The 57,510-nt window shown below is 61.2% G+C and carries 48 protein-coding genes and 2 pseudogenes (2 of these 50 running past the window's edge); 29 read left to right on the top strand and 21 right to left on the bottom strand.

All coding sequences use genetic code 11. From position 1 onward, the window contains the following. Window positions 1-922: the 5' portion of a lipoprotein-releasing ABC transporter permease subunit gene (locus ABVN20_RS01835; protein WP_368553615.1), read on the bottom strand. Its footprint begins 329 nt before the window's first position; only the first 922 of its 1,251 coding nucleotides appear in the window; it begins with the start codon at window positions 920-922; its stop codon lies beyond the left edge, outside the window. A gap of 94 nt (window positions 923-1,016) precedes the next feature. On the opposite strand from ABVN20_RS01835, the gene ABVN20_RS01830 reads away from it, so the two are divergent. Together ABVN20_RS01830 and ABVN20_RS01825 are read left to right on the top strand one after the other, a co-directional pair. Beyond that, the gene (locus tag ABVN20_RS01830) at window positions 1,017-1,595 is read left to right on the top strand and encodes a PilZ domain-containing protein (RefSeq protein ID WP_368553613.1); all 579 of its coding nucleotides are present in this window, start codon (window positions 1,017-1,019) and stop codon (window positions 1,593-1,595) included. Between the two features lie 14 nt (window positions 1,596-1,609). Beyond that, window positions 1,610-2,332, top strand: a complete 723-nt coding sequence (locus ABVN20_RS01825; RefSeq protein ID WP_368553611.1) for a glycerophosphodiester phosphodiesterase — start codon at window positions 1,610-1,612, stop codon at window positions 2,330-2,332. 42 nt (window positions 2,333-2,374) lie between these two features. Here the strand turns inward: ABVN20_RS01825 and sthA are convergent, their stop codons facing one another. Together sthA and ABVN20_RS01815 are read right to left on the bottom strand one after the other, a co-directional pair. Then, the gene (gene sthA, locus ABVN20_RS01820) at window positions 2,375-3,769 is read right to left on the bottom strand and encodes a Si-specific NAD(P)(+) transhydrogenase (RefSeq protein ID WP_085723066.1); all 1,395 of its coding nucleotides are present in this window, start codon (window positions 3,767-3,769) and stop codon (window positions 2,375-2,377) included. Between the two features lie 195 nt (window positions 3,770-3,964). Further along, window positions 3,965-4,909, bottom strand: a complete 945-nt coding sequence (locus ABVN20_RS01815) for an FAD:protein FMN transferase (RefSeq protein WP_368553609.1) — start codon at window positions 4,907-4,909, stop codon at window positions 3,965-3,967. Window positions 4,910-5,231: 322 nt separating this feature from the next. On the opposite strand from ABVN20_RS01815, the gene ABVN20_RS01810 reads away from it, so the two are divergent. Further along, window positions 5,232-6,512: an MFS transporter gene (locus ABVN20_RS01810; RefSeq protein ID WP_368553607.1), complete on the top strand. Its 1,281-nt coding sequence runs from the start codon at window positions 5,232-5,234 to the stop codon at window positions 6,510-6,512. A 191-nt stretch (window positions 6,513-6,703) separates the two neighbouring features. On the opposite strand, the gene ABVN20_RS01805 is transcribed toward ABVN20_RS01810, so the two are convergent. Next, a complete protein-coding gene (locus ABVN20_RS01805) occupies window positions 6,704-8,167 on the bottom strand; it encodes a glyceraldehyde-3-phosphate dehydrogenase (protein ID WP_368553605.1) in 1,464 nt (487 codons plus the stop codon). Window positions 8,168-8,530: 363 nt separating this feature from the next. Here ABVN20_RS01805 and mfd point away from each other — a divergent pair, with 363 nt between their 5' ends. Genes mfd through ABVN20_RS01790 form a run of 3 tightly spaced genes read left to right on the top strand, consistent with a single transcriptional unit; the run spans window position 8,531 to window position 15,257 of the window. Then, the gene (gene mfd / locus ABVN20_RS01800; RefSeq protein WP_368553603.1) at window positions 8,531-11,980 is read left to right on the top strand and encodes a transcription-repair coupling factor; all 3,450 of its coding nucleotides are present in this window, start codon (window positions 8,531-8,533) and stop codon (window positions 11,978-11,980) included. A gap of 10 nt (window positions 11,981-11,990) precedes the next feature. Further along, entirely contained in the window at window positions 11,991-12,557 is a 567-nt protein-coding gene (locus tag ABVN20_RS01795; protein WP_368553601.1) for a CsiV family protein, read from the top strand. Window positions 12,558-12,563: 6 nt separating this feature from the next. Next, complete coding sequence (locus ABVN20_RS01790) at window positions 12,564-15,257, top strand: SNF2-related protein (protein WP_368553600.1); 2,694 nt, start codon at window positions 12,564-12,566, stop codon at window positions 15,255-15,257. 127 nt (window positions 15,258-15,384) lie between these two features. On the opposite strand, the gene ABVN20_RS01785 is transcribed toward ABVN20_RS01790, so the two are convergent. The 3 genes from ABVN20_RS01785 to ABVN20_RS01775 all read right to left on the bottom strand — a co-directional run bounded on the left by ABVN20_RS01785 (window position 15,385) and on the right by ABVN20_RS01775 (window position 18,011). Further along, entirely contained in the window at window positions 15,385-16,122 is a 738-nt protein-coding gene (locus tag ABVN20_RS01785) for an S-methyl-5'-thioinosine phosphorylase (protein ID WP_368553599.1), read from the bottom strand. 12 nt (window positions 16,123-16,134) lie between these two features. After that, window positions 16,135-17,145, bottom strand: a complete 1,011-nt coding sequence (nagZ, locus tag ABVN20_RS01780; RefSeq protein ID WP_368553597.1) for a beta-N-acetylhexosaminidase — start codon at window positions 17,143-17,145, stop codon at window positions 16,135-16,137. A 158-nt stretch (window positions 17,146-17,303) separates the two neighbouring features. Continuing rightward, the gene (locus ABVN20_RS01775) at window positions 17,304-18,011 is read right to left on the bottom strand and encodes a TetR/AcrR family transcriptional regulator (RefSeq protein ID WP_368553595.1); all 708 of its coding nucleotides are present in this window, start codon (window positions 18,009-18,011) and stop codon (window positions 17,304-17,306) included. Between the two features lie 229 nt (window positions 18,012-18,240). Between ABVN20_RS01775 and lexA the strand changes: the two genes are divergently transcribed. Both lexA and sulA read left to right on the top strand, forming a co-directional pair. Further along, window positions 18,241-18,849, top strand: coding sequence for a transcriptional repressor LexA (lexA, locus tag ABVN20_RS01770; protein WP_368553593.1), 609 nt, complete (start codon window positions 18,241-18,243; stop codon window positions 18,847-18,849). A 10-nt stretch (window positions 18,850-18,859) separates the two neighbouring features. Further along, window positions 18,860-19,333: an SOS-induced cell division inhibitor SulA gene (gene sulA, locus ABVN20_RS01765; protein WP_368553591.1), complete on the top strand. Its 474-nt coding sequence runs from the start codon at window positions 18,860-18,862 to the stop codon at window positions 19,331-19,333. Window positions 19,334-19,402: 69 nt separating this feature from the next. Here sulA and ABVN20_RS01760 read toward each other — a convergent pair whose 3' ends face one another. The 7 genes from ABVN20_RS01760 to ABVN20_RS01730 all read right to left on the bottom strand — a co-directional run bounded on the left by ABVN20_RS01760 (window position 19,403) and on the right by ABVN20_RS01730 (window position 28,033). Then, complete coding sequence (locus ABVN20_RS01760) at window positions 19,403-19,636, bottom strand: hypothetical protein (protein ID WP_368553590.1); 234 nt, start codon at window positions 19,634-19,636, stop codon at window positions 19,403-19,405. Between the two features lie 152 nt (window positions 19,637-19,788). Beyond that, the gene (locus tag ABVN20_RS01755; protein ID WP_368553588.1) at window positions 19,789-20,313 is read right to left on the bottom strand and encodes a DUF6586 family protein; all 525 of its coding nucleotides are present in this window, start codon (window positions 20,311-20,313) and stop codon (window positions 19,789-19,791) included. Window positions 20,314-20,575: 262 nt separating this feature from the next. Next, window positions 20,576-23,200 carry a type I DNA topoisomerase gene (gene topA / locus ABVN20_RS01750; protein WP_368553587.1) on the bottom strand — a complete coding sequence of 875 codons (2,625 nt, stop codon included), beginning with the start codon at window positions 23,198-23,200 and terminating at the stop codon, window positions 20,576-20,578. A 114-nt stretch (window positions 23,201-23,314) separates the two neighbouring features. Further along, the gene (locus ABVN20_RS01745) at window positions 23,315-23,551 is read right to left on the bottom strand and encodes a DUF1653 domain-containing protein (RefSeq protein WP_123365569.1); all 237 of its coding nucleotides are present in this window, start codon (window positions 23,549-23,551) and stop codon (window positions 23,315-23,317) included. Window positions 23,552-23,649: 98 nt separating this feature from the next. Continuing rightward, complete coding sequence (gene fadA / locus ABVN20_RS01740; RefSeq protein WP_368553585.1) at window positions 23,650-24,825, bottom strand: acetyl-CoA C-acyltransferase FadA; 1,176 nt, start codon at window positions 24,823-24,825, stop codon at window positions 23,650-23,652. A 29-nt stretch (window positions 24,826-24,854) separates the two neighbouring features. After that, the gene (fadB, locus tag ABVN20_RS01735; protein ID WP_368553583.1) at window positions 24,855-27,002 is read right to left on the bottom strand and encodes a fatty acid oxidation complex subunit alpha FadB; all 2,148 of its coding nucleotides are present in this window, start codon (window positions 27,000-27,002) and stop codon (window positions 24,855-24,857) included. 593 nt (window positions 27,003-27,595) lie between these two features. After that, entirely contained in the window at window positions 27,596-28,033 is a 438-nt protein-coding gene (locus ABVN20_RS01730; protein WP_368553581.1) for a hypothetical protein, read from the bottom strand. 104 nt (window positions 28,034-28,137) lie between these two features. Here ABVN20_RS01730 and ABVN20_RS01725 point away from each other — a divergent pair, with 104 nt between their 5' ends. Continuing rightward, entirely contained in the window at window positions 28,138-28,575 is a 438-nt protein-coding gene (locus tag ABVN20_RS01725; protein ID WP_368553579.1) for a universal stress protein, read from the top strand. A 146-nt stretch (window positions 28,576-28,721) separates the two neighbouring features. Here the strand turns inward: ABVN20_RS01725 and ABVN20_RS01720 are convergent, their stop codons facing one another. Next, window positions 28,722-30,641, bottom strand: coding sequence for an ATP-binding cassette domain-containing protein (locus ABVN20_RS01720; protein ID WP_368553577.1), 1,920 nt, complete (start codon window positions 30,639-30,641; stop codon window positions 28,722-28,724). A gap of 213 nt (window positions 30,642-30,854) precedes the next feature. Between ABVN20_RS01720 and ABVN20_RS01715 the strand changes: the two genes are divergently transcribed. Beyond that, on the top strand, window positions 30,855-32,783 hold the full coding sequence (locus tag ABVN20_RS01715) for a transglycosylase SLT domain-containing protein (RefSeq protein WP_368553575.1): 1,929 nt from the start codon (window positions 30,855-30,857) through the stop codon (window positions 32,781-32,783). A 252-nt stretch (window positions 32,784-33,035) separates the two neighbouring features. Here the strand turns inward: ABVN20_RS01715 and ABVN20_RS01710 are convergent, their stop codons facing one another. Next, window positions 33,036-34,805, bottom strand: coding sequence for an ABC transporter transmembrane domain-containing protein (locus tag ABVN20_RS01710; protein ID WP_368554547.1), 1,770 nt, complete (start codon window positions 34,803-34,805; stop codon window positions 33,036-33,038). A gap of 249 nt (window positions 34,806-35,054) precedes the next feature. Between ABVN20_RS01710 and ABVN20_RS01705 the strand changes: the two genes are divergently transcribed. Continuing rightward, entirely contained in the window at window positions 35,055-35,234 is a 180-nt protein-coding gene (locus ABVN20_RS01705; protein WP_368553573.1) for a PA1571 family protein, read from the top strand. A gap of 149 nt (window positions 35,235-35,383) precedes the next feature. Here ABVN20_RS01705 and pdxB read toward each other — a convergent pair whose 3' ends face one another. Beyond that, a complete protein-coding gene (gene pdxB / locus ABVN20_RS01700; protein ID WP_368553571.1) occupies window positions 35,384-36,526 on the bottom strand; it encodes a 4-phosphoerythronate dehydrogenase PdxB in 1,143 nt (380 codons plus the stop codon). A gap of 317 nt (window positions 36,527-36,843) precedes the next feature. Here pdxB and ABVN20_RS01695 point away from each other — a divergent pair, with 317 nt between their 5' ends. Both ABVN20_RS01695 and ABVN20_RS01690 read left to right on the top strand, forming a co-directional pair. Continuing rightward, window positions 36,844-37,092, top strand: a complete 249-nt coding sequence (locus tag ABVN20_RS01695) for a type II toxin-antitoxin system Phd/YefM family antitoxin (RefSeq protein ID WP_368554546.1) — start codon at window positions 36,844-36,846, stop codon at window positions 37,090-37,092. Beyond that, window positions 37,082-37,363, top strand: a complete 282-nt coding sequence (locus tag ABVN20_RS01690) for a type II toxin-antitoxin system RelE/ParE family toxin (protein ID WP_368553569.1) — start codon at window positions 37,082-37,084, stop codon at window positions 37,361-37,363. The genes ABVN20_RS01695 and ABVN20_RS01690 overlap by 11 nt, the downstream gene beginning before the upstream one ends. Window positions 37,364-37,406: 43 nt before the next feature. Here the strand turns inward: ABVN20_RS01690 and tusA are convergent, their stop codons facing one another. After that, window positions 37,407-37,658, bottom strand: a complete 252-nt coding sequence (tusA, locus tag ABVN20_RS01685; RefSeq protein ID WP_368553567.1) for a sulfurtransferase TusA — start codon at window positions 37,656-37,658, stop codon at window positions 37,407-37,409. A gap of 189 nt (window positions 37,659-37,847) precedes the next feature. Beyond that, the gene (gene rlmM / locus ABVN20_RS01680; RefSeq protein ID WP_368553565.1) at window positions 37,848-38,921 is read right to left on the bottom strand and encodes a 23S rRNA (cytidine(2498)-2'-O)-methyltransferase RlmM; all 1,074 of its coding nucleotides are present in this window, start codon (window positions 38,919-38,921) and stop codon (window positions 37,848-37,850) included. A gap of 338 nt (window positions 38,922-39,259) precedes the next feature. On the opposite strand from rlmM, the gene acnA reads away from it, so the two are divergent. The 3 genes from acnA (at window position 39,260) to ABVN20_RS01665 (ending at window position 44,664) form a co-directional block, all read left to right on the top strand. Further along, window positions 39,260-42,001, top strand: a complete 2,742-nt coding sequence (gene acnA / locus ABVN20_RS01675) for an aconitate hydratase AcnA (protein WP_368553563.1) — start codon at window positions 39,260-39,262, stop codon at window positions 41,999-42,001. A gap of 211 nt (window positions 42,002-42,212) precedes the next feature. After that, entirely contained in the window at window positions 42,213-42,995 is a 783-nt protein-coding gene (locus tag ABVN20_RS01670) for a lysostaphin resistance A-like protein (protein ID WP_368553561.1), read from the top strand. A gap of 103 nt (window positions 42,996-43,098) precedes the next feature. After that, window positions 43,099-44,664, top strand: coding sequence for a methyl-accepting chemotaxis protein (locus tag ABVN20_RS01665; protein ID WP_368553559.1), 1,566 nt, complete (start codon window positions 43,099-43,101; stop codon window positions 44,662-44,664). A gap of 144 nt (window positions 44,665-44,808) precedes the next feature. On the opposite strand, the gene ABVN20_RS01660 is transcribed toward ABVN20_RS01665, so the two are convergent. Then, complete coding sequence (locus ABVN20_RS01660) at window positions 44,809-45,495, bottom strand: alpha/beta family hydrolase (RefSeq protein WP_368553557.1); 687 nt, start codon at window positions 45,493-45,495, stop codon at window positions 44,809-44,811. Window positions 45,496-45,591: 96 nt separating this feature from the next. Between ABVN20_RS01660 and ccoN (ABVN20_RS01655) the strand changes: the two genes are divergently transcribed. The 8 genes from ccoN (ABVN20_RS01655) (at window position 45,592) to ccoP (ABVN20_RS01620) (ending at window position 52,536) form a co-directional block, all read left to right on the top strand. Beyond that, window positions 45,592-47,016 (top strand): cytochrome-c oxidase, cbb3-type subunit I, encoded by a 1,425-nt coding sequence (gene ccoN / locus ABVN20_RS01655; protein WP_368553556.1) that lies wholly within the window; start codon window positions 45,592-45,594, stop codon window positions 47,014-47,016. Window positions 47,017-47,026: 10 nt separating this feature from the next. Next, entirely contained in the window at window positions 47,027-47,635 is a 609-nt protein-coding gene (ccoO, locus tag ABVN20_RS01650) for a cytochrome-c oxidase, cbb3-type subunit II (protein ID WP_192301849.1), read from the top strand. Between the two features lie 3 nt (window positions 47,636-47,638). Then, the gene (locus ABVN20_RS01645; protein WP_368553554.1) at window positions 47,639-47,836 is read left to right on the top strand and encodes a cbb3-type cytochrome oxidase subunit 3; all 198 of its coding nucleotides are present in this window, start codon (window positions 47,639-47,641) and stop codon (window positions 47,834-47,836) included. Further along, complete coding sequence (gene ccoP / locus ABVN20_RS01640) at window positions 47,833-48,789, top strand: cytochrome-c oxidase, cbb3-type subunit III (RefSeq protein ID WP_368553552.1); 957 nt, start codon at window positions 47,833-47,835, stop codon at window positions 48,787-48,789. The genes ABVN20_RS01645 and ccoP (ABVN20_RS01640) overlap by 4 nt, the downstream gene beginning before the upstream one ends. 525 nt (window positions 48,790-49,314) lie before the next feature. After that, window positions 49,315-50,757, top strand: a complete 1,443-nt coding sequence (ccoN, locus tag ABVN20_RS01635; RefSeq protein ID WP_368553550.1) for a cytochrome-c oxidase, cbb3-type subunit I — start codon at window positions 49,315-49,317, stop codon at window positions 50,755-50,757. Continuing rightward, window positions 50,757-51,365, top strand: coding sequence for a cytochrome-c oxidase, cbb3-type subunit II (ccoO, locus tag ABVN20_RS01630; RefSeq protein ID WP_368553548.1), 609 nt, complete (start codon window positions 50,757-50,759; stop codon window positions 51,363-51,365). The genes ccoN (ABVN20_RS01635) and ccoO (ABVN20_RS01630) overlap by 1 nt, the downstream gene beginning before the upstream one ends. Before the next feature lie 5 nt (window positions 51,366-51,370). Next, window positions 51,371-51,556 carry a CcoQ/FixQ family Cbb3-type cytochrome c oxidase assembly chaperone gene (locus tag ABVN20_RS01625; protein WP_032831505.1) on the top strand — a complete coding sequence of 62 codons (186 nt, stop codon included), beginning with the start codon at window positions 51,371-51,373 and terminating at the stop codon, window positions 51,554-51,556. Further along, window positions 51,553-52,536: a cytochrome-c oxidase, cbb3-type subunit III gene (ccoP, locus tag ABVN20_RS01620; protein WP_368553546.1), complete on the top strand. Its 984-nt coding sequence runs from the start codon at window positions 51,553-51,555 to the stop codon at window positions 52,534-52,536. The genes ABVN20_RS01625 and ccoP (ABVN20_RS01620) overlap by 4 nt, the downstream gene beginning before the upstream one ends. A 73-nt stretch (window positions 52,537-52,609) precedes the next feature. Here ccoP (ABVN20_RS01620) and ABVN20_RS01615 read toward each other — a convergent pair whose 3' ends face one another. Then, the gene (locus ABVN20_RS01615) at window positions 52,610-53,605 is read right to left on the bottom strand and encodes a metallophosphoesterase (protein WP_368553545.1); all 996 of its coding nucleotides are present in this window, start codon (window positions 53,603-53,605) and stop codon (window positions 52,610-52,612) included. 189 nt (window positions 53,606-53,794) lie between these two features. On the opposite strand from ABVN20_RS01615, the pseudogene ABVN20_RS01610 reads away from it, so the two are divergent. From ABVN20_RS01610 to ABVN20_RS01590, 5 genes and pseudogenes are all read left to right on the top strand, one after another. Further along, window positions 53,795-53,926, top strand: a pseudogene (locus ABVN20_RS01610) (type II toxin-antitoxin system prevent-host-death family antitoxin); the annotation flags it as partial. Next, a pseudogene (locus ABVN20_RS01605) lies at window positions 53,926-54,081 on the top strand (PIN domain-containing protein); the annotation flags it as partial. The pseudogenes ABVN20_RS01610 and ABVN20_RS01605, both read left to right, overlap by 1 nt. Before the next feature lie 206 nt (window positions 54,082-54,287). Continuing rightward, entirely contained in the window at window positions 54,288-55,700 is a 1,413-nt protein-coding gene (ccoG, locus tag ABVN20_RS01600; RefSeq protein ID WP_368553543.1) for a cytochrome c oxidase accessory protein CcoG, read from the top strand. 11 nt (window positions 55,701-55,711) lie between these two features. Further along, the gene (locus tag ABVN20_RS01595) at window positions 55,712-56,251 is read left to right on the top strand and encodes a FixH family protein (protein ID WP_368553541.1); all 540 of its coding nucleotides are present in this window, start codon (window positions 55,712-55,714) and stop codon (window positions 56,249-56,251) included. Between the two features lie 110 nt (window positions 56,252-56,361). Then, window positions 56,362-57,510 carry the 5' portion of a heavy metal translocating P-type ATPase gene (locus tag ABVN20_RS01590; protein ID WP_368553539.1) on the top strand. The gene runs 1,302 nt beyond the window's last position, so only the first 1,149 of its 2,451 coding nucleotides appear in the window; its start codon is at window positions 56,362-56,364; its stop codon lies beyond the right edge, outside the window.

Below are 57,510 nucleotides of genomic sequence, written 5' to 3'. Positions count from 1 at the left end.
GCAGGATCGCGATGTCGCTCTTCTTGTCATTCACCACCATCACCAGCGTGGAAATGATGTTGAACGCCGCCACGGCGACGATCAGCAGCAACAGCAAGCCGATCATGGCCTTCTCCATGCGGATCGCCTGGTACAGGTTGCCGTGGGTGCGGGTCCAGTCGCGGGCGTAGTAACGATCCTCACCCAACTGCTGGGCGATGCTCCACGCCGTGCGCGGCGCCTGGAACAGGTCGTCGAACTTCAGGCGAATGCCCTGCACCTGATCCGGCTTCCAACGGTGCAGCCGCGCCAGATCCTGCAGGTTGGTGACACCCAGGTAGCCGTCGATTTCACCGGCGCCGACGTGGAAGATGCCGACCACGGTGAAGCGCTTCATGCGCGGGAACATCCCGGCCGGGGTCACGGTGACCTCCGGCGCGACGAAGGTCAGCTTGTCGCCGATGGCCGCGCCGAGCTTGGCGGCCGCCTTGTCGCCGATGACGATGCCGAAGCTGCCGGGTTCCAGGTCGTCGAGTTTGCCCTGCAACATGAACTTGTCGATGATCGACACCTGCCGCTCCAGCGCCGGGTCGATGGCATTGAGCAGCACCTTGGAGACCTTGCCGTTGTTGGTCAGCAAACCCTGCATCTGGGTGAAGGGCGCAACGGCCGTCACCTGCGGGTTCTGCCGGACCTTGTCGGCCAGGCCCTGCCAGTTACTGATCGGCTCGCCCGCCTCGATGGTCGCGTGGGGCACCATGCCCAGCACGCGGGTGCGCATCTCGTGATCGAAGCCGTTCATCACCGACAGCACCACGATCATCACGATCACGCCCAGGGCGAGACCGATCATGGAAGTCAGGGAAATGAACGACACAAAGTGGTTGCGACGCTTTGCACGGGTGTAACGCGTGCCAATGAATACGAAGAGAGGTCTGAACATGTCGGGGCTTGTTCGGAGGGAAAAGGAACGTCCTTGTGGCGGGGGTCGATAACCAGCTTTACACTCAGACCACCGCCGCTACCATGGGTTCGCCATGTCGACATTAGATGAAGAAGATCGCCGCGAATACTACCGTATCGAGGATACGATCGCACTGGAAATTCGGCCCCTGTCCGCTCCCGAAGCTGCAGGCCAGGAAGTGTTGCAGGATGCTTCCCCACTCTTCAACGTGCTCAGCGAACTGCATCTGAGCGAATTCGAGTCGCAGCACCTGTTGCGCCAGATCAGCGAGCGCGACCGTAACCTCGCGGCCTTCCTCAAGGTCCAGAACAAACGCATTGACCTGCTCAGCCAGGTGATCGCCCTGACGGTGCTCGGCCAGATCGGCGAGCCGCAGCCAGTGATCATTTCCGAGGGCGGCATCGACTTCCAGCACCCGACCCCGATTGCAGCGGGCGCGCACCTGTCGATCAAGCTGGTGCTGATGCCGCAGGCCCTCGGCCTGTTGCTGCGCGCCCGGGTCACACATTGCGATCCCAAGGGCGATGGCTTCGACGTCGGCACCGAGTTCGAACGCCCCACTGACGCCCAGCGTCAGTTGCTCGCCCGCTACATTTTGCAGAAGCAGGCCCAGGAAAGACGACTGGCCCGCGAACAAGAATCAGGCATTTAACTTAAGGAAGAACCGTGACCCTCATCTACGGCCATCGCGGCGCCAAGGGCGAAGCACCGGAAAACACCCTGACCAGCTTTCAGGAATGCCTCAAGCACGGCGTACGCCGCTGCGAACTGGACCTGCACCTGTCCATGGACAACGAGCTGATGGTCATCCACGACCCGACGCTCAAGCGCACCACCGACCGGCGCGGCAAGGTGGTCGAGCACACTGCGGCGGAACTGGTCACCTACGACGCGCGCAAGGGCGGCCCGGGCTGGATCAAGCCCTGCCCGATTCCGACGCTGGAGGAGTTGTTCGAGAAATGCGCCTTCGAGCACTGGCAACTGGAAGTCAAAAGCGCTTCACGCACCCGCGCCGCGACCACGGTACTGGCGATTCGCGAGATGGCGCAGCGTTTTGGCCTGCTCGACAAGGTGACCATCACCTCGAGTTCTCGGGAAGTATTGAAGGCTGCCCTGGACCTGGTGCCCGACGTGTCGCGTGGATTGGTGGCCGAGTACGCCTGGCTCGACCCGCTGAAGGTCGCGGCAAGCTATGGCTGTGAGTATCTGGCGCTGAACTGGACCCTGTGTACGCCGGAACGCCTGCAGAAGGCGCAGCGTCAGGGGCTGCATGTGTCGGTGTGGACCGTCAACGAACCTGCGCTGATGCGCAGGCTCGCCGACTTCGGCGTTGACAGCCTGATTACAGACTTTCCCGGTTTGGCCACTGCCACGCTCGAGAATTGCTGAAATCGGTCTCCCCGGCCGGCTCAGGCCACCGGCCGGAGCCGCTCAAAAAAGCCGGTTGAGGCCGTCGTACGCCGCGACCCGATAGGCTTCGGCCATGGTCGGGTAGTTGAACGTGGTGTTGACGAAGTACTTCAGCGTGTTCAGTTCGCCCGGCTGGTTCATGATCGCCTGGCCGATGTGCACGATCTCCGAAGCCTGGTAGCCGAAGCAGTGCACGCCCAGCACTTCCAGGGTTTCGCGGTGGAACAGGATCTTGAGCATGCCTTGCGGCTCGCCGGCGATCTGCGCACGCGCCATGCCCTTGAAGAACGCCTTGCCCACTTCGTATGGCACCTTGGCCTGGGTCAGCTCCTGCTCGTTCTTGCCGATCGAGCTGATCTCCGGAATGGTGTAGATGCCGGTCGGCACGTCATTGACGAAACGCCAGCTGCCGTTCTCGACAATGCTGCCCGCCGCCGAGCGACCCTGGTCGTGGGCGGCACTGGCCAGGCTCGGCCAGCCGATCACGTCACCGGCGCCGTAGATGTTCGGCACGCAGGTGCGATAGGCCTCGTCGACTTCGATCTGGCCGCGGCTGTTGACCTTCACGCCGATGTTTTCCAGGCCCAGCTGGTCGGTGTTGCCGGTACGGCCGTTGCACCAGAGCAAGGCGTCGGCCTTGATCTTCTTGCCGGACTTGAGGTGCAGGATCACGCCGTTGTCCACGCCTTCGACGCGGTCGTAGTCTTCGTTGTGGCGAACGGTGATGTTGTTGTTGCTGAAGTGGTAGCTCAGAGCCTGGGAAATTTCCGAGTCGAGGAAGCTCAGCAACTGGCCACGGTTGTCCACCAGCTCGACCAGTACACCCAGGCCGCTGAAGATCGAGGCGTATTCGCAACCGATCACGCCGGCGCCGTAGACGATCAGTTTGCGCGGGGTGTGGCCGAGGCTGAGGATGGTGTCGCTATCGTAGATACGCGGGTGGTGGAAGTCGATGTCCGCCGGGCGATACGGACGCGAGCCGGTGGCGATGATGATGTGCTTGGCCACCAGTTTTTCCACCACGCCGTTGGCGCAGACCACTTCGATGGTTTGCTCGTCGGCGAAGCTGCCGGTGCCGAAGAACACATCGACACGGTTACGGGCGTAGTAGCCGGTGCGGGAAGCGACCTGCTTGGAAATCACTTTCTCGGCGCTTTTCAACACGTCCGGGAAGGAGAACCAGCGCGGCTCGCCGATCGCCCGGAACATCGGGTTGGTGTTGAACTGCATGATCTGCCGGACCGAGTGACGCAGGGCCTTGGACGGGATGGTGCCCAAGTGGGTGCAGTTACCGCCGACCTGGCGACGGCTGTCGACCATGGCCACCTTGCGCCCTGCCTTGGCGGCGTTCATTGCCGCGCCTTCTCCCGCCGGGCCGGAACCCAGTACCACCACGTCGTAGTTGTAGACAGCCATGCGTACTCCTCAGAACAGGCTGCGGCGCTGTGCGCCTGCAGCTAAATCACGCCGGTCGGCGGCGTGAAGGAACAATTTGGGGCCAGTGCAGAACCCGGACACAGTCTATAGAAGCGTCAACGCCGCGCACATTAACCCTTGGTCGCGTCGTAGGCTAGTTTTGCCTGCACTACAACGCCAGTCTTGACGATTCGATCACGGGTTTTTCGTGCCGCTGAGGCGTTCAAAAGCCTGACTGGTGCGTGTGACGAAACCTGTATCGGCACGAATCACAAAAAATGCGCCGATATCGTGTTTTTCCGCGTAGTCCCAGCCGCGCTCCGGGCCGAGAATCAGCAGCAGCGTCGACAGTCCATCGGCCAGCAACGCCGAAGGATTAATCACCGTGACCGAGGCCAGCGTGTGTGAGACCGGCGCACCGGTGCGGGCATCGAAGGTGTGGGAATAGCGCCGGCCATCCTGCAGGAAATAGTTGCGGTAGTCGCCGGACGTCGACACCCCCAGGCCGTCGATGGCGAGGATCCGTTGCGCCACCTGCTGATCGTCGCGGGGTTCTTCCAGGGCGACCTGCCAGGCCGAGCCGTCGAGCTTCCTGCCCGCCGCCTTGAGTTCGCCCGTGGCTTCGGCGAGGTAATTGTGGATCCCCAGGGCCTCGAGCCTGGCCGCGATGCGATCGACCGCGTAGCCCGCCGCGATGCTGTTGAAGTCGACTTCGACGGCGGCATCCTTGCACAGCCGATCGCCCTCGATGCGCAGGTGCTGATGACCGACCCGCGCTCGCGCCTCCGCCAGCGCTTCGGCGGTCGGGACCTTTTCGCCACGGGCCTGGGGACCGAAGCCCCAGAGGTTGAGCAACGGTTCCACCGTCAGGTCGAAGGAGCCGTCGCTTTGCGCTGACAACTGCTCCCCTACCCGAACCAGCTCCAGCACGGACGCCGGCATGGCCTGGCAGCTGTTGGCCGGCAGGTCATTGAAACGCTCGATGTCGGAGTCGCTGCGATAGGTCGACATCTGCCGGTCTACCTCGGCGAGGATTTTCTCCACCTCGACCTGAACCTCTGCCGGTTTGGGCAGATCGGCGTGGCGCAGGTATTTGATTGAATATGTACTGCCCATGGTCGGGCCGCCAAAACTTTCCATGGCATCGCCATTGCCGCAGCCCGACAACGCGCCAAGCAGTAAAAAACCGAGACCCCACCACCCTTTCGACAATTGCTGCGCTCCCCGCACGGATTACTGACACAACACCCACGGCCGGCATTATGCGGCAAGCCAGCCCTCCTCTCCTTGATCCGACGACGACTGAAACGCTTAAGCAGCAAGCTAACCAGTTGTTGCCTAACGATCTTGATACACATATTGTTACAACTAGCCCGCCAAGGGAGTTCGCCCCATGGGTGATGGCGGCAACACGTCTACATCAGGGATTTCCGATCAGACAGACGAAAGTGAGTGCATTCCCATGTCCTCGAATACGGGCAAAGGCAAAGCGATTTTTCGCGTTGTCAGCGGTAATTTTCTCGAGATGTTCGATTTTATGGTCTACGGCTTCTACGCCACGGCCATCGCCAAAACCTTCTTCCCTGCCGACAGTGCCTTTGCATCCCTGATGTTATCGCTGGCCACCTTTGGCGCCGGCTTCCTCATGCGTCCTTTGGGGGCGATTTTCCTCGGCGCCTACATCGACCGCCACGGCCGGCGCCAGGGCCTGATCATCACCCTGGCCATGATGGCGGCCGGCACCGTGCTGATCGCCTGCGTGCCGGGCTATGCCACTCTGGGTGTCGCCGCGCCGCTGATTGTGCTGTTTGGCCGCTTGCTGCAAGGTTTCTCCGCCGGTGTGGAACTGGGCGGTGTGTCGGTGTACCTCGCCGAGATTTCCACGCCGGGGCGCAAAGGCTTTTTTGTCAGTTGGCAATCCGCCAGCCAGCAGGCCGCCGTGGTGTTCGCCGGTTTGCTCGGGGTTGGCCTGAACCATTGGCTGAGCCCGGAACAGATGGGCGAATGGGGTTGGCGCGTGCCTTTCCTGATCGGCTGCATGATCGTGCCGGTGATTTTTGTGATTCGTCGCTCGCTGGAGGAAACACCGGAATTCCAGGCGCGCAAACACCGCCCTACCCTGGGGGAAATCATCCGCTCGATCGGTCAGAACTTCGGCATCGTCATTGCCGGCATGGCCCTGGTGGTGATGACCACGGTGTCGTTCTACCTGATCACCGCCTATACACCGACCTTCGGCAAGGCGGAACTGCACCTGTCGGACATGGACGCCTTGCTGGTGACCGTGTGCATCGGCCTGTCGAACTTCTTCTGGTTGCCGGTGATGGGCGCCGTGTCCGACAGGGTCGGGCGCAAACCGCTGCTGCTGGCGGCGACCATCCTGGCAATTCTCACCGCTTACCCGGCCTTGTCGTGGCTGGTGGCGAACCCGAGCTTCAGCCACTTGCTGATCGTCGAGTTGTGGCTGTCGTTCCTCTATGGCTCGTACAACGGCGCGATGGTCGTGGCGCTGACGGAAATCATGCCGGTGCAGGTGCGGACCACGGGCTTCTCCCTGGCCTATAGCCTGGCCACCGCGACGTTCGGCGGTTTCACGCCGGCGGCGTGCACTTACCTGATTCATGTCCTGGATAACAAGGCGGCGCCGGGGATCTGGCTCAGTGGCGCGGCGGTGCTGGGGTTGATTGCGACGCTGGTGCTGTTCCGTGGCAACCGGCAGGCGTTGCGCATGGCGACTGCCTGATCCCCCTCCCCCTGTAGGAGCGAGCTTGCTCGCGATGGTGTCATGAGCGCCGCTGTGCATCAGGTAGCCAGCGTTATCGTTGACGACCATCGCGAGCAAGCTCGCTCCTACAGGGGGGGCAGGTGCAAATACAGACACACAAACAAAAACGCCCCGGCCAAGGCCGGGGCGTTTTCATGTGCAGCAGATGCTTAGCGTGGGAACGCAGGCGGGTTTACACCGGCCATGTCTTCCATTACGCGCACCACCTGGCAGCTGTAACCGAATTCGTTGTCGTACCAGACGTACAGTACAACGCGGTTATCCTGGGTGATGGTCGCTTCAGCGTCCACAACGCCTGCGTGGCGCGAGCCAACGAAGTCGGTGGAAACCACTTCCTGGGAGCTGACGTAGTCGATCTGCTTGTGCAGGTCCGAGTGCATGGCCATCTGGCGCAGGTACTCGTTGATTTCGTCGCGGGTGGTGGCCTTTTCCAGGTTCAGGTTCAGGATGGCCATCGACACGTTCGGCGTAGGAACACGGATCGCGTTACCGGTCAGCTTGCCCTTGAGCACTGGCAGCGCCTTGGCGGCTGCGGTGGCGGCACCGGTCTCGGTGATCACCATGTTCAACGGTGCGGCGCGGCCACGACGGCTGCCCTTGTGGAAGTTGTCGATCAGGTTCTGGTCGTTGGTGAACGAGTGAACGGTTTCGACGTGGCCGTTGACGATGCCAAACTTGTCATTGACTGCCTTGAGCACCGGCACGATGGCGTTGGTGGTGCAGGAAGCCGCCGAGATGATCTTGTCGTCAGGGCTGATGTCGCCGTGGTTGATGCCGTGCACGATGTTCTTCAGCGCGCCCTTGCCAGGTGCGGTGAGGATCACGCGGGCAGCGCCCGGGCAGGCCAGGTGCTGGCCCAGGCCGTCGGCGTCACGCCATACACCGGTGTTGTCGACGATCAGAGCGTTTTCGATGCCGTACTGGGTGTAGTCGACTTCGGTCGGGCTCTTGGCGTAGATCACCTGGATCAGGTTGCCGTTGGCGGTGATGGTGTTGTTGGCTTCATCAATGGTGATGGTGCCATCGAACGGACCATGGACCGAGTCGCGGCGCAGCAGGCTGGCACGCTTGACCAGATCGTTCTCGGCGCCCTTGCGGACAACGATGGCGCGCAGGCGCAGGCCGTCGCCACCACCGGTTTTCTCGATCAGGATGCGCGCCAGCAGACGGCCGATACGACCGAAGCCGTAGAGGACAACGTCAGTGCCTTTGCGAGCCGAGGCGTTCTGCTGGCCAACGACTTCGGCCAGTTCTTCACGGACGAACTGCTCGGCAGTACGGCCATTGCCTTCGGTCTTGAATTTGGAGGCGAGCTTGCCCAGGTCGACCGAAGCAGCGCCGAGCTTGAGCTCGCTCATTGCCTTGATCAGCGGGAATGTTTCGTGGACGGACAGTTCGCTGTCGTCGGACTGACGGTGACGAGCAAAGCGGTGAGCTTTGAGAATCGCGATGACTGAACGATTGATCAGGCTGCGGCCATAGATCGAGCTCACCACGTTGTTATTGCGGTAGAGCTGACCGATAAGCGGAATCATCGCTTCTGCGAGTGCTTCACGGTCGATCCATTCACCAAGACACTGGTCGGGCTTCTGAGTCACGGGAACCTTCCACATGTAGGGGCAGAAAAAAGGGGCTACATTATGCCGCCGAGAAACCCGCGTAGCAATGCGCGCCTGTCGTGCAATCCGTAACAATTTTCTGGAAGTAAAAAATCGGCAGCGCTGCAACCCAGTAAAACCGGGCCTTCCAGCGGGGTCGCTTTTTTGCGGACATCGCTGTCTTGTCCGTAACCCTCCGTAACACCCGCTTGTTTTGCCACTACATAATCGGTGTTTTCGAGCAAAAAAACGCGGTTTTTTGTCTTTACCACTACATTTCGCCAAACCTGCGTAATAGACGAAGTCAGCAACTGACAGGCGGCATCCCGGCCCGCTACAATTACCGACTTTGTCGCAACGCTTGGAGCTCAACCTTCCGTGCCCGTTCTGCGTCTACCGCATCTCCCTGCCGCGGCAGGTAAACAGCACTGGGGCAACTTGCCCGGTGCCGCCCTGAGCCTGGCCATTGCCGAGGCTGCCAGCGCTGCCAGGCGCTTTACCCTGCTGCTGACCGCCGACAGCCAAAGTGCCGAGCGTCTGGAGCAGGAGCTGGGTTTCTTCGCACCGGATTTGCCCGTGCTGCATTTCCCGGACTGGGAAACCCTGCCCTACGACCTGTTTTCGCCGCACCAGGACATCATTTCCCAGCGCATCGCCGCCCTGTACCGGCTGCCGGAGCTGAGCCATGGCGTGCTGGTGGTACCGATCACCACCGCCCTGCATCGCCTGGCACCGACCCAATTCCTGCTGGGCAGCAGCCTGGTACTGGACGTCGGCCAGAAGCTCGATGTCGAACAGATGCGCAGCCGGCTCGAAGCCAGCGGTTATCGCTATGTCGATACCGTTTACGAGCATGGCGAATTCACCGTGCGCGGCTCGCTGATCGACCTGTTCCCGATGGGCAGCAAGCTGCCATATCGCATTGACCTGTTCGACGACGAAATCGAGACCCTGCGCACCTTCGATCCGGAAAACCAGCGCTCCGTCGACAAGGTCGATTCGGTCAAGCTGCTGCCGGCGAAGGAGTTCCCGCTACAGAAGGAAGCCGTGACGCGTTTCAAGGCGCGCTTTCGCGAGCGCTTCGATGTCGACTTCCGTCGCTGCCCGATCTTCCAGGATCTGAGCAGCGGGATCACCCCGGCGGGTATCGAGTACTACTTGCCGCTGTTCTTCGAAGACACCTCGACCCTGTTCGACTACCTGCCACAGGACACCCAGGTGTTCTCCCTGCCGGGCATCGAGCAGGCGGCGGAGAACTTTTGGAACGACGTGCGCAACCGTTATGAAGAACGCCGCGTCGATCCTTCCCGTCCTTTATTGCCACCGGCCGAGCTGTTCCTGCCGGTGGAAGACTGCTTCGCCCGGCTGAAGAACTGGCCTCGGGTAGTGGCCAGCCAGCAGGATGTGGAAACCGGTGCCGGGCGCGAACGCTTCCCGGCGCGGGCATTGCCGGACCTGGCGATCGAAGCCAAGGCCAGCCAGCCGCTCGCGGCACTGGCCGGCTTTCTCGACGAGTTCCCTGGCCGCGTGCTGTTTACCGCCGAGTCTGCGGGCCGTCGCGAAGTGCTGCTGGAGTTGCTCGAACGCCTGAAGCTGCGCCCGAAGACCGTCGACAGCTGGCCCGACTTCGTCGCCGGCAAGGAGCGCCTGGCGATCACCATCGCGCCGCTCGACGAAGGCCTGGTGCTCGAAGACCCGGCCCTGGCGCTGGTCGCCGAAAGCCCGCTGTTCGGCCAGCGCGTGATGCAGCGCCGGCGCCGGGAAAAACGCGCCGACGCCAACAACGATGCGGTCATCAAGAACCTCACCGAACTGCGTGAAGGCGCGCCGGTGGTGCATATCGACCACGGGGTCGGCCGTTACCTGGGCCTGGCCACGCTGGAAATCGACAACCAGTCCGCCGAGTTCCTCGCCCTGGAATACGCCGAAGGCGCCAAGCTCTACGTGCCGGTGGCCAACCTGCACCTGATTGCCCGCTACACCGGCAGCGATGACGCCCTGGCCCCGCTGCACCGCCTCGGCTCCGAGACCTGGCAGAAAGCCAAGCGCAAGGCCGCCGAACAGGTGCGCGACGTGGCGGCCGAACTGCTCGACATCTATGCCCGCCGCGCGGCCCGCGAGGGGCACGCCTTCACCGACCCGAAAGCCGACTACGCCACCTTCAGCGCCGGCTTCCCGTTCGAGGAAACCCCCGACCAGCAAACCGCCATCGAAGCGGTGCGCGAAGACATGCTCGCGCCCAAGCCGATGGACCGCCTGGTGTGCGGCGACGTCGGCTTCGGCAAGACCGAAGTGGCGATGCGCGCGGCGTTCATCGCCGTCCACGGTGGCCGGCAAGTGGCGATCCTGGTGCCCACCACCCTGCTCGCCCAGCAGCACTACAACAGCTTCCGCGACCGTTTCGCCGACTGGCCGGTGACCGTGGAAGTGATGAGCCGCTTCAAGTCGGCCAAGGAAGTCAACGCCGCGGTCGCCGACCTCGCCGAAGGCAAGATCGACATCGTCATCGGCACCCACAAGCTGCTGCAGGACGATGTGAAGATCAAGAACCTGGGCCTGGTGATCATCGACGAAGAGCACCGCTTCGGTGTGCGCCAGAAAGAACAGCTCAAGGCCCTGCGCAGCGAAGTCGACATTCTCACCCTGACCGCCACGCCGATTCCGCGCACGCTGAACATGGCGGTGTCGGGCATGCGCGACCTGTCGATCATCGCCACGCCGCCGGCCCGACGCCTGTCGGTGCGCACCTTCGTCATGGAGCAGAACAAGAGCACGGTCAAGGAAGCCCTGCTGCGCGAATTGCTGCGTGGCGGCCAGGTCTACTACCTGCACAACGATGTGAAGACCATCGAGAAATGCGCCGCCGATCTCGCCGAACTGGTGCCGGAAGCGCGCATCGGCATCGGCCACGGGCAGATGCGCGAGCGTGAACTCGAACAGGTGATGAGCGACTTCTACCACAAGCGCTTCAACGTGCTGATCGCCTCGACCATCATCGAGACCGGCATCGACGTGCCGAGCGCCAACACCATCATCATCGAGCGCGCCGACAAGTTCGGCCTGGCGCAGTTGCACCAGTTGCGTGGTCGTGTCGGCCGCAGCCACCACCAGGCCTACGCCTACCTGCTGACTCCGCCGCGCCAGCAAATCACCCCGGATGCGGAAAAGCGCCTGGAAGCGATCGCCAACACCCAGGACCTCGGCGCGGGCTTCGTGCTCGCCACCAACGACCTGGAAATCCGCGGTGCCGGCGAACTGCTCGGCGACGGGCAAAGCGGACAGATCCAGGCCGTGGGTTTCACCCTGTACATGGAGATGCTCGAACGCGCGGTGAAGTCGATCCGCAAGGGCGAACAACCCAACCTCGACCAGCCGCTGGGTGGCGGGCCGGAGGTCAACCTGCGGGTGCCGGCCTTGATTCCGGAAGACTACCTGCCGGATGTGCACGCCCGCCTGATCCTGTACAAACGCATCGCTTCGGCCACCGACGAGGACGGCCTGAAGGATTTGCAGGTGGAAATGATCGACCGTTTCGGCCTGTTGCCGGAGCCGACCAAGAACCTGATGCGCATCACCGCGCTGAAGTTGCAGGCCGAAGGGCTGGGCATCCGCAAAATCGACGGTGGGCCGCAAGGTGGTCGAATCGAGTTCGCGGCGCAGACGCCGGTCGATCCGCTGACGCTGATCAAGCTGATCCAGGGCCAGCCCAAACGCTACAAATTCGAAGGCGCCACGATGTTCAAGTTCATGGTGCCGATGGAGCGCCCGGAAGAGCGCTTTAATACTGTAGAGGCGTTGCTTGAGCGCCTCATCCCGAAAACTGCTTGAAGGACGCCGAATGCGCCTGTTCCGCTTAACCACTCTGCTGCTGACCCTGGCGGCTCCGATGGCGTATGCCGATGACCTGTATCAGGTCGAAATGATTCTGGTGCGGCAGAACGCCGTGCCGGCCATCGTCAGCCGCGCCGCGCCGGAAGACTGGGACGCTGGCGCACAGCGCATCAGCGCCGAGAGCCAGCGCACGCCCAGCCTGAATGGCGAAGTGGAAAAACTCACCGCCAGCAGCGATTACACGGTGCTGCTGCACAAGGCCTGGCAACAGACCCTCGGCGAAGAAGCGTCCAAGGTCGCCATCAGCGACGGCAAGGAACAATTCGGCCAGTATCCGATCGAGGGCACGCTGAACATCAAATTGGGGCGCTTTACCGATGTCGGCGCCGACTTCTGGGTCAACCAGATCAACGAGGATGGCCTGGTCACGGCCAGCGAACGCCTGAACACCGACAGCCATACCAAAAATGGCCAACTCAACTTCCTCGACGCCGGGCATCTGGGCCTGCTGATCAAAATCACCTCGCTGACCGCTCCCGCACCAAGACCCGCCCCCGAAGAAATTCCGGACTGATACCCCATGTCCGCGCCCCTGAGCAAACCCCTGGCACCCTCCTGGGTCAGCCGATTCAAGGAACAGAGCCTGGAGCGCGGCCGGCGCTACGCCCTGGAGAACCGTGTCAGGATCGTCGAGGCGGGCGACGCGACCATCACGGCCGTTTGCGAGGGCTCTGGCGGTAACGTCTACCGTCAGACCATTCACCTGCGCGAGTCAGCCAAAGCCACACTGCTGATGGTCGATGCCACCTGCACCTGCCCGGTGCGCAACAACTGCAAACACTGCGCGGCGGTCCTGCTGAAAGTCCAGGAAACCCTCGCCTACCCTGCCGCCGCGCAAGACGCCGAACTGCTGGAAAAACTCCAGGCCGTCCTGGAAAACCGCAGCCCGAAAGCGCCACCCCAGGTGCTGGTGGAGAACGTGCAACCGGTGCCACGCCTGTGGCTGGCGAGCATCGAGTTCAGCGCCTTCGAACCGCGCAACGGCAGGATGCAGCGCTATATCCAGCACCGTGCGGCGCTGTCGTTCAGCTACCTGGATGAATACGTCAGCGGACAGAAAAACGCCGACGTACTGATCCGTCAGGAAACCCAGACTTTACGGATAAAACGCCAACCTGAAGTCGAACAGGCCTACAGGGAACAGCTGCGAATCCTTGGTTTCAAGATCGCCACCCGCCAGAGCAAGGCGTTGCCGGAAAGCGCCGGTGAGCTCTATGAAATGGTCAACGACAGCGCCTGGCTGACGTTCACCCTCAATGAATTGCCGAAACTGCGCACGCAAGGCTGGGAACTGCAGATCGACGAGGACTTCGGGTTCGACCTGACCGCCGTCGATGACTGGTACGCCACTGTGGAACAGACGCCGGAGCGCGACTGGTTCGACCTGGAGCTGGGCATCATCGTCAACGGCGAGCGGCTGAGCCTGCTGCCGATCCTGTTGAACCTGATGCGCTCGCACACCGAAATCCTCAACCCGGAACGCCTCGCCCGCCGTCGCGATGACGAACTGATCCTGGTGAACATCCCCAATCGCCCGAATTCCGAATACGGCCCGCTGCAAGTCGCCTTGCCGTTCGGCCGCTTGAAACCGGTGCTGGCGACCCTCGGCGAGTTTTACCTGCAAGAGCCCGGCGAAACCACCCTGCGCCTGAGCAAGGCCGACGCCACGCGGCTCAACCCGCTCGAGGACATGCCCCTGCTGTGGGAGGGTGGCGAGCAGATCCGCACCTTTGCCCAGCGCCTGCGTGACGTGCGCGACTACAACGCCAAGGCCCCCGAAGGGCTGAATGCCACTTTGCGCCCCTATCAGCTCGAAGGCTTGAGCTGGATGCAGTCGCTGCGGCAACTGGAAGTGGGCGGCATCCTCGCGGACGACATGGGCCTGGGTAAAACCCTGCAAACCCTGGCACACGTGCTCAGCGAAAAGAACGCCGGTCGCCTGGATCGGCCGTGCATGGTGGTGATGCCCACCAGCCTGATCCCCAACTGGCTCGACGAGGCGGCGCACTTCACGCCGCAGCTCAAGGTCCTGGCGCTGTACGGCGCCAGCCGCAAAAAACACTTCGAGCAACTGGCCGATTACGACCTGATCCTCACCACCTACGCCCTGCTGCCCAAGGACGTCGAGCGCCTGGCCGCACAACCGCTGCACGTGCTGGTGCTGGACGAGGCGCAGTACATCAAGAATCCCAACAGCAAGGCCGCCCAGGCCGCGCGCGAGCTCAATGCCCGCCAGCGCCTGTGCCTGAGCGGTACGCCGCTGGAAAATCACCTGGGCGAGCTGTGGTCGCTGTTCCACTTCCTGCTGCCCGGCTGGCTGGGCGACGTGAAAAGCTTCAACCGCGATTACCGCGTGCCGATTGAAAAGCGCACCAGCGAAGTACGACTCCAGCACCTGAACGGCCGGATAAAACCGTTCCTGCTGCGCAGGACCAAGGAACAGGTGGCGACGGAATTGCCACCGAAGACGGAAATCATCCACTGGGTCGACCTCAACGAAGCCCAGCGTGATGTGTACGAAACCATGCGCCTGGCCATGGACAAGAAAGTCCGCGACGAAATAACCCGCAAAGGCGTGGCCCGCAGCCAGATCATCATCCTCGAGGCGCTGCTCAAGCTGCGCCAGGTGTGCTGCGACCTGCGTCTGGTCAACGACGCCACCCTGCCCGCCCGCGGCAGCACCTCGGGCAAGCTCGACAGCCTGATGGAAATGCTCGAGGAGCTGTTCGAGGAAGGCCGGCGGATCCTGCTGTTTTCGCAGTTCACCTCGATGCTGACATTGATCGAGGCCGAGCTGGAAAAACGCGGTATCGACTATGCGCTACTGACCGGCCAGACCCGTGATCGGCGCACGCCGGTGAAGGATTTCCAGAGCGGCAAGCGTCAGATCTTTTTGATCAGCCTGAAGGCCGGTGGTGTTGGCCTGAACCTGACCGAAGCGGACACGGTGATCCACTACGACCCGTGGTGGAACCCGGCGACCGAAAACCAGGCCACCGACCGCGCCTATCGGATTGGCCAGGAGAAGCCGGTGTTCGTCTACAAGATGATTGCCCGCGGCACCGTAGAAGAGAAAATTCAGCACCTGCAGAAGGAAAAATCCGAGCTGGCGGCGGGCGTGCTGGATGGGCGCAAGGCTGGGGACTGGCAGTTGCAGAACGATGATATCGAGGCGTTGTTTGCGCCGTTGCCGGATAAGCTCGATAAACGCTGAGGTTTGTGGCGTCTGTTAAATCGCTATCGCGGGCAAGCCCGCTCCCACAGTGGGTCGATGGCGCACCAAAAATCCAATGTGGGAGCGAGCCTGCTCGCGATCGGGTCAACCCGATATCAAGACGACCTCAGCCCCTGAGCACCCGCGCCAACGTCGACTTCACCTTACCCATCCCGTCATGCAACGCCTGCTCGATCTCGGCCATGGTGATCACCGCCGTCGACTTGCCCGCCGCCGGGTTCACCACCAGCGCCAGGCAGGCGTAGTCCAGCTCCAGCTCACGGGCCAGTGCCGCCTCCGGCATGCCGGTCATGCCGACGATGTCGCAACCGTCACGCTCAAGCCTGGCGATCTCGGCCACCGTCTCCAGGCGTGGGCCCTGGGTACAGGCGTAAACGCCATGGCTGCTGTAGCCGACCCCTTCGGCCGCCAGTGCCGCGATCAGTTGCTGACGCAGCGGCTCGCTATACGGATAGCTGAAGTCGATGTGCGTGACCTGTTCCAGGTCATCGGCAAAATAGGTGTGTTGGCGACCGCTGGTGTAGTCGATCAACTGGTGCGGCACACAGAAATGCCCGGTGCCCATCGCCGCATGAATGCCACCCACGGCATTGACCGCCAGGATCGCCTCGGCGCCGGCCTGTTTCAATGCCCAGAGGTTGGCGCGGTAGTTCACCTGATGCGGCGGGAAACGGTGCGGATGGCCGTGCCTGGCGAGGAACAGCACTTCCTTGCCCGCGTACTCGCCAATCTGGATCTCGGCTGACGGCGCACCATAAGGTGTTTCGACTGCCAGGGACTGACGGATGCTCAGGCCTTCGAGTTGAGTCAGACCGGTGCCACCGATAATCGCGTAAACCGTCATAACGTAAAGTCCTTATTCAATCAGTTGAGCGTCTTTGAGCGCGCCAATGGCTGTCAGCCAGCGCGGGTCCTGACGGTATTCGGTGCTGGCATAGGCCTGGCCGCGCATGCGGGCAATGCGTGCGGACGGCTTGACCTTCAGGCGCTGGGCCGCGCTCAGGGCCAGCTCGGCGGCCGCGCGGTCGTTGCACACCAGGCCCATGTCGCAACCGGCGGTCAGCGCCGCTTCGATGCGGCTGGCGGCATCGCCGACCACGTGGGCACCGGCCATCGACAAATCGTCGCTGAAGATCACGCCATCGAACTGCAACTCGCCGCGCAGGATGTCCTGCAACCAGCGCCGGGAGAAACCGGCCGGCTGGGCATCGACCTGTGGATAAATCACATGGGCCGGCATCACCGCCGCCAGTTGCTTGCTCAAGCGGGCGAACGGCACCAGGTCGTTGGCGCGGATCTCGTCCAGGCTGCGCTCGTCATTCGGGATGGCGACATGGGAATCCGCCTCGGCCCAGCCGTGGCCGGGGAAGTGCTTGCCAGTGGCCGCCATGCCCGCGCTGTTCATGCCACGGATGAACGCCCCCGCCAACAGCGCCGCGCGCTCCGGGTCACCTTCGAAGGAACGGGTACCGACCACCGCGCTGCGCTGGTAATCCAGGTCCAGCACCGGAGCGAAGCTCAGGTCCAGGCCGACGGCCAGCACTTCGGTGGCCATGATCCAGCCGCACTGCTCGGCGAGGTACTCGGCGTTCGGGTTATCGGCGATGGCACGCATCGCTGGCAGCCGCACGAAGCCCTGGCGCAGGCGCTGGACCCGGCCGCCTTCCTGGTCCACGGCCAGCAGCAGATCGGGGCGAATGGCGCGGATCGCCGCGCTGAGTTCGCGCACCTGACGAGGGTGCTCGATATTGCGGGCAAAAATGATCAGGCCGCCCACTTCAGGTTGGCGCAACAATTGGCGATCTTCAGCCGTCAGCCAGGTACCGGCGACGTCCACCATCAACGAGCCTTGCAGGCCAGCAGTCATAGAGATTCCTTGATAACGATGAATCCGGCCCACAGCCATTCGCTGCCTGGGGCTTTGCCCGGCAGGTCGGCGAGTTCAGTGGGAAACGGATTCGTAACGAGAGTCGGCATGGGCGGCTAGCTTAGCGGATGTCAGCTGCCGCGCCCACCCATGTGCGGTCAAACCTTGGCGGCGACCGGTGTCGATTTGCTGCGTGGCCGCAACTGGGCAGTGGCCATCGCGGTGTCGGTCACGCCGGTTTCGGCACGCATGCCGGCGGCGAGGAACGGCACCATCAGGCGCATGACCTGCTCGATGGAGGTGTTGACGCCAAAATCGGTCTCGGCGATCGCCCGCAGGGCCTTGATCCCCGACATGCTGAACGCCGCGGCACCGAGCATGAAGTGCACGCGCCAGAACAGCTCGATCGGCGGGATCCGCGGGGCGGCTTCATTGACCAGCAGCATGTAGCGGCGGAACACCTTGCCGTACATGTCTTCGAGGTAGCGACGCAGGTGGCCCTGGCTCTGGCTGAACGCCAGCCCCAGCAAACGCATGAAAATGGACAGGTCGTTGCCGCTGCGCGGCTGTACCACCAGGGCTTGCTCGACGAGGATTTCCAGCAGCTCTTCCAGGCTCGGCTTGTTCTCCGGCTTGGCCTGGCGGCGCTCCAGTTCCTTGTCGAGGCTCACGCAGAAAGGCCCGAGAAAACGCGAGAAGACCGCCTGGATCAGCGCCTTCTTCGAACCGAAGTGATAGTTCACAGCCGCCAGATTCACACCGGCCTTGCTGGTGATCAAACGCAACGAGGTTTCAGCAAAACCTTTTTCCGCGAACAACTGCTCGGCAGCATCGAGAATGCGTTCAACGGTTTCCGACTGGGCCATGGCTACTCCGCCTGACAAACACTTGTTTGAAACATACGTTTCAGCCCCGGCCTTGTCAAGCCTGGCGGTTCGTTTTGGGAATGGTCAGTCAGCTATTTAACCACACATTAATGTCCTGTTAATCAGCCCGCCGGTTGACCGTCTGGCAGCCACTGCGAAAAGGGGCATTGCCAAGACGCCTTCACTGTATATAATCCCAGTCACTGTATAAAAAAACAGAGCGATCAAAATGCTAAAGCTGACGCCACGCCAAGCAGAGATTCTGACTTTCATCAAACGGTGCCTGGAAGACAACGGCTACCCGCCTACCCGCGCGGAAATCGCCCAGGAACTGGGTTTCAAGTCGCCCAACGCGGCGGAAGAGCACCTCAAGGCGCTGGCCCGTAAAGGCGCTATCGAAATGACCCCCGGTGCTTCGCGCGGCATCCGCATCCCGGGTTTCGAAGCCAAGGCCGACGAATCCACCCTGCCGATCATCGGCCGGGTCGCTGCCGGTGCACCGATCCTTGCCCAGCAACACGTCGAAGAGTCCTGCAACATCAACCCGGCGTTCTTCCATCCGCGCGCCGACTACCTACTGCGGGTTCACGGCATGAGCATGAAGGACATCGGCATTTTCGATGGCGACCTGCTGGCCGTGCACACCACTCGCGAAGCCCGCAACGGCCAGATCGTCGTGGCACGCATCGGCGACGAAGTGACCGTCAAGCGCTTCAAGCGCGATGGCAGCAAAGTCTGGCTGATTGCCGAGAACCCTGAATTCGCCCCCATCGAAGTCAACCTGAAAGATCAGGAACTGGTGATCGAAGGCTTGAGCGTCGGCGTCATTCGCCGCTAAAGGAGGCTTTATGCAGTTCCCGCACGCACCACAGCAAGCCCAACTGCCGCTGTTCGAGGCATTCATGATGCAGCCGATGGCGCCGATCCTGAAAGACGTGGTCGAGTCGCCCTGGAGCGCCGAACCCGAAGTCTTCAGCGAGCTATCACTGCGTGGCGCGGCCGGGAGCTGCCTGAGCCTTTTGGCACCGATCCTTCGTGACCTGAGCGAAGATCAGGACGCACGCTGGCTGACACTGATCGCCCCGCCCGCCAGCCTGACACAAGCCTGGTTGCGCGACGCCGGCCTGAACCGTGAACGCATCCTGCTGCTGCAACCCCGCGGCAGTCAGAGTGCACAGCAACTGACCTGCGAGGCCCTGCGCCTGGGCCGCAGCCACACGGTCGTCAGCTGGCTCAACCCATTGAGCGCCACGGCACGGCAACAGTTGATCAGCGCCGCCCGAACCGGGGACGCACAAAGTCTGAATATTCGACTGGGTTAAATGACGCGGGGCTTCTCCAGGGACAGAGAAGCCGATTTGCAGGGGATCAGAAAAAAGCGACGAACGGGATCAGTGCAGGACCCGAGAACCTTCATCCGTATTCAATTCGCCCTCGACCAGGCGACCGGCCATCTGCACGCCGACGCTCAACATCGCCTTGGCGACCTCAACATGCTGGCCTTGCAGGAACGCCTTGGCATCCTCGGAGAAATTCAAAGTAACCAGAGAACCCTCGTCCTCAGCCCTTCGCAGCTCGATTCGGCCGTCTGGTAACTCGACAATTTCTAGAAAGGACGTTGGCATATAGGTCTGTACTCCACGAAAGGCGGGCATTATATAGGCATCGGCCGGGCTTCGCTCAGGATCTTGACCAAATGCCACTACGAAGAGAAATTTCTCACAGTAATCTCTGAATGGGGCAGATGCTCGCAACCGCCCACCCAGGCTTCAAGCCATCAGCATTCGTTCAAACCTTCACGGAACCGCAGCGCCAGGCCTTTGAGGTTTTGCCGCCAGGTTTCCAACTCTTCGCGACTGAGCTCTTGCGGCTCCTCTTCTTCATCCAGGTTGACCGCCAGGATCAACGGCTGCGTCACGTCACCCTTGGGCTTGTGCGGCGCACGAGGCGGCTGGAACAGCGCGGCATGCTCCGCTAGCAGCCTGGCCAGCCAGGTTTCCGGGTTTTGCGCCATCTCGACCATCTCGGCCATTTCAGGGATGGCGATGGTTTCCAGCACTTCCCGGGTCAACAGCATCTCTGCCCGTGGCGCATTGGCCTGTGGCAGGCGATAGAAGCCGGCAATTTCATGGCACAACCCCAGCAGCGCACCGTACAGGTGAAACAACGCCGATTCGCGCCCGGCCTGGATCAGCGCCAGGGAATTCATCGCCCGCCCCTCTTCCGCTCGGGCAAGGGCTTCCAGCGACAGGCCGGCGAAGTAGATCTTCTGGTTGGTACGGGTATAGAGCTCGTGGGCCATGACGGCAGCCTCCACAACGAAATAATTGCGTAACACAGGTCAGACAGTGTCGGGGATCAGCCAATGCCTTCGCAAGCCCTACACCACCGTCTGTAGGAGCGAGCTTGCTCGCGATGGTCGCAAGGACACCGCATCGCATCAGGCATCCCGCGTCATCGTTAACGACCATCGCGACGGTTCGACGCCTCGACAAGCTCGCTCCTACAGGTGCGCAACAAAAAAGCCCCGGCTCTTTCGAGTCGGGGCTTTTGTCTGGCGCCGATTAAGACTTCGCGGCAGTGCGCTTGTCTTCAACGGTCCACTTGCCACCGTCATAGAAGGCTTTCCAGCCAGTCGGCTTGCCGTCGACTTCGGTCTGCACGTATTGCTCCTTGGTCTTGCGGCTGTAGCGGATCACGGCTGGCAGGCCATCCGGGTCCTTCTTCGGCGCTTCGCAGAGGAAGTGGTACTTCGGATTGATTTCGTCCTTGTGCGGGATGATCTCGATCACCAGCGGAGCACGTGTCTCGCGGTTTTTCGGGAACTGGCTGGCGGCCAGGAACAGGCCGGAAGCACCGTCGCGCAGGATGTAGGTGTCGTTGACCTTTTCGCATTTGAGCTCAGGCATCTTCACCGGATCCATCTTCGGCGGCGCCGCGTCACCACTCTTGAGCAGCTTGCGGGTGTTCTTGCACGTCGGATTGGTGCAACCGAAGAACTTGCCGAAACGGCCGGTCTTGAGCTGCATCTCGCTGCCGCACTTGTCACATTCCAGGCTCGGGCCTTCGTAGCCCTTGATGCGGTAGGTGCCTTCTTCGATTTCGTAGCCCGCGCAATCCGGGTTGTTGCCGCAGATGTGCAGCTTGCGCTTCTCGTCCAGCAGGTAGGCGTCCATCGCCGTGCTGCAGATCGGGCAGCGGTGCTTGCCACGCAGTACCAGCGACTCCGACTCACCTTCGTCGTCCGCGGCGATTTCATCGCCCGGCACCAGGTTGACGGTGGCCTTGCAGCGCTCTTTCGGCGGCAGGCTATAGCCCGAGCAACCGAGGAACACGCCGGTCGAAGCGGTACGAATCTGCATCGGACGTCCGCAAGTGGTGCACGGAATGTCGGTCATGACCGGCTGGTTGGCACGCATGCCGTTTTCCGCGCCCTCGGCCACTTCGAGCTTCTTCTTGAAATCGCCGTAGAACTCGTCCAGCACGTTTTTCCAGTCGCGTTCGCCCTGAGCCACGTCGTCGAGGTTCTCTTCCATGCCGGCGGTGAAGCCGTAGTCCATGAGGTTGGAGAAGCTCTCGGACAGACGCTCGGTGACGATGTCACCCATCTTTTCCGAGTAGAAACGACGGTTGTGCAGCGCCACGTAGCCGCGGTCCTGGATGGTGGAGATGATCGCCGCATAGGTCGAAGGACGACCGATGCCACGTTTTTCCATTTCCTTGACCAGGCTCGCTTCCGAGTAACGCGCCGGTGGCTTGGTGAAGTGCTGGGTCGGATCAAGCTTGATCAGCTTCATCGTGTCGCCCTGGGCCATGTCTGGCAGCACGTCGTCATCGCCCGGCTTGGCGATTTGCGGCAGGACGCGGGTGTAGCCGTCGAACTTGAGGATGCGGCCCTTGGCACGCAGCTCGAAGTCGCCAGCGCCCACGGTCACGGTGGTCGACAGGTATTGCGCCGGCAGCATCTGGCAAGCGAGGAACTGGCGCCAGATCAGCTCGTAGAGGCGCTCAGCGTCGCGCTCCATGCCCGACAGCTTGGCCGGCGTGGTGTTGGCGTCGGACGGACGAATCGCCTCGTGAGCCTCTTGAGCGCCTTCCTTGCTGCTGTAAACGTTGGGCGTGTCTGGCAGGTATTTCTTGCCGAACTCGCTTTCGATATAGGTACGCGCCATCGCCACGGCATCAGCCGACAGGTTGGTGGAGTCGGTACGCATGTAGGTGATGTAGCCCGCTTCGTACAAGCGCTGGGCCATCATCATGGTTTTCTTCACGCCGAAGCCCAGGCGGTTACTGGCGGCCTGTTGCAGAGTGGACGTGATGAACGGCGCCGAAGGCTTGCTGCTGGTCGGCTTGTCTTCGCGCTTGACGATGCTGTAGCTGGACGCCTTGAGCTTTTCCAGCGCGGCCATGGCTTGGGCTTCGTTCAGCGGCTTGAAGGCTTCGCCCTTCTCGCGAGCCACGTCGAAACGTACGGTCGCACCCTTGGCGGTGCCGAGGTCGGCGTGGACTTCCCAGTACTCTTCAGGGATGAACGCCCGGATTTCACGCTCGCGCTCGACCACCAGCTTCACGGCAACCGACTGCACGCGACCGGCAGACAGGCCACGGGCGATCTTGGCCCACAGCAGCGGCGAGACCATGTAACCCACCACGCGATCGAGGAAACGACGCGCCTGCTGGGCGTTGACGCGGTCGATATCCAGCTCGCCCGGCTCGGAGAAGGCTTCCTGGATCGCCTTCTTGGTGATTTCGTTGAACACCACGCGCTTGTAGCGGCTGTCATCCCCACCGATGGCTTCGCGCAGGTGCCAGGCAATGGCTTCCCCCTCGCGGTCCAAGTCGGTTGCGAGATAGATGGTGTCAGCATCTTTGGCGAGCCGGCGCAGCTCTTCGATGACTTTTTCCTTGCCCGGAAGGATCTCGTACTTGGCTTTCCAGCCATGATCGGGATCGACCCCCATGCGCGAAACCAGTTGATTGCGCGCCTTTTCCTTCGGTGTGAGCACCGGACCTTCGCCCGCGGTCTTGCCACGCTTGGCGGCAGGCTCTTTGCTGGCGCTCGCCGAACCGCTGGTGGGCAGGTCTCGGATATGGCCGATACTCGACTTCACCACGTATTGGTTGCCCAGATACTTGTTGATGGTCTTGGCCTTAGCCGGGGATTCCACAATGACCAGCGATTTGCCCATGGATCGGAAAATTCCTGAATTCGAGAAGTGAAAGGCGATTGGCGCCTGACGCGGCACCGCTATATATAGTGGCTACAAGGTGAGGTCAAGCGCAGGGTTTTGCGCGAACTCAGCTTATGGCTTCGAAAAAACGCTCGGTTCAGCCTGTACCAAAGCAAAGCGTGGCACCTGTTCGCCGTCAACCTCGACCGACTCCAGGAACATGCTCAAGGGACGTACCCAAAAGCCGTAATCGCCATACAGGGCTTGGTAAAACACCACTTCCTCTTCGGTCTCCGAATGCCGTGCAATACTGAATACACGGTACTGCGGCCCCTTGTAATGTTGGTAGAGCCCAGGTTGTATCGGCATGTATCGGCCCTCACTCAAATCTTTTCAAAATAAAAGCAAAAAAAATCCGGAAAAACAAAAACCGGGGCACTGGGCCCCGGCTTCCGTCAACGAAACGCTTAGACGCGTTCGAAGACGGTGGAGATGCCTTGGCCGAGACCAATGCACATGGTAGCCACCCCGAAGGTGCCGCCATTTTGCTTCATCACGTTCAGCAGGGTGCCGGAAATACGTGCACCGGAGCAACCGAACGGGTGACCCAGGGCGATCGCGCCGCCGTGCAGGTTAACCTTCTCGTTCATCTTGTCGAGCACTTTCAGATCTTTCAGCACTGGCAGAGCCTGTGCGGCGAAAGCTTCGTTGAGCTCGAAGAAGTCGATATCGTTGATGCCAAGGCCTGCGCGCTTCAAGGCTTTCTGCGTCGCCGGTACCGGACCGTAACCCATGATCGCCGGATCCACACCCGCCACTGCCATCGAGCGAATCACCGCCATCGGCTGGATGCCCAGGTCCTGAGCACGCTGCGCCGACATCACGATCATGCACGAAGCACCATCGGTGATCTGCGACGAAGTACCGGCTGTCACGGTGCCGCCCTTGGGGTTGAACGCCGGCTTCAGGGTCGCCAGGCTTTCCAGGGTGGTTTCCGGACGAATGGTTTCGTCGTAGTCGAACAGTTTCAGGAAACCGTTCTCGTCGTAGCCCTGCATCGGGATGATTTCGTCCTTGAACTTGCCTTCCACGGTCGCCTTGTGGGCGAGCTGGTGGGAACGCACGCCAAAGGCGTCCTGCTGCTCACGGGTGATGCCATGCATCTTGCCGAGCATTTCCGCGGTCAGGCCCATCATGCCCGAGGCTTTTGCCGCGTGCAGCGACATGTGCGGGTTAGGATCGACACCGTGCATCATGCTCACGTGACCCATGTGCTCGACGCCACCAACCACGAACACGTCACCGTTGCCGGTCATGATCGCTTGCGCGGCGGTGTGCAGCGCGCTCATCGACGAACCGCACAGGCGGCTGACGGTCTGGGCGGCCGAGGTGTGCGGGATCTGGGTCATCAGCGACGCCATGCGGGCGATGTTCCAGCCCTGCTCCAGGGTCTGGTTCACGCAGCCCCAGATCACGTCTTCGACTTCGTTCGGGTCGACCTTGACGTTACGTTCCAGCAATTTGCTGATCAGGTGTGCCGACATGTCTTCGGCACGGGTGTTGCGGTGCATGCCGCCCTTGGAGCGGCCCATCGGAGTACGACCGAAGTCGACAATCACGACGTCTCTAGGATTCAAGCTCATAAGTTCACTCTCACTCTAGTTGGGGGCGCTTAACCGAAGAAGCTCTGGCCGTTCTTGGCCATTTCGCGCAGCTTCGCGGTCGGGTGGTACAGCGCGCCCAAATCAGCGTACTGGTCAGCCAGGGCAACGAACTGGGCCACACCGATCGAGTCGATGTAACGCAGCGCACCGCCACGGAATGGAGGGAAACCAATACCGTAGACCAGACCCATGTCGGCTTCGGCGGCGGTTTCGACGATGCCGTCTTCCAGGCAACGCACGGTTTCCAGGCACAGCGGGATCATCATCCAGTTAATGATGTCTTCGTCAGTGACTTCACGCTGCTCGTAGACGATTGGCTTGAGCACTTCCAGCACCGATGGATCGGCGACTTTCTTCTGCTTGCCCTTCTTGTCGGCCTCGTAGGCGTAGAAGCCCTTGCCATTCTTCTGGCCCAGGCGCTTGGCTTCGTAGAGCACGTCGATGGCCGAACGGCGATCGTCTTTCATGCGGTCCGGGAAACCTTCGGCCATCACGTCACGACCGTGGTGACCGGTGTCGATGCCGACCACGTCCATCAGGTACGCCGGGCCCATCGGCCAGCCGAATTTTTCCATGATCTTGTCGATGCGCACGAAGTCCACACCGGCGCTGACCAGCTTGGCGAAACCGCCGAAGTACGGGAACAGCACGCGGTTGACCAGGAAGCCCGGGCAGTCGTTGACCACGATCGGGTTCTTGCCCATTTTCTTGGCGTAGGCCACGGTGGTGGCGATCGCCTGCTCGCTGGACTTCTCGCCACGGATCACTTCCACCAGCGGCATCATGTGCACCGGGTTGAAGAAGTGCATGCCGACGAAGTTTTCCGGACGCTTGAGGGCCTTGGCCAGCAAGCTGATGGAAATGGTCGAGGTGTTGGACGCCAGGATGGTGTCTTCCTTGACCTTGTCTTCGACTTCGGCCAGGACCGCTTGCTTGACCTTCGGGTTCTCGACGACCGCTTCGACCACCAGGTCCACGTGACCGAAGTCACCGTAGGACAGGGTCGGGCGAATGCCGTTGAGCACTTCGGCCATCTTCGCTGCGGTCATGCGACCTTTTTCAACGCGGCTGACCAGCAGCTTGGCGGCTTCGGCCAGGCCCTGCTCGATACCGTGCTCGTTGATGTCCTTCATCAGGATCGGCGTGCCCTTGGAAGCCGACTGATAGGCGATGCCGCCACCCATGATGCCGGCGCCCAATACGGCAGCCTGCTTCACGTCGCTGGCGATTTCGTCGTAGGCCTTGGCCTTTTTCTTCAGCTCCTGATCGTTCAGGAACAGGCCGATCAGGCTCTGCGCGGCAGAGGTCTTGGCCAGTTTGACGAAACCGGCGGCTTCGACTTCCAGTGCCTTGTCACGACCGAAGTTCGCGGCTTTCTGGATGGTCTTGATCGCTTCGACCGGCGCCGGGTAGTTCGGGCCCGCTTGACCGGCCACGAAACCCTTGGCGGTTTCGAAAGCCATCATCTGCTCGATGGCGTTGAGCTTGAGTTTTTCCAGCTTCGGCTGACGCTTGGCCTTGTAGTCGAACTCGCCGGAAATGGCGCGTTTGATCACTTCAAGGGCGGCTTCCTGCAGCTTCTCAGGCACGACCACGGCGTCGACGGCACCGACTTTCAGCGCGTCTTCGGCACGGTTTTCCTTGCCGGCGGCAATCCACTCGATGGCGTTGTCGGCACCGATCAGGCGCGGCAGGCGCACGGTACCGCCAAAGCCTGGGTAGATGCCCAGCTTGACTTCCGGCAGGCCGATCTTGGCGCTGGTGGACATGACGCGGAAGTCCGCTGCCAGGCACATTTCCAGGCCGCCACCCAGGGCGATGCCATTGATCGCGGCAACGGTCGGGACGTTGAGGTCTTCGAAATCGCTGAAGATTTTGTTGGCTTCGAGGTTGCCAGCAACAAGCTCTGCATCCGGCAGCTTGAAGTTGTCGACAAATTCGGTGATGTCGGCGCCGACGATGAACACGTCCTTGCCACTGCTGACGATCACACCCTTGATCGAAGCATCTGCCTTGATGGTGTCTACGGCCTGACGCAGTTCATTCAGGGTTAGACGGTTGAACTTGTTGACGGACTCACCCTTGAGGTCGAACTTCAGTTCGACGATGCCACTTTCAAGAGCCTTAACCGTGATGGCTTTACCTTCGTAAATCATCAACTGATCTCCACGATATGGAAGCTGAACAGTACACGTCGGAAGCAGGCGAATGGCTGGCAGGGACGGTTTCGTCGATGCTACGCCAATCCACCCCACACACCCGCCAACGCGATAGTCGGGATTCTGTTGGAGCGCGCTCTAATGCAAACGCTCAATTCATACGCCCGTTTGATTTGGGTACGCCACCTTCACGGAATTTCCGACAATTGTCAATCGCCCAAAACACGGGTTGAAAAGCGACTTTGCAGTCATTTCTGTAGGAAGATGACCTGCAACACGCCACTGCATGCACAGACATTCATAGGATCAATCATTAGAAAAGTCGCCCTAATTCGCAACGGCTCACGCGGAACCGGCTAAGCTGGCGAAACCACAGGGAAAATTTGAGCGCCTGGGCGAACGCCCGGCGCAGGATCAGCCCAAACCGAATTACCGGCCTGCCTGGCCAACCCCGCCCCGACGATGTTGTCGGGCTTTTTTTTGCAGACCTGTAGGAGCGAGCCTTGCTCGCGATGGTCGTTAACGATGACGTTGTGCACCTGACACCCGGCGGCGCCCTTTCGACCATCGCGGGCAGGCCCGCTCCCACATCAGGCCAACGCTTTAAGCGTCGCGTCGATACGCTCCAAGACCTCCGCCTCGCCCTTCTCGCCCCAATACAAAGTGATCATCTGCTTGTCGGCTTCGACCTTGTAGACATTGGCCGGCAATTTTTCGAAATGATTCAACAGCGCCTGATCGTCGCAGGGTTCCTGCCACTGATTGACCCACACACCCGCCGATTTCTGCCAGTACACCCAGCACGCCGGTTGGCTGCCGCGACGGGGCCGATGGTACTGCGCGCAGGGGTTCGGCGGCTCAGGACGCAGCCAGTGCGGCCACTCCTGAGGCGCCAGTTGCATGGCCAATCCGAGGCGGCGAGCCTCCATGCGCAGGGCGATTCGACCACTCTGGGTACGGGACGGTCGCAGCCATGCGAGGGGGCTCAATACCACCAACAGGATTGACACCACTATCCAGACCGTCATATGTGTACTCCCGAATTTTGACGAGCGCTTGCAGTCACTCTGAAAACAAAGCGCTTGAAACCAGCCATACTTACCCTTATTGCAGTTCTCAGGAGGAGCATCTCATGCCCTATGAACACATTCTGGTCGCGGTAGATCTCACCGAAGAGTGTGACCCTGTCATCAAGCGCGCTCGCGAGCTGGCGGTGAGCAGTGGCGCAAAATTGTCCCTGGTGCACATCGTCGAACCCATGGCCATGGCCTTTGGTGGCGACGTGCCGATGGACCTTTCCCAACTGCAGCAGCAGCAATTCGACCAGGCCAAGGAACGCCTTGACCGCTTGATCGTCAAGTACCCTGAGGTCTCCAAGGAATACTGCCACCTGACCTACGGCCAGCCACGCCAGGAGATTCATCACCTGGCCAAGGAGCAAGGCTGCGATCTGGTTGTCGTGGGCAGCCATGGGCGACACGGCCTGGCATTGCTGCTCGGTTCCACCGCCAATGACGTATTGCACGGCGCGCCATGCGATGTGCTGGCGGTGCGCCTGGTCAAGAGCTGACCCCGCCCACTAACGGTAGGAGCGAGCTTGCTCGCGATGGCGGCGTGTCAGGCAACTGATGCGTCGATTGGCACACCGCTATCGCGAGCAAGCTCGCTCCTACAGTACGGTGAACGTCGCAAATCCGGCGTTCACCGCGCAGTCAATCAGGCATCCAGCTCAGCCCAACGCTCGACCATCACGTCGAGTTCGGCCTGCATCTGCTCCAGCTTGGCGATCACCGCAGCCGTTTCCGCAGCAGGACGCAGGTAGAAACCGGCATCCGCCATCTGCGCCTCGACGTCAGCGATCTGCTGTTCCATGGCCTCGATCTGGCCAGGCAACATCTCCAGCTCGCGCTGCAGCTTGTAGCTGAGCTTCTTCTTCGCCGCCGGCGCTTCCACCGCTGCCGCCACTGGCGCAGGTTCTGCCTTGACCACCGCCGAATTCAGGTCGGCCTTGCCGGATTTGCTCTCGGTCACCCCGAGCAAACGCGGCGAACCGCCCTGGCGCAGCCAGTCCTGGTAACCACCGACGTACTCACGGATCTTGCCTTCGCCTTCGAACACCAGGGTGCTGGTGACCACGTTGTCGAGGAATGCCCGGTCGTGGCTGACCATCAGCACGGTGCCACTGAAGGTCAGCAGCACTTCTTCCAGCAACTCGAGGGTTTCCACGTCGAGGTCGTTGGTCGGTTCGTCGAGGACCAAGAGGTTGGCCGGTTTGCTGAACAACTTGGCCAGCAACAGGCGGGCACGCTCGCCACCGGACAGCGCCTTGACCGGCGTGCGGGCACGCTGCGGGCTGAACAGGAAGTCGCCGAGGTAACTGAGGACGTGGCGGCTCTGGCCGTCGATCTCGATGAAATCGCGACCTTCGGCAACGTTGTCCACCACGGTCTTTTCCAGGTCCAGCTGGTGGCGCAACTGATCGAAGTAGGCGACGTCGATCTTGGTGCCCTCTTCCACCTTGCCGCTGGTGGGCTGCAGGCCGCTGAGCATCAGCTTGAGCAGCGTGGTCTTGCCGGTGCCGTTGGCGCCGAGCAGGCCGATGCGGTCGCCGCGCTGCAGGACCATGGAGAAATCACGGATCAGCACCGGGCCGTCCGGGTGAGCAAAACTGACGTTTTCCAGCACCATGACCTGCTTGCCGGACTTCTCCGCGGTTTCCAGTTGAATGTTGGCCTTGCCGGTGCGCTCACGACGCTCGCTGCGCTCGACACGCAGGGCCTTGAGGGCACGAACCCGGCCCTCGTTGCGAGTACGCCGGGCCTTGATGCCCTGGCGAATCCACACTTCTTCCTGGGCCAGGCGCTTGTCGAACAACGCGTTGGCGGTCGCTTCGGCAGCCAGTTCAGCTTCCTTGTGCACAAGGAAACTGGCGTAGTCGCCGTTCCAGTCGATCAACCCGCCGCGATCCAGTTCGAGGATGCGTGTGGCCAGGTTTTGCAGGAAGGAACGGTCGTGGGTAATGAACAGCACGGCGCCCTGGAAATCCTTCAGCGCTTCTTCCAGCCAGGCGATCGCACCGATGTCCAGGTGGTTGGTCGGTTCGTCGAGCAGCAGCAGATCCGGCTCGGACACCAGGGCCTGGGCCAGCAGGACGCGACGACGCCAGCCACCGGACAGCTCGGCCAGGGTCTTGTCGGCCGGCAGTTGCAGGCGGCTCAGGGTGCTGTCGACCAGGGTCTGCAAGCGCCAGCCGTCACGGGCCTCGAGGTCATGCTGCACGTGCATGAGCTTTTCCAGGTCGGCATCGGTGACGATGTTCTGGCTCAGGTGGTGATACTCGGCGAGCAAGGCACCGACACCGTCCAGGCCCGCGGCCACGACGTCGAACACCGTCCGCTCGTCGGCTACCGGCAATTCCTGCGGCAATTCGCCGATTTTCAGGCCCGGGGCACGCCACACGGAGCCGTCATCGGGCTTCTGGTCGCCCTTGACGAGCTTCATCATGCTGGACTTGCCAGTGCCGTTGCGGCCGATGATGCACACCCGCTCTCCACGGGCGATCTGCCAGGACACCTTGTCCAACAACGGCATCGCGCCGAAAGCAAGGGACACATCGCTGAATTTGAGCAGGGTCATGAGCTTCTCCAAAAACCGGGCGCGCATTCTACCTGAATCGAGGCTTCAGAAGGCCGGCAATTTCACCTTGGTGACACTCTGCAGCACAAATGTTGCTAACTGATGCCGACAGGCCCGCAAAGCTTTCGCCCGCTGCTGGCAAAAGGCTAAGCTACAGATAATTCAGCGCGGGCAAGGCTCGCGTTTGTCATGATTTCTCTGCCCGGATGTCTCATGCGCAGTCGCCTTTTCAGTCTTTTATCGTGCTTGCTCCTTTCTGCCACTGCCGTCCAAACAGTCCAGGCGGTGGACCTGTCCACCCAACGCCAATATTACGATGAAGCCAAGCGCGCCCTGGCCAAGGGTGATACCGGCCCGTACTTCCGTTACAGCCAGGCCCTGAGCACCTACCCGCTGGAACCCTACCTGGCCTACGACGAGCTGACCGCGCGCCTGAAAACGGCGAGCAACGCCGAGATCGAGAAATTCCTCGCCGAACACGGCGACCTGCCCCAGGCCAACTGGATGAAGTTGCGCTGGTTGCGCTGGCTGGCCGAACGCGGTGACTGGGCAACCTTCGTCAAGTATTACGACCCCAAGCTCAATTTCACCGAACTGGACTGCCTGAACGCGCAGTACCAGATCAGCCACAACCTCAAGTCCGAAGGCTATGCCAACGCCAACAAGCTCTGGCTGACCGGCAAATCGCAACCAGCCGCCTGTGACGCGCTGTTCGGCATGTGGGCTGCCGAAGGCCAACTGACCGAACAGAAGCGCTGGGAACGCACCAAGCTCGCCGCCCAGGCACGCAATTACCCGCTGGCCAACAGCCTGGTCAACGGCCTGAACACCCTCGCCCCGCGTGGTCGCCTGTTGGTGGACGTGGCGCAGAAACCTGAATTGCTCAATCAGCCGTCACGCTTCACCCCCGCTGACGAGCCGATGTCCGACATCGTCAGTCTCGGCCTGCGCCGCCTGGCCCGTCAGGATCCAGACAAGGCCATGCAGTTGCTCGACGGCTACGCCAGCAGCATGCATTTCTCCCGCGATGAAAAAGTCGCCATCGCCCGGGAAATCGGCCTGACCCTCGCGCGCCGTTTTGACAGTCGCGCGCTGGATGTGATGACCAAGTACGATCCGGAACTGCGCGACAACACCGTGTCCGAGTGGCGCCTCCGCCTGCTGCTGCGCCTGGCGCGCTGGGACGATGCCTATCAGTTGACCCGCCGCCTGCCCCAGGACCTGGCGACCACCAACCGCTGGCGCTACTGGCAGGCCCGCAGCCTGGAGCTGGCGCAACCGCAGAACCCGGAAGCCCTGACGCTGTACAAGAACCTCGCCCGCGAACGGGACTTCTACGGTTTCCTCGCCGCCGACCGCTCGCAACAACCCTACTCGCTGGTCAACAAACCGCTGGTGCTCAGCCAGGCGCTGATGAACAAGGTGCGCAACACCCCAGGCGTGCGACGTGCCCTGGAGTTCCACGCCCGCGGGCAAATCGTCGACGGTCGTCGCGAGTGGTACCACGTCAGTCGCCATTTCAACCGTGACGAAATGGTTGCCCAGGCGAAACTGGCCTACGACCTGAAATGGTACTTCCCGGCGATTCGCACCATCAGCCAGGCGCAATACTGGGACGACCTGGACATCCGCTTCCCGATGGCCCACCGCGACACCCTGGTGCGTGAGGCCAAGGTTCGCGGCCTGCACTCGAGCTGGGTGTTCGCCATCACCCGTCAGGAAAGCGCCTTCATGGACGACGCCCGCTCCAGCGTCGGCGCCAGCGGCCTGATGCAACTGATGCCCGGCACCGCCAAGGAAACCGCACGCAAATTCAGCATTCCCCTGGCCTCGCCGCAACAGGTGCTCGACCCGAACAAGAACATCCAGCTGGGCGCCGCTTACCTGAGCCAGGTGCACAGCCAGTTCAACGGCAACCGCGTCCTCGCCTCCGCCGCCTACAACGCCGGCCCCGGCCGCGTACGCCAGTGGCTGCGCGGCGCCGATCACCTGAGCTTCGACGTCTGGGTGGAAAGCATCCCCTTCGACGAAACCCGCCAATACGTGCAGAACGTGCTGTCGTATTCGGTGATCTACGGCCAGAAGCTCAACTCACCGCAGCCGCTGGTGGATTGGCATGAGCGGTATTTTGATGATCAGTGAGCTGGGTTGAGGCGCTGAAATTAAAAAGCCCGCATTGAAAAATGCGGGCTTTTTTCGTGCCAAATGTTCAATCCGCCTGGTGTGGCTGGATGCTTTTACTTGGTCGGTTACTTGATCGGTTACTTGATCGGTTACTTGATCGGTTACTTGATCGGTCTGTAGGAGCGAGCTTGCTCGCGATGGTCGTGAACGATGACGCGGGATGCCTGGTACCCTGCGGTGTCTGGACGTTCATCGCGAGCAAGCTCGCTCCTACAGGGTGTTCGTGGCGTTGAACTGCAACGCCGCCAACCGCGCGTACAGCGCATTGCTGGCGATCAACTCCTGGTGGGTGCCTACCGCTACCAGCTTGCCTTGATCCATCACCGCGATTCGGTCGGCGTTTTTCACGGTGGCCAGGCGGTGGGCGATGACCAGGGTGGTGCGGTTTTTCATCAGGCTCGGCAGGGCTTGCTGGATCAGGTGTTCGCTCTGGGCATCGAGGGCACTGGTGGCTTCGTCGAGCAGCAGGATCGGCGCGTCCACCAGCAGCGCGCGGGCGATGGCCAGGCGTTGGCGCTGGCCACCGGACAACCCCAGGCCGGCATCGCCCAGATGCGTCTGGTAACCCTGGGGCATGGCCTCGATGAAGTCGTGGGCGTAGGCGATTTTTGCCGCCTCCTTCACCTGCTCCAGTGTCGCCGTCGGGTTGCCGTAGCGCAGGTTGTCTTCGATGCTGCCAAAAAACAGCGCCGGAGATTGCGAGACCAGGGCGAAGCAACGGCGCAGGTCCAGTGGATCGAGCTGCGTCAGGGGCACGCCGTCGAGCAGGATGCGGCCCTCGGCGGGGTCGTAGAAGCGCAGCAGCAGGTCGTAGACCGTTGACTTGCCAGCGCCGGAAGGACCGACCAGCGCCAGGGTTTCACCGACATTGACGGTCAGGTTCAAGCCATTGATGGCGTAGCTTTCAGGCCGCGACGGGTAGGAAAAGCGCACGTCCTGCAGTTGAAGATTGCCCGCCACACGCTCGGGCAAATCCACCAGTCCTGTCGCGGGTGGCTGGATGATGTTTTCCGAACGCAGCAACTCGGCGATCCGCTCGGCGGCACCGGCGGCGCGTTGCAGCTCGCCGATCACTTCGCTCAAAGTGCCAAACGCGCTGCCGACAATCAGGCTGTAGAAGACGAAGGCCGCCAGCTCACCTGCGGAAATCCGCCCGGCCATCACGTCCATGCCGCCGACCCATAACATCACGCCAACCGCCCCCAGCACCAGCACAATCACCAGGGTGATCAGCCAGGCCCGCTGGAAGATCCGCTTGCGTGCGGTGTTGAACGCTTCCTCCACTGTCGCGGCAAAGCGCTGCTCGTCCTGAACCTGGTGGTTGTAGGCCTGCACGGTCTTGATCTGGCCGAGGGTTTCGGAGACATAGCTGCCAATGTCGGCAATGCGGTCCTGGCTCAGGCGCGACAGGCCGCGCACCCGCCGCCCGAAAATCAGGATCGGCGCGATCACCAGCGGCAAGGCGATGACGACAATGCTGGTCAGCTTGGGGTTGGTGATGAACAGCAACACGATCCCGCCGATCACCATCAACAGATTGCGCAGAAACAGCGACAACGACGAGCCGATGACCGATTGCAGCAACGTCGTATCAGCGGTCAGGCGCGACTGGATCTCGGAACTGCGGTTGTTCTCGTAGAAACCGGGGTGCAGGTAAACCAGATGGTTGAACACCTGTCGACGGATGTCGGCCACCACACGCTCGCCGATCCAGGACACCAGATAGAAGCGTACGAAGGTGCCGAACGCCAAGCCCACCACCAGCAACATGAACAGGCCAATGGTCTGGTTGAGCAGATGCGGCGATTGGGTCATGAAGCCCTGGTCCACCAACAACCGGATGCCCTGCCCCATGGATAAGGTGATGCCTGCCGTGACGATAAGCGCGAGCAAGGCCCCCACGGACTGCCAGCGATACGGCAGGAGAAAGCGGCTGGCCAGGCGAATCGCGCGGCGATGACGGGCAGAAAGCATGGGGATTTTCCAGTTCGTAAGTGAAGGGGGCCAGCTTCACCTTTTAATGGGGGGAACTCTGTAAATCACAATGAGTCAGGTTAAATATGACCGCATTGACCATACTCTAGGCGCTATCGGTCTAAGGCTTCGGTAGCCATGTGAAGTTATTTCTGTTGGACTGACAGTGCCGCCCCGAAAGATCGCAGGGAGTTGTCACAGCCCGGTCACCTGGCGGTTCTACAGTAGGCGCACAACCTGATGAGGAGACAGGCCATGTCCTTGCAACACAGCAGCAGCGACAAGATTCAAGTGATCCGCACGCAACCGAACCAGTCTTTGGGTTGCTCGATCATCGACGAAAAAGGCCGCGAAGTACCAATCACCGAAGGCATGATCCAGGACGCCTGCCGCGAACTGGAAAAACGATTGGTCAAGCCTGCCAAACAAGGCTGATAAGCCTGCATCTTCCGAACCCGGCCCTGCATGGCCGGGTTTTTTGTTTTTTCGGTAGGACCGAGTTGCCCGTATCGCGAGCAGGCATTTCGCGAACGCCGCAATTCCCTGTGGGAGCGAGCCTGCTCGCGATAGCGCCAACCCGGTCTCTAGACCAGCGAAGCCCCCAACGCCAGCACCATCGCCCGCAACTGCGGCGAGTCCCCTTCGATCTGCACCTGCAAACCGTCGATTTCCCGGCGCGAAGGATAATTTTTGCGCAGCACATCAAAGGCCGCACGCTGCTCGCTGACACTGCCTACAAGGCTGCGACGGAAATCCGCATCATCACGGCGTGGGTCGTACACGCCACGGCACATCATCGCCAGGGCCCAGGCCGGGTCGCTGTCAGCACTCAGGGTCAACCGGGACAACCAGGGTGGCGGCAGCAAATCGCTCAATTGAACCTGCGCCGGTTGACCCAGGAAATCGCAGTAGGCCTGATAGATCTGCGCGGTCCCGCGCTGCTTGCCGTCAAGGCTGTAGCCGGCAATGTGCGGCGTGCCCAGTACGCAGAGTTCGGCGAGTGCCACGTCGACCTCGGGCTCGGCCTCCCAGACATCGAGCACCGCTTGCAGGTCGTCGCGTTGCAGCAGCACCTCGCGCAGCGCAGCGTTATCCACCACCGGGCCACGGCTCGCATTGATCAGCCATGTACCGGGTTTGAGCTGATTCAGACGGTCGCGGTCGAACAGATGCCAGGTCGCGCCATCGCCCTGCCGGGTCAGCGGCGTGTGCAGACTGATGACATCGCATTGCTCGATGATCTGCTCGAGGCTGACGTAACCGCTGCCTTCGGCGGCTTGCCGGGGCGGGTCGCACACCAGCACATTCCAGCCCAGCCCCTGCAGGACGTTGACCAACCGACCGCCAACCTCACCTGCGCCAACCACACCGTAGGTGCGCTGGGTCAAGTCAACGCCTTCGATTTCGGCGAGGGTCAGCAAACTGCCCAGCACATAATCGACCACGCCACGGGCATTGCAACCGGGAGCGCTGGACCAGGTGATGCCGACCTGCTGGAAGTAATCGAGGTCCAGGTGATCGGTGCCAATGGTGCAGGTGCCGACAAAACGCACCTTGCTGCCTTCGAGCAATGCCCGATTGACGTTGGTCACCGAACGCACCAGCAGGACATCGGCCTGTTCAACGACAGCACGGTCAATGGAGCGCCCCGCGACCCGGCGGATCTCACCGAAACCTTCGAAGAAAGCATCGAGCAGCGGAATATTTTCGTCGGCGACAATCAGCATGGCAGGCTCCTTTGGCGGGTCGGCAGTTTAGGCGCAGATGGCATACGGCGCCTAGGTCCATATTGGACTTGTGCTCGACCTTGTGGGATTAAACCTGTTTGCAATGAATCTGAAGTGCAGGTCCTACACAACGTGGGATGTGGCCCCACTGGATGGCAGGAATGGCCCGATAGAGAACGCAGAAATGGTGAAACGCAAGAGCTGATAACTTGATGCTTCACCAAATCAGGATACCGGCCATGTCAAAAGCACTAGCGCCAGACGTGCTTCAGGGTGTTATTTTCAGCACTTCTAAAAGCACTCTTGGGAACACCCTCATGCCGCATCTCTTGCTCTCGCAGGTTGTAGCAAGCATCTCGGAACTGAAAAAAAATCCTATGGGCACCGTCGCCGCCGGGCGAGGTCTGCCAGTTGCAATTCTCAATCGCAACGAGCCTGCCTTTTACTGTGTTCCGGCCAAAGAATATGAAGCGTTGATGAACCGATTGGACGATCTGGAGTTGATCGCTCTATGCAAGGAACGAGAAAACGACCCGACCATCAAGGTTTCAATTGATGACCTATGACCTGGCGTTCTCCGAGAAAGCCTGGAAAGAATGGCGAAAGCTTGGGTCGACACTGAGAGAACAGTTCAAGAAAAAGCTTCAGGAACGCTTGAGCAATCCGCATATACCCGGGGACCGACTCAACGGACTGGGCAACGCTTACAAGATCAAATTGAACAGTGCCGGGTATCGGCTCGTATATCGGGTCATTGATGAAATGCTGGTCGTGACGGTCATTGCTGTGGGCAAGAGGGAGCGTGGCGAGGTTTACAACGACGCAGGCTGCCGCTGACGGCGCAGAGCACGCCAGCGGGTCCGCAGCAGCAACGGCGTGGTCATGCGAGTTTCTTGCGAATCCAGTAGAGGTAGGTGCCCGCCTCTTCATGCTGCGCGACCAGTTCGTGGTCGAGGAACACGCAGAATTTGGGGATGTCGCGACGGGTTGACGGGTCCGTGGCGATCACTTTGAGCAGGCCGCCGGGGGCCAGGTCACGGATGTGCTGGTGCAGCATCATCACCGGTTCCGGGCAGTTGAGGCCGGTGGCGTCGAGGGTGCCGTCTACCGGCGTATCAAGGGGTTCACTCATGATTTACTCCTGAAACAGGCCGGCATTGTCGCGCATTGCCGGGTGTTCGGTCACCCCTATCTGTGGGAGCGAGCCTGCTCGCGATGAGCTGAAGAACACCGCGAGTTATCAGGTACCCAGCGAATCGTTGATGATCATCGCGAGCAGGCTCGCTCCCACAGGGGTCGGCAACACCCACAAGGCGATGCGTTAACGGGATTTGGGTTTTGCCACATCCAGCCGGCGCAGATGGCAGGTCACTTCCTCGCGGTCGTGGTACAGCTGCTTGCAGCCGATCTCGACCCGGATGCCGCGCGCCTTGAATCCATCGGCGATGCGTTCGAGCAGGCGCTTCACTTCGGCATAACGCTGCTTCATCGGCAACTTGAGGTTGACCACCGCCTCACGGCAATGGCCCTCGCCGATCCACTCTTCCAGCATCGCTGCGTTGCGCGCGGGTTTCTCGACGATGTCGCAGACCATCCAGTCCACCGGCTGCCGCGGCTTATAGGTGAAGCCGTCCGCCATCAGGTGCTGCACCAGGCCGGTTTCTATCAGGCTTTCGGCCATCGGGCCGTTGTCGATGGCGGTCACCAGCATGCCACGGTTGACCAGTTGCCAGGTCCAGCCACCGGGTGCAGCCCCCAGGTCCACACCCGTCATGTCACTGTGCAAACGATCGTCCCACTGATCGCGCGGGATGAAGTGGTGCCAGGCCTCCTCCAGTTTCAAGGTCGAACGGCTCGGCGCCTCGCGGGGGAACTTCAGGCGCGGAATGCCCATCGGCCACATCGCCGAATTGTTCGATTCGGCCAGCCCCACGAACACTTCGCGACCGCTTTTGAACGTCAGCAACAGGCGCGGCTTGCTCGGGTCATCCACCAGCTTGCCCGCCGCGATCAGCGCCTTGCGCAGGTGCACTTCGAGTTTTTTGCAGAAATTGGACAGGGCCTTGCCGTCGTTGGTGTCGACCATTTCCAGCCACAGGCTGCCGCAGACCGGAAAGTCCGTCATGTGCGCGAGGATCACGCTGATGCGGTCGGTTTCCGGCAAGTCGATGAAGCGCCCACGGGCCCATTGACGCGGGAAGATCAGCTCGGCGAACCGCAGGCCATGCATCAGGCGCTCGGCGCCGCCGTCTTCGGTGCAGATGAATTCAGCGCAGGCGGTGGCGGCTTTCGCCTTGGCGTACCCGGCCACGTTGAGCCGGGCGGCATGTTCGGAAATCTCGGAGCAGACTTCACCTTCGAAGCCTGGCCGGCAATGCATGAAAAGGGTGTTCATTCTTACTCCTGGGCAGATGGCGAACAGGACGCCACTGCGCGATGCCCAGGCTTGCGTTGAAGCGAAGCCTGTCACGAAAACCGGCGCATGATAGCCGAGTTCGGGCTGCCGGACCCAACCAAAAACCTCGCTATCCCTTGGTTTAGTGGCTTAACACCAACTGACGATTGAGACGATCTGGTCGAACGATCACGATGGTCACAGACTCTGAGTATCGTATCCGCCGAGATGACACAAAAGTTATCCGGTCATTCGCCTTACGCAGCAAACAGAGCTAGGTTTAATGCTCTGCCCGTCCCCTCAGTCCGTAGCCGTGCGGACGCAAAGGAGTGATTGCAATGCCGTCCCTCGATAGCCTGAAAACCCTTAAAACCCTGCAAATCGACGACAAGACTTACCACTATTTCAGTCTGCCCGATGCCGCCAGGAGCCTCGGTGACCTGGACACGTTGCCGATGTCGTTGAAAGTGCTGCTGGAAAACCTGCTGCGCTGGGAAGACGAAAAGACCGTCACCGGCGCCGACCTGCGAGCGTTGGCCGCCTGGCTCAAGGAGCGCCGCTCGGACCGTGAAATCCAGTACCGCCCCGCGCGGGTATTGATGCAGGACTTCACCGGCGTTCCCGCCGTGGTCGACCTGGCGGCCATGCGTGCCGCCATGGCCAAGGCCGGCGGCAACCCGCAGCGCATCAACCCGCTGTCGCCGGTGGACCTGGTGATCGACCACTCGGTGATGGTCGATAAATTCGCCAGCCCCAGCGCCTTCGAGCAAAACGTCGACATCGAAATGCAACGCAACGGCGAACGCTACGCCTTTTTGCGCTGGGGCCAGAGTGCCTTCGACAACTTCAGCGTGGTGCCACCGGGCACTGGCATCTGCCATCAGGTCAACCTTGAATACCTGGGCCGCACCGTCTGGACCAAAGACGAGGACGGCCGCACCTACGCCTTCCCCGATACCTTGGTCGGCACCGATTCGCACACCACCATGATCAATGGCCTCGGCGTGCTCGGCTGGGGCGTCGGCGGTATCGAAGCGGAAGCGGCGATGCTCGGCCAGCCGGTGTCGATGCTGATCCCGGAAGTGATCGGTTTCAAGCTCACCGGCAAGCTGAAGGAAGGCATCACCGCCACAGACCTGGTGCTGACCGTCACGCAGATGCTGCGCAAGAAAGGCGTTGTCGGCAAATTCGTCGAGTTCTACGGCGACGGCCTGGCCGATCTGCCGCTGGCCGACCGCGCGACCATCGCCAACATGGCCCCGGAATACGGCGCCACCTGCGGCTTCTTCCCAGTGGATGACGTCACCCTCGACTACCTGCGCCTATCCGGCCGCCCACAGGAAACCGTGAAGCTGGTCGAGGCCTATAGCAAGGCCCAAGGCCTGTGGCGCCTGCCGGGCAAGGAGCCGGTGTTCACCGATACCCTGGCACTGGACATGGCCAGCGTCGAAGCCAGCCTCGCCGGGCCGAAACGTCCGCAGGACCGGGTCGCGCTGCCGAAGGTGGCGCAGGCCTTCAGCGACTTCATCGGCCTCACCCTCAAACCCACCAGCAAGGAAGAAGGCCGCCTGGAAAGCGAGGGCGGTGGCGGTGTGGCCGTGGGCAATGCCGACATGGCCGGCGAAGTGGACTATGAATTCGAAGGCGTGACTCACCGCCTGAAAAATGGTGCGGTGGTGATCGCCGCGATCACCTCGTGCACCAACACCTCCAACCCGAGCGTGATGATGGCCGCCGGCCTGGTGGCGAAAAAAGCCGTGGAGAAAGGCCTCAAGCGCAAGCCCTGGGTGAAGAGTTCGCTGGCTCCTGGCTCCAAGGTGGTGACCGACTACTATAAGGCCGCCGGGCTGACACCCTATCTGGATCAACTCGGTTTCGACCTGGTCGGTTACGGCTGCACCACCTGCATCGGTAACTCCGGGCCACTGCCGGAACCGATCGAAAAAGCCATCCAGAGCGCTGACCTGACCGTCGCCTCGGTGCTGTCGGGCAACCGTAACTTCGAAGGCCGCGTGCATCCACTGGTGAAAACCAACTGGCTGGCCTCCCCGCCGCTGGTGGTGGCGTACGCGCTGGCCGGGACGGTGCGCACCGATATCAGCAGCGAACCGCTGGGCAACGACAAGGACGGCAACCCGGTCTACCTGCGTGACATCTGGCCGAGCACCCAGGAAATTGCCGAGGCGGTGAACCGGGTCAACACCTCGATGTTCCACAAGGAATACGCCGAAGTGTTTGCCGGCGACGAACAATGGCAGGCGATCGAAGTGCCCCAGGCAGCGACCTACGTCTGGCAGGACGACTCGACCTACATCCAGCATCCGCCATTCTTCGACGACATCGGTGGCCCGCCACCGGCCATCGGCGACGTCAGCGGCGCACGCGTGCTGGCGCTGCTGGGCGATTCGGTGACCACCGACCACATCTCCCCGGCCGGCAACATCAAGGCCGACAGCCCGGCGGGTCGCTACCTGCGCGACAAAGGCGTGGAGCCGCGCGACTTCAACTCCTACGGTTCCCGGCGTGGCAACCATGAGGTGATGATGCGCGGTACGTTCGCCAACATCCGTATTCGCAACGAAATGCTCGGCGGCGAAGAAGGCGGCAACACGATCTACATTCCTACCGGGGAACGCATGGCGATCTACGACGCGGCCATGCGCTACCAGGCCACGGCGACGCCGCTGGTGGTGATTGCCGGTCAGGAATACGGCACCGGTTCGAGCCGTGACTGGGCAGCCAAGGGCACCAATCTGCTGGGGGTCAAGGCGGTCATCGCCGAAAGCTTCGAGCGCATCCACCGCTCCAACCTGGTGGGCATGGGTGTATTGCCGTTGCAGTTCAAGCTGGACCAGAACCGCAAGAGCCTGAACCTCACCGGCAAGGAAACCCTGGACATCCATGGCCTCTCCGGCGTCGAACTGACCCCGCGGATGAACCTGACGCTGGTGATTACCCGTGAAAACGGCAGCCGCGAGAAAGTCGATGTGTTGTGCCGGATCGACACGCTCAATGAGGTCGAATACTTCAAGTCGGGGGGAATCCTGCACTACGTATTGCGGCAGTTGATCGCGTCCTGAGAAATGCCTCACACCCGCACCGCCTTCGGGCGGTGCTTTCATTTGCGCGCCCGTATAATCACCCCACCCTCATCACCCCGCCCCCCCTGTAGGAGCAGCCGGTCGACGCTCGATTGCTCGCGATGCGGTGTGTCAGTCAGTGCAAGTTTTGTTGACACACCGCCATCGCGAGCAAGCTCGCTCCTACAAAAGATCCGCACAAGGACACTCAATGCCCTGGCCCTACCTGATTCTGCTCACACTCGGCTACGGCCTGGCCCTGTCCTATGGCCAACTCGGCTGGCTGGCCGGCATCACCGTCCTGTTGCTGGTGATCGCCGGTTTCGCCGCGCACCACCGGTACATCCGCATCGGACGTCCGCTCGGGCACGCCTTGTTCCTGTTCGTGGCCCTGGCGCTGGCGATGCACTGGCTGCCCGGCTTCCATAACGGGCGAGGCATCCAACCCCAGCGCTTCACCGACAATGCCGTGCCGTTTTCCATGTACCTGAACCTGGACAAACCATTGATTGGTTTCTGGCTGCTGCTGGTCTGTCCTTGGATAGTCGGGGTGCGCTCGCTGCGTCTGGCCGCCTGCGCCACGGCGCTGGGATTGGCGGTGAGCACCCTGCTGGCGTTGGGCGGCGCGCTGTTGCTGGGGGTGATCGCTTGGGCGCCGAAATGGCCTGATCAAGCCTGGTTGTGGCTGTTCAACAACCTGTTGCTGGTAACCCTGGTGGAAGAAGCGTTATTTCGCGGGTACATCCAGGGTGGACTGAGCCGCGTCTTCAAACACCTGCGCCACGGCGAACTGCTGGCCCTGTTGCTCGCGTCACTGGTCTTCGGCCTCGCTCACTCGAGCGCGGGCTGGCATTGGGTGTTGCTGTCTGGCCTGGCAGGTATCGGCTATGGGCTGGCCTATCGTTTTGGCGGGTTGGGTGCAGCCATCGCCACGCACTTGGGCTTGAACCTGTTGCATTTTGGCTTGTTCACTTACCCGATGCTGGCCGGCTGACGCGCCGGTCAGTTGATGACGCTTCGGCAAATATTAAAAATTAATTTCAGTTAATCGCGAGGGGTGCCGACAACACTGGAAAGCCTTGCGGACTTAAAATGCCATGCGTAACAACCAGCCCATTACTCAAAGCGAACGGACATTTCCGGCGCAACAACGGTTGATTTCCACAACCGATACCAAGGGCGTAATCACCTACTGCAACGACGCATTCGTCGAGATCAGCGGGTATTCCCGGGACGAACTGATTCGTGCACCGCATAACCTGGTCCGTCACCCCGACGTACCGGCAGCGGTGTTCGCGCACATGTGGGGCACGCTCAAACAAGGCCTGCCCTGGATGGGCATCGTCAAGAACCGTTGCAAGAGCGGTGACTACTATTGGGTCAACGCCTACGTCACGCCGGTGTACGAAGGTAATCAGGTCGTCGGTTACGAGTCGGTGCGGGTAAAGCCCACCGCTGAACAGATCCAGCGTGCCAAAGCGCTTTACCAGCGCATCAACGAGGGCAAGTCGGCGATTCCGTCCTCGGACAAATGGCTGCCGGTGCTGCAGGACTGGCTGCCGTTCATCCTGGTCAGCCAACTGAGCTTCATGATCGGCGCCTCGCTCAACTCGCAATGGGGCTTCGCCCTGGCCGCCGGCCTGTCGGTCCCGCTGGGCCTGCTGGGCCTGAGCTGGCAACAGCGCGGTCTCAAGCGCTTGCTGCGCCTGGCCGAACAGACCACCTCCGACCCGCTGATTGCGCAGATGTACACCGACAGCCGTGGTGCGCAGGCGCGCCTGGAAATGTCGATCCTCAGCCAGGAAGCCCGTCTGCGCACTTGCCTGACCCGCCTGCAGGACACCGCCGAGCACCTGACCGAGCAAGCCCGGCAGTCCGACTCGCTGGCCCACGACAGCTCCACCGGGCTGGAACGCCAGCGCGTCGAAACCGAGCAGGTGGCCACCGCCGTCAACCAGATGGCCGCCACTACCCAGGAAGTCGCCAGCCACGTGCAGCGCACTGCTGACGCCACCCAGGAAGCCAACCGCCTGACCGGTCGCGGTCGCGACATCGCCGGGGAAACCCGCGAGGCGATCCAGCGCCTGTCGGAAGTGGTTGGCGAAACGGGCCTGACCGTGACGCAACTGGCCAAGGACAGCGACGAGATCGGCGGCGTGGTCGATGTGATCAAGGGCATCGCCGACCAGACCAACCTGCTGGCGCTCAACGCCGCCATCGAAGCGGCACGCGCCGGCGAGATGGGGCGCGGGTTTGCCGTGGTGGCCGATGAAGTCCGCCAACTGGCCCAGCGCACCAGCGAGTCCACCGGGCAGATCCATGCCCTGATCGCCAAGCTGCAACAGACCGCCAACTCCGCCGTGCAGACCATGGACGCCGGCCATCGCCAGGCCGAAGAAGGTGTGGCGCGGGTACTGGAGGCCGATCAGGCGCTGGTGGGCATCAGCGAAGCGGTGGCCAACATCACCGACATGACCACGCAGATCGCCGCCGCCACCGAAGAGCAGAACTCGGTGGCCGAGGAGATCAGCCGCAACATCAGCAACATCTCGCACCTGGCCGACCAGACCTCGGAACAGGCGCAGAACTCGGCGCTGCTGAGTGAAGAGCTGATCAAGACGGCGAATACCCAGTATTCGCTGGTGGAGCGGTTTAACCGCTGAGGTTAATGGGTGTCTGTTACGGCGCCATCGCGAGCAGGCTCGCTCCCACAGGGTTTTGTTGTTGAACACAGGATTTGTGAACAACACCCGCCACTGTGGGAGCGAGCCTGCTCGCGATTGGGGCCCGAACTGCTCACACAGGCCTTAAAGCACAAACCCCGCCACCCTCTGCGCCGCAGCCGCCAGGTGCTGCTCATGGGTAAACCCGGAAGCCTTCAACGGCTTCAAATCATGATCCCCCGCCACCAGCCAGCAGATCTCGATGCTCGGGGACAAGGCATACCCCTCAACCGCCTCCCGATTACCCAGCGCATCCCGCTCGCCCTGCACGATCAGTGTGCGCGTCTTCAGCGCCGCCAAATGCTCGACCCGCGGTTTCTCCGGCTTGCCCACCGCATAGAACGGATAACCCAGACACACCAGCGCATCGGCCCCCAGTTCATCGGCCAATAGACTGGCCATTCGCCCGCCCATGGACTTGCCGCCAATGGCCAGGCGCCCAGCGACATGGCGTCGCACCTCGGCATACACCTCACGCCAGCACTCCAGCAGCCTGGGCGCCGGGTTGGGTGGACGCTTGCCGCCATCGACCCGCCGCTGCGCCATGTAGGGAAACTCGAAGCGCACCACGTTGACACCCAGTGCTGCAAGGCGTGCGGCCATGTCGTTCATCCAGTCGCTGTCCATCGGCGCACCGGCGCCGTGGGCCAGGATCAGGGTCACAGGCTCGCCTTTGCCCTTCACCGCGGCCGCATTCCACAACCATCCCTGTTCGTCCAGGCACCGCGCCCATTGATCCCCGTCAATACTGGCCTTGTGCTCTTTGTCCATGCTTGCCTCGCTTTTAGTCTGCCTATAACTCCAGTCGAAGGGTGCGTCTGCCTTGCGCGAACGTCTTTCCTTGGGCTGAACCGTGGATGGGGAACCATGAACACTTCTATCAGTACCGCCTACAACTACAAGGTGGTCCGCCAATTCGCCATTATGACGGTGGTGTGGGGCATCGTCGGCATGGGGCTCGGGGTTTTTCTCGCGGCTCAATTGGTCTGGCCCGAACTCAACTTCAACTTGCCGTGGACCAGCTTCGGGCGTTTGCGCCCACTGCACACCAACGCGGTGATCTTCGCCTTCGGCGGCTGCGCCCTGTTCGCCAGTTCGTTCTATTCGGTGCAACGCACCTGCCAGACCCAGCTGTTCGCGCCGAAAATCGCCGCGTTCTGCTTCTGGGGCTGGCAACTGGTGATCCTGCTGGCGGCGATCAGCCTGCCACTGGGCTACACCAGTTCCAAGGAATACGCCGAACTGGAATGGCCGATCGACATCCTGATCACCATCGTCTGGGTCGCGTACGCCATCGTGTTCTTCGGCACGATCATGAAGCGCAACACCAAGCACATCTATGTCGGTAACTGGTTCTTCGGCGGGTTCATCCTCACCGTCGCCATCCTGCACATCGTCAACAACCTCGAACTGCCGGTGAGTTTCACCAAGTCCTACTCGCTGTACGCGGGCGCCACCGATGCCATGGTGCAATGGTGGTACGGCCACAACGCCGTGGGCTTCTTCCTCACCGCCGGCTTCCTCGGGATGATGTACTACTTCGTGCCGAAACAGGCCGAACGTCCGGTGTACTCCTATCGCCTGTCGATCGTGCACTTCTGGGCACTGATCACCCTGTACATCTGGGCCGGCCCTCACCACCTGCACTACACCGCGCTGCCGGACTGGGCACAGTCGCTGGGCATGGTGATGTCGCTGATCCTGCTGGCGCCAAGCTGGGGCGGCATGATCAACGGCATGATGACCCTGTCGGGCGCCTGGCATAAGCTGCGCAGCGACCCGATCCTGCGCTTCCTGGTGGTCTCCCTGGCGTTCTACGGCATGTCGACCTTCGAAGGTCCGATGATGGCGATCAAGACCGTCAACGCCCTCTCCCACTACACCGACTGGACCATCGGCCACGTACACGCCGGCGCCCTGGGTTGGGTAGCGATGATTTCCATCGGCGCGCTGTACCACATGATCCCGAAAGTCTTTGGCCGTGCGCAGATGCACAGCCTCGGCCTGATCAACGCGCACTTCTGGCTCGCCACCATCGGCACCGTGCTGTACATCGCCTCGATGTGGGTCAACGGCATCGCGCAAGGCCTGATGTGGCGCGCAGTCAACGAAGACGGCACGCTGACCTACTCCTTCGTCGAAACCCTGGTGGCCAGCCACCCAGGCTTCATCGTGCGACTGATAGGCGGTGCGATCTTCCTCAGCGGCATGTTCCTGATGGCTTACAACACCTGGCGCACCGTGCGGGCCTCGCAGCCTGCTGACGTCGTTGCTGCCGCGCAAATGGCCTGAGGAGTCCGCCATGAAACACGAAACGATTGAAAAGAACGTCGGCCTGCTGATGTTGCTGATGGTGTTCGCCGTGAGCATCGGCGGCCTGACCCAGATCGTCCCGCTGTTCTTCCAGGACGTCACCAACAAGCCGGTCGAAGGCATGAAGCCCTACACCGCGCTGCAACTGGAAGGTCGTGACATCTACATCCGCGAAGGCTGCGTGGGCTGCCACTCGCAGATGATCCGTCCGTTCCGCGCCGAGACCGAGCGCTACGGTCACTACTCGGTTGCCGGTGAAAGCGTCTGGGACCACCCGTTCCTGTGGGGCTCCAAGCGTACCGGTCCGGACCTGGCCCGTGTGGGCGCACGCTACTCGGACGACTGGCACCGCGCGCACTTGTACAACCCGCGCAACGTCGTGCCTGAGTCGAAGATGCCGGCCTACCCATGGCTGGTGGCCAACCAGCTCGACAGCAGCCACACCGAAGCGAAGATCAAGGCCATGCGCACCCTGGGCGTGCCTTACACCGACGCAGACATCGCCGGCGCCACCGAATCGCTCAAGGGCAAATCGGAAATGGACGCACTGGTCGCCTACCTGCAAGTGCTCGGCACTGCCATCAAGAGCAAGAGGTGAGCCATGGACCTGGAAATGAGTACCGGCCTGATCCGCGGCCTGGGCACTGTCGTGGTGTTCATCGCCTTCGTCGGCCTGACGCTGTGGGTGTTCAACGGCAAGCGCAACCCGGAATTCGCCGAAGCGCGCCTGCTGCCGTTTGCCGATGAGCCACAACCTGATAGCACCCAAGAAACTGTCACAAGGAGTACCCGGTCATGACCACCTTCTGGAGTACGTGGATCTGCGTACTGACCATCGGCAGCCTGATCGGCCTGACCTGGCTGCTGATCGGCACCCGCAGGGGCGAAACCAAGGGCAGCGTCGACCAGACCATGGGCCACAGCTTCGACGGCATCGAGGAGTATGACAACCCGCTGCCGCAGTGGTGGTTCATGCTGTTCGCCGGCACCCTGGTGTTTTCGGTCGGCTACCTGATCCTTTACCCGGGCCTGGGTAACTGGAAAGGCATCCTGCCCGGCTATGAAAACGGCTGGACCGGCGCCCACGAATGGGAAAGGGAAATGGCCAAGGCCGACGCCAAGTTTGGGCCGATCTTCGCCAAATTCGCAGCCATGCCCGTGGAAGAAGTGGCCAAGGACCCACAAGCGTTGAAAATGGGCGGTCGCCTGTTTGCCTCCAACTGCTCCGTCTGCCACGGCTCGGACGCCAAGGGTGCCTTCGGCTTCCCGAACCTGGCCGACAACATCTGGCGCTGGGGCGGTAACGCCGAGACCATCAAGACCACCATCATGGGCGGACGCATCGCTGCGATGCCGGCCTGGGGTGAAATGCTCGGTGAAGCCGGGGTGAAAAACGTCGCGGCCTATGTGCGTCATGACCTGGCCAAGTTGCCTCTGCCTGCTGACGACAGCGCCGACCTGGCTGCCGGCCAGCAAGCGTTCAGCACCATGTGCGTAGCCTGCCATGGCGCCAACGGCCAGGGCACCGAGGCCATGGGCGCGCCGAACCTGACGCAACCGGCCGGTTTCATCTACGGCACCAGCCTGGCGCAACTGCAACAGACCATTCGCCATGGTCGCCAGGGCCACATGCCGGCGCAGAACGAACTGCTCGGCAACGATAAGGTGCAACTGCTGGCGGCTTACGTTTACAGCCTTTCCAAAGGTGGTGAGCCGTTAAGCGACAAGTTGCAGGCAACCAGCAGCAAGTAAGCGTAAAAAGCGAAACACCCCGCAACAATCAGGGCAAAGTGAACGGCTGGCGAGCGACAGGTTTTCAACTTGAAGCTTGCAGCCTGAAGCTTTGCCCTGCTTCCTTTTGTCACACCCCTTCGATAGTCCTCCTTTCGATTCCCCGGATTCGGGTCTAAGCTTCCTGCGACACGCGATGGCAAGTGCCGGCTCCAGGTCGACCCAACCGATGTGTGCGACGAATCCGTACGATGACAAGCCGCAAAGGCTGGTAGATACCGGCTGTCGCGCCGGTTGCCATCGGTCACCCCTTCGTTGCGTTTGAACACACCTCGTTACAGACGACCCGATCCCCACCCCACTCTCGTTCGCGACGGCATTTTGCAGTCGGGTATTTTTGACCCTACTCGGCGCATGGAAAGGCCGCAGAATCAGCGATTGAAAGCATTGACCCAGGTCATGGCGCGTTGCAATGACCCCCCGCTTTCTCCATACTTGCGGCCGATTTTTACTCCTAATAAAACACCCAAACCGTGGAACCTTAGAATGAGCACAGCAATCAGTCCGACTGCTTATAACTATAAGGTAGTCCGCCAGTTCGCCATCATGACGGTGGTCTGGGGGATCCTTGGCATGGGGCTCGGTGTCTTCATCGCCTCACAGCTCGTATGGCCGGAATTGAACTTCGGTCTGCCGTGGACGACTTTTGGACGCCTACGCCCGTTGCACACCAACCTGGTGATTTTCGCCTTCGGTGGATGTGCACTGTTTGCCACTTCTTACTACGTCGTGCAGCGAACCTGCCAAACGCGACTGATTTCCGACAGCCTCGCGGCCTTCACCTTCTGGGGATGGCAAGCGGTGATCGTCGGCGCGATCATTACCTTGCCGCTGGGTTACACCACCACCAAGGAATACGCGGAACTGGAATGGCCACTGGCTATTCTGCTGGCCATCGTCTGGGTCACCTACGGTCTGGTGTTCTTCGGCACCATCACCAAGCGCAACACCAAGCACATCTATGTCGGTAACTGGTTCTACGGTGCCTTCATCGTCGTGACCGCGATGCTGCACATCGTCAACCACGCCTCCCTGCCGGTCAGCTTCTTCAAGTCCTACTCGGCCTACTCGGGTGCGACCGACGCGATGATCCAGTGGTGGTACGGCCACAACGCCGTAGGCTTCTTCCTGACCACCGGCTTCCTGGGGATGATGTACTACTTCGTGCCGAAGCAGGCCGAACGTCCGATCTACTCCTATCGCCTGTCGATCGTGCACTTCTGGGCGCTGATCACCCTGTACATCTGGGCCGGTCCGCACCACCTGCACTACACCGCTCTGCCGGATTGGGCGCAGTCCCTGGGCATGGCGATGTCGATCATCCTGCTGGCTCCGAGCTGGGGCGGCATGATCAACGGCATGATGACCCTGTCGGGCGCCTGGCATAAGCTGCGCACCGACCCGATCCTGCGCTTCCTGGTGGTATCGCTGGCGTTCTACGGCATGTCGACCTTCGAAGGTCCGATGATGGCGATCAAGACCGTCAACTCGCTCTCGCACTACACCGACTGGACCATCGGCCACGTACACGCCGGCGCCTTGGGCTGGGTAGCGATGATTTCGATCGGCGCGATCTACCACATGATTCCGAAACTGTTCGGCCGTACCCAGATGCACAGCGTTGGCCTGATCAACGCGCACTTCTGGCTCGCGACCATTGGTACCGTGCTGTACATCGCCTCGATGTGGGTCAACGGCATCACCCAGGGTCTGATGTGGCGTGCAATCAACGATGACGGCACCCTCACCTACTCGTTCGTCGAAGCGCTGCAAGCCAGCCATCCTGGTTTCATCGTGCGTGCCTTGGGCGGTGCGTTCTTCGCCACCGGCATGCTGTTCATGGCCTACAACGTCTACCGTACCGTACGTGCCTCGAACCCGGTTGAAGCCAAAGCCGCCGAACAGATTGCCGTAGTTGGAGCTCACTGATGAAGCATGAAGCAGTCGAGAAGAATATTGGCCTGCTGGCCTTCTTCATGGTTATCGCCGTCAGCGTCGGCGGCCTGACCCAGATCGTTCCGCTGTTTTTCCAGGACGTCACCAACAAGCCGGTCGAGGGCATGAAGCCACGTACCGCCCTTGAACTGGAAGGCCGCGACATCTATATCGCCAACGGTTGTGTCGGCTGCCACTCGCAGATGATCCGCCCGTTCCGTGCTGAAACCGAACGTTACGGCCACTACTCGGTCGCCGGTGAAAGCGTCTGGGATCACCCGTTCCTGTGGGGTTCCAAGCGTACCGGTCCGGACCTGGCCCGTGTCGGCGGTCGTTACTCCGATGACTGGCAGCGTGCGCACTTGTACAACCCGCGCAACGTCGTGCCCGAATCGAAGATGCCGGCCTACCCGTTCCTCGTGGAAAACAAGCTCGACGGCAAAGACACCGCCAAGAAAATGGAAGTCTTGCGCACGCTCGGCGTCCCTTACACCGACGAAGACATCGCCGGTGCTCAGGCAGCCGTGAAGGGCAAAACCGAAATGGACGCGCTGGTGGCCTATCTGCAAGGCCTGGGCACCATCATCAAAAGCAAACGGTGATTTAGATGGATATCGGGATGATTCGTGGCCTGGGCACCGTCGTCGTGATGGTGGCCTTCGTTGGTCTGGCCCTGTGGGTGTTCAGCCCCAAGCGCAAGTCGGAGTTTGAAGACGCGACCTTGCTGCCTTTCGCGGATGATCCCGAAGCCATCAAGCACGTCGAGCAAGCTTCTAGGAGTAACAAAGAATGACTACATTCTGGAGTCTGTACGTCACAGTCCTCAGTCTCGGTACGATCTTTTCCCTGACCTGGCTGCTGCTGTCCACCCGCAAGGGCCAGCGCGCCGAGCAGACCGAAGAGACGGTCGGCCACTCCTTCGACGGGATCGAAGAGTACGACAACCCGCTGCCGAAATGGTGGTTCATGCTGTTCGTGGGCACCATCGTTTTCGCCCTGGGTTACCTGGTGCTGTACCCGGGCCTGGGCAACTGGAAAGGCCTGCTGCCAGGTTACAACTACCTGGATAACGAAAAGCAGACCGCGTTCGCCAACGGCCAGACCGGCTGGACCGGCGTTCACGAGTGGGAAAAGGAAATGGCTAAATCGGATGCCAAGTTTGGGCCGATCTTCGCCAAATTCGCTTCCATGCCGATCGAAGAAGTGGCAAAGGATCCACAAGCACTGAAGATGGGTGGCCGCCTGTTCGCCTCCAACTGCTCGGTGTGCCACGGTTCCGATGCCAAGGGTGCCTATGGCTTCCCGAACCTGACCGACGCCGACTGGCGCTGGGGTGGCGAGCCGGAAACCATCAAGGCAACCATCATGGGCGGTCGTCACGCCGTGATGCCGGCCTGGGCTGAAGTGATCGGCGAGCAAGGCGTGGCCGACGTGGCTGCGTTCGTGCTGACCAACCTCGATGGCCGCAAGCTGCCGGAAGGCGCCAAGGCTGATCCGGCCAACGGCCAGAAACTGTTCGCCGCCAACTGCGTGGCCTGCCACGGTCCGCAAGGCAAGGGCACCCCAGCCATGGGCGCACCTGACCTGACTCACCCGGGCGCGTTCATCTACGGTTCGAGCTTCGCTCAACTGCAGCAGACCATCCGTTACGGCCGTCAGGGCCAGATGCCTGCGCAGGAACAGATGCAAGGTAACGACAAGGTTCACCTGCTGGCCGCTTACGTCTACAGCCTGTCTCACGGTGAGAAGGCTCCGGCGCCAGACGCTCAGTAAGGCAACGCCTGCTACACAAAAACGGCCCCGTCATGTGACGGGGCCGTTTTCGTTTGGGCCGCAGGATAATCGCTCACCTGACCGGTATCGTCGTGAGCTCGCTGCGACTCGGCCAGTTATTGCCATTGACCTGATGGATCGTCAGCGCCTTGCGATCCTGGGCAAAACTGGCAATCAGGTAAGTCTGATTGGAAGCTCCGCCACTGAGGAACACCGGCACGTCGCCAAAGTACTCCTGTCGATTCCAGCCGTAGTACTCGCCTGCACGGCTATGCTGATGCCCGGCAAACACTGCCGTTACGCCATAGCGCTGGATCATCGCGCGAAACCGCTCGATCTGCCTGTCGTCGCCCTTCCAGCCATCCGGCTTGTGCATGTTGAGCACAATGATCTTGCCTTCGTTGCGCGCCTGCCGCAGATCCCGTTCGAGCCAATCCAGCGCATCGCCGATCTCGAAGTTCACCTTGTTCAAGGGAAACCCCGAAGAAAAGTTCACGGAATAAGTCGGTTCGTTATTCAACTGCACCAGATGAACATCACCCATGGAACGCGAGTAGGCAAGGCTGCCGTAATAGACTTTTGTCCTGCCTTCGCTACGCGCTTTCAAATCGAACGTATCGAGTTTGCCCCAATAGCGTTCCTTCAACCCGATGATACTTCCAGCCGCGCAATTGTTTTCGGGGAAACTGCAGTCATTGATATTGTTTTCATAATCATGATTACCCAGGCCGTAGTCATAGGCACCACCGAGCTGTTTATCCAGAATCGCCTGCGTGGTTGCGCGCTCCTTGCCGTGCCCGAAGGCCGTCATGTCACCATTGATCATCACCGGGATATGCGCCGGATCACGGCTGAAGTTGTATCGGAAGTTCGCCACATCCGAGTACTGGCTATCAATCAGCCAATGCGAGCGGCGGTCGCGATCAGAGGCGGATTCATCGGTACCGTTGTCCGAGTTTTCAGTCCAGGGAAACTGCGGGTCCGAAGTAAAAATCAGGTGAGCAGGTGAATACCCGGTTGAGGCGGCACCTGCCGAGTACAAGTTAGCGCATAAAAACAGGCCAGCCATTGACCTGCTGTATTTAGTTAACAGCATAGAATTCCGTTTCCATAATTTGGTTATTTACGAAAGAGCAACTTATGCCACGCCAACTGAAAACTCAAACTTCCGAATAACCTGAAATTAACAATTCATATTTCATCTATTTGATGGAAGGCGTACAGGCTGCAAACGCAGTAACGACGGAGGGTTGCCAGCATGACCATCACCACCCTTTCCAGTCGTGAATTCAACCAGGAAACAAGTAGTGCCAAAAAAGCCACGCGCCAGGGCCCGGTAATCATCACCGATCGTGGCAGGCCGGCCCATGTGCTGCTAAGCATTGAGGACTGCGCTGTGCTCGTTTGCATGTTCCGGACCGCGCGAATGAAAGCGACGCGCTGATCGCCGCCACCGCACTGGTTCATGGCCTGACCGTGGTTACACGCAACACCGACGATTTTCAGTCCAGTGGCGTTCCCCTGATAAACCCATGGAGCGATTGAACGAGAAGCGGCAAAACCGTCCATAATTTCACCAGTCAATTGATACAGGTCATTACACTGTCAGTTCATTTCCACCAACGTGACCAATGGTCGCACCCTTGTGGTAGAGCTACAGGGGTATCATTGCGCCACTGCAACACGCCCTTTTTGACCGCGGTCGGCACGTACTGACCGAGGCATTTCTCCACTGCCGTGGGATGCAACCGATGAGCAATAAGATTCCGGTACACGACGTTACGCCACCCGCCAAAGCGGACAAAAGCGTAGACCTTTATGCCTCTCGAGAAAAAATCTATAACCGCGCCTTCACCGGTCTGTTTCGCAACCTGCGAATCATCGGTGGCGCGTTCCTGTTTCTGTTGTACTTCGGTACGGTCTGGCTGAATTGGGCCGGCCACCAGGCGGTCTGGTGGAACCTGCCGGAGCGCAAATTCTTCATCTTCGGCGCGACCATCTGGCCCCAGGATTTCATCCTGTTGTCCGGCATCCTGATCGTCAGCGCTTTCGGCCTGTTCTTCATCACCGTTTATGCCGGTCGCGTCTGGTGCGGTTATTCCTGCCCGCAATTCGTCTGGACCTGGATTTTCATGTGGTGCGAAAAGGTCACCGAGGGTGATCGCAACCAGCGCATCAAGCTGGACAAGGCGCCAATGAGCGCCAACAAGTTCATGCGCAAGTTCGCCAAGCATGGGATGTGGATTCTCATCGGTTTCGTCACTGGCATGACGTTCGTGGGCTACTTCTCGCCGATTCGCGAACTGGTGGTGGACTTCTTCACCGGCGATGCGGATGGCTGGTCGTATTTCTGGGTCGGTTTCTTCACCCTGGCCACTTATGGCAACGCCGGCTGGCTGCGTGAACAGGTGTGCATTTACATGTGCCCTTACGCCCGCTTCCAGAGCGTGATGTTCGACAAGGACACCCTGATCATCTCCTACGATCCGCGCCGTGGCGAAAGCCGTGGTCCGCGCAAGAAAGGCGCGGACTACAAGGCCCAGGGCCTGGGTGACTGCATCGACTGCACCATGTGCGTACAAGTGTGCCCGACCGGTATCGACATCCGCGACGGCCTGCAGGTCGAGTGCGTGGGTTGCGCCGCCTGCATCGACGCCTGCGATGCGATCATGGACAAGATGGACTACCCGCGTGGCCTGATCAGCTACACCACCGAACACAACCTGTCGGGCCAGAAGACCCACATGTTCCGGCCGCGCCTGATCGGCTATGCCGTGGTGTTGCTGGCGATGATCGGCCTGCTGATCGCCGCTTTCGCCACTCGCTCGCTGGTAGGCTTCGACGTCAGCAAGGACCGCGTGCTCTACCGCGAGAACGCCGAAGGGCGGATCGAAAACGTCTACAGCCTGAAGATCATGAACAAGGATCAACGCGACCATACCTATGTGCTCGAAGCCAGCGGCCTGCCGGACCTGAAACTGCAAGGCCGTCGCGAAATCAAGGTCGTCGCAGGTGATATCGTCAGCCAGCCGGTGGAGCTGTCCATGGCCCCGGAACAACTGCCGTCGAGCACCAACGAGGTGAAATTCATCCTCAGGGACGCCGATGACGAGAGCGTCCACGTTGAAGCCAAGAGCCGATTCATCGGCCCACAAATTCGTTGAGAGAAGTGAACATGCCCGCAGCAAACGCCGCAAGCCCTTGGTACAAGCACCTTTGGCCATGGATCATCATCGGTATCCTCGCCTGTTCGGTGACACTGACCCTGTCCATGGTGACGATCGCGGTGAACAACCCGGACAACCTGGTCAACGACAACTACTACGAGGCCGGCAAGGGCATCAACCGCTCCCTGGACCGCGAACTGCTGGCGCAAACCCTGCTGATGCGCGCCAGCGTGCACCTGGATGACGTCACCGGCGAAGTCGACCTGCGCCTGACGGGCAACAGCCAGCCGAAAAGCCTGGAACTGAACCTGATCTCGCCGACCCAGCCGGAGAAGGATCGCAAGATCACCCTCACCCGCAGCGAAACCGAACAGGGCCGCTACATCGGCCAGTTGAGCGACAAGATCGAAGGTCGCCGCTTCGTCGAGTTGCTGGGTGTGGAAGGTGACAAGACCTGGCGCATGTTCGAGGAAGAACAGGTCAACCATGAGAAGGATCTGCTGCTGGGTGACGAGCCGTTGCAGGGTGCCGAAGACCTGAAGAAGTAAAGTCGCGCTTCGCGCATCGCGAGCAGGCTCGCTCCCACAATTTGGAACGCGATCAAATGTGGGAGCGAGCCTGCTCGCGATGAGGGCCTCAAGAATTATATAGATCCCCCATGACCAATCCCCTTGCCTGCTACCACTGCGCCCTGCCGGTCCCGACCGGCAGCCGCTTCACCGCCGTTGTCCTGGACGAAACCCGCGAGTTCTGCTGCCCGGGTTGCCAGGCCGTGGCCCAGGCCATTGTCGCCGGCGGGCTGGAAAGCTATTACCAGCATCGCAGCGAGGCCTCGGCCAACCCCGAAGCCCTGCCGGTGCAACTGGTCGATGAACTGGCGCTGTACGATCGCGCCGATGTACAGAAACCGTTCGTGCGTCACGAGGGCGATCTGGCCGAAACCACGCTGTTGATGGAAGGCATCAGTTGCGCCGCCTGCGGCTGGTTGATCGAGAAGCACCTGCGCAGCTTGCCGGCGGTCGCCGAGGCGCGCCTGAACCTGTCCAACCATCGCCTGCATGTGCGCTGGGCCGATGCACAATTGCCGTTGAGCCAGATGCTCAGCGGGCTGCGTCACATCGGTTACGCCGCCCACCCTTATCAACCCGACCGTGCCAGCGAGCAACTGGCCAGCGAGAATCGCCTGGCCCTGCGCCAGCTCGGCGTGGCCGGCCTGCTGTGGTTCCAGGCAATGATGGCGACCATGGCCACCTGGCCGGAATTCAACATCGACCTGAGCCCCGAGCTGCACACCATCCTGCGCTGGGTGGCGATGTTCCTGACCACGCCCATCGTGTTCTACAGCTGCGCACCGTTCTTCAAGGGTGCGATGCGCGACTTGCGCACCCGCCACCTGACCATGGACGTTTCGGTGTCGCTGGCGATTGGCTGCGCCTACCTCGCCGGGATCTGGACCGCGATCACCGGGGTCGGCGAGCTGTACTTCGACACCGTCGGCATGTTTGCCCTGTTCCTGCTGGCCGGGCGCTATCTGGAACGCCGCGCCCGCGAACGCACCGCCGCCGCTACCGCGCAATTGGTCAATTTGCTGCCGGCCTCGTGCCTGCGCCTGATGGAGGACGGCCAGAGCGAGCGCATCCTGCTCAGCGAGCTGCGGATTGGCGATCAGGTGCTGGTGCACCCTGGCGCCGTGCTCCCGGCCGACGGCAGGATCCTTGACGGCCAGTCGAGCATCGACGAGTCCCTGCTGACCGGGGAATACCTGCCGCAGCCGCGCCGGCCGGGTGATGCGGTCACCGCCGGCACG

Source organism: Pseudomonas sp. MYb118 (genome assembly GCF_040947875.1).
Taxonomy (GTDB): Bacteria; Pseudomonadota; Gammaproteobacteria; order Pseudomonadales; family Pseudomonadaceae; genus Aquipseudomonas.
The sequence above is the reverse complement of the archived record's forward strand: the minus strand, read 5'-3'. Positions and strand labels throughout refer to the sequence as shown.

Bases quoted from the DNA above. Each gene is read 5' to 3' on its own strand.
- ABVN20_RS01805 (WP_368553605.1), bottom strand. From the start codon at position 8,167: ATGTGGAAGGTTCCCGTGACTCAGAAGCCCGACCAGTGTCTTGGTGAA.
- tusA (WP_368553567.1), bottom strand. From the start codon at position 37,658: ATGAGTGAACCCCTTGATACGCCGGTAGACGGCACCCTCGACGCCACC.
- ABVN20_RS01670 (WP_368553561.1), top strand. From the start codon at position 42,213: ATGCCCTGGCCCTACCTGATTCTGCTCACACTCGGCTACGGCCTGGCC.
- acnA (WP_368553563.1), top strand. From the start codon at position 39,260: ATGCCGTCCCTCGATAGCCTGAAAACCCTTAAAACCCTGCAAATCGAC.
- fadA (WP_368553585.1), bottom strand. From the start codon at position 24,825: ATGAGCTTGAATCCTAGAGACGTCGTGATTGTCGACTTCGGTCGTACT.
- ccoO (WP_192301849.1), top strand. From the start codon at position 47,027: ATGAAACACGAAACGATTGAAAAGAACGTCGGCCTGCTGATGTTGCTG.
- ABVN20_RS01775 (WP_368553595.1), bottom strand. From the start codon at position 18,011: ATGGCCCAGTCGGAAACCGTTGAACGCATTCTCGATGCTGCCGAGCAG.
- fadB (WP_368553583.1), bottom strand. From the start codon at position 27,002: ATGATTTACGAAGGTAAAGCCATCACGGTTAAGGCTCTTGAAAGTGGC.
- ccoP (WP_368553552.1), top strand. From the start codon at position 47,833: ATGACCACCTTCTGGAGTACGTGGATCTGCGTACTGACCATCGGCAGC.
- ABVN20_RS01725 (WP_368553579.1), top strand. From the start codon at position 28,138: ATGCCCTATGAACACATTCTGGTCGCGGTAGATCTCACCGAAGAGTGT.
- ccoG (WP_368553543.1), top strand. From the start codon at position 54,288: ATGAGCAATAAGATTCCGGTACACGACGTTACGCCACCCGCCAAAGCG.
- ABVN20_RS01730 (WP_368553581.1), bottom strand. From the start codon at position 28,033: ATGACGGTCTGGATAGTGGTGTCAATCCTGTTGGTGGTATTGAGCCCC.
- topA (WP_368553587.1), bottom strand. From the start codon at position 23,200: ATGGGCAAATCGCTGGTCATTGTGGAATCCCCGGCTAAGGCCAAGACC.
- ABVN20_RS01790 (WP_368553600.1), top strand. From the start codon at position 12,564: ATGTCCGCGCCCCTGAGCAAACCCCTGGCACCCTCCTGGGTCAGCCGA.
- ABVN20_RS01695 (WP_368554546.1), top strand. From the start codon at position 36,844: ATGCCGCATCTCTTGCTCTCGCAGGTTGTAGCAAGCATCTCGGAACTG.
- pdxB (WP_368553571.1), bottom strand. From the start codon at position 36,526: ATGCTGATTGTCGCCGACGAAAATATTCCGCTGCTCGATGCTTTCTTC.
- rlmM (WP_368553565.1), bottom strand. From the start codon at position 38,921: ATGAACACCCTTTTCATGCATTGCCGGCCAGGCTTCGAAGGTGAAGTC.
- sulA (WP_368553591.1), top strand. From the start codon at position 18,860: ATGCAGTTCCCGCACGCACCACAGCAAGCCCAACTGCCGCTGTTCGAG.
- ABVN20_RS01720 (WP_368553577.1), bottom strand. From the start codon at position 30,641: ATGACCCTGCTCAAATTCAGCGATGTGTCCCTTGCTTTCGGCGCGATG.
- ABVN20_RS01615 (WP_368553545.1), bottom strand. From the start codon at position 53,605: ATGGCTGGCCTGTTTTTATGCGCTAACTTGTACTCGGCAGGTGCCGCC.
- ABVN20_RS01795 (WP_368553601.1), top strand. From the start codon at position 11,991: ATGCGCCTGTTCCGCTTAACCACTCTGCTGCTGACCCTGGCGGCTCCG.
- ccoN (WP_368553550.1), top strand. From the start codon at position 49,315: ATGAGCACAGCAATCAGTCCGACTGCTTATAACTATAAGGTAGTCCGC.
- ABVN20_RS01830 (WP_368553613.1), top strand. From the start codon at position 1,017: ATGTCGACATTAGATGAAGAAGATCGCCGCGAATACTACCGTATCGAG.
- ABVN20_RS01785 (WP_368553599.1), bottom strand. From the start codon at position 16,122: ATGACGGTTTACGCGATTATCGGTGGCACCGGTCTGACTCAACTCGAA.
- ABVN20_RS01595 (WP_368553541.1), top strand. From the start codon at position 55,712: ATGCCCGCAGCAAACGCCGCAAGCCCTTGGTACAAGCACCTTTGGCCA.
- ccoN (WP_368553556.1), top strand. From the start codon at position 45,592: ATGAACACTTCTATCAGTACCGCCTACAACTACAAGGTGGTCCGCCAA.
- ABVN20_RS01745 (WP_123365569.1), bottom strand. From the start codon at position 23,551: ATGCCGATACAACCTGGGCTCTACCAACATTACAAGGGGCCGCAGTAC.
- ABVN20_RS01815 (WP_368553609.1), bottom strand. From the start codon at position 4,909: ATGGAAAGTTTTGGCGGCCCGACCATGGGCAGTACATATTCAATCAAA.
- ccoO (WP_368553548.1), top strand. From the start codon at position 50,757: ATGAAGCATGAAGCAGTCGAGAAGAATATTGGCCTGCTGGCCTTCTTC.
- ABVN20_RS01665 (WP_368553559.1), top strand. From the start codon at position 43,099: ATGCGTAACAACCAGCCCATTACTCAAAGCGAACGGACATTTCCGGCG.
- ABVN20_RS01715 (WP_368553575.1), top strand. From the start codon at position 30,855: ATGCGCAGTCGCCTTTTCAGTCTTTTATCGTGCTTGCTCCTTTCTGCC.
- ABVN20_RS01625 (WP_032831505.1), top strand. From the start codon at position 51,371: ATGGATATCGGGATGATTCGTGGCCTGGGCACCGTCGTCGTGATGGTG.
- ABVN20_RS01810 (WP_368553607.1), top strand. From the start codon at position 5,232: ATGTCCTCGAATACGGGCAAAGGCAAAGCGATTTTTCGCGTTGTCAGC.
- ABVN20_RS01705 (WP_368553573.1), top strand. From the start codon at position 35,055: ATGTCCTTGCAACACAGCAGCAGCGACAAGATTCAAGTGATCCGCACG.
- ABVN20_RS01760 (WP_368553590.1), bottom strand. From the start codon at position 19,636: ATGCCAACGTCCTTTCTAGAAATTGTCGAGTTACCAGACGGCCGAATC.
- sthA (WP_085723066.1), bottom strand. From the start codon at position 3,769: ATGGCTGTCTACAACTACGACGTGGTGGTACTGGGTTCCGGCCCGGCG.
- ccoP (WP_368553546.1), top strand. From the start codon at position 51,553: ATGACTACATTCTGGAGTCTGTACGTCACAGTCCTCAGTCTCGGTACG.
- lexA (WP_368553593.1), top strand. From the start codon at position 18,241: ATGCTAAAGCTGACGCCACGCCAAGCAGAGATTCTGACTTTCATCAAA.
- ABVN20_RS01645 (WP_368553554.1), top strand. From the start codon at position 47,639: ATGGACCTGGAAATGAGTACCGGCCTGATCCGCGGCCTGGGCACTGTC.
- ABVN20_RS01660 (WP_368553557.1), bottom strand. From the start codon at position 45,495: ATGGACAAAGAGCACAAGGCCAGTATTGACGGGGATCAATGGGCGCGG.
- ABVN20_RS01755 (WP_368553588.1), bottom strand. From the start codon at position 20,313: ATGGCCCACGAGCTCTATACCCGTACCAACCAGAAGATCTACTTCGCC.
- ABVN20_RS01690 (WP_368553569.1), top strand. From the start codon at position 37,082: ATGACCTATGACCTGGCGTTCTCCGAGAAAGCCTGGAAAGAATGGCGA.
- nagZ (WP_368553597.1), bottom strand. From the start codon at position 17,145: ATGACTGCTGGCCTGCAAGGCTCGTTGATGGTGGACGTCGCCGGTACC.